General features: G+C 61.6%; 60 protein-coding genes (2 of these 60 running past the window's edge). 54 read left to right on the top strand and 6 right to left on the bottom strand.

Going from position 1 to position 56,922, the window contains the following annotated elements; genetic code table 11:
- From MTR64_RS16590 to MTR64_RS16455, 28 genes are all read left to right on the top strand, one after another.
- A protein-coding gene (locus MTR64_RS16590; RefSeq protein WP_243995576.1) for a ParB/RepB/Spo0J family partition protein crosses the window boundary here: on the top strand, window positions 1-542 show its 3' end. 1,702 nt of this gene lie to the left of the window's left edge; 542 of the gene's 2,244 nt are visible here — the last part of the coding sequence; its start codon lies beyond the left edge, outside the window; the stop codon is at window positions 540-542.
- A gap of 92 nt (window positions 543-634) precedes the next feature.
- Window positions 635-1,564, top strand: coding sequence for an ArdC family protein (locus MTR64_RS16585; protein ID WP_098108374.1), 930 nt, complete (start codon window positions 635-637; stop codon window positions 1,562-1,564).
- 24 nt (window positions 1,565-1,588) lie between these two features.
- The gene (locus tag MTR64_RS16580; protein WP_098108375.1) at window positions 1,589-2,233 is read left to right on the top strand and encodes a DUF6927 domain-containing protein; all 645 of its coding nucleotides are present in this window, start codon (window positions 1,589-1,591) and stop codon (window positions 2,231-2,233) included.
- Complete coding sequence (locus tag MTR64_RS16575) at window positions 2,230-2,454, top strand: hypothetical protein (protein WP_243995574.1); 225 nt, start codon at window positions 2,230-2,232, stop codon at window positions 2,452-2,454. Before MTR64_RS16580 ends, MTR64_RS16575 begins: the two co-directional genes overlap by 4 nt.
- A gap of 251 nt (window positions 2,455-2,705) precedes the next feature.
- Window positions 2,706-3,311: a DUF7007 domain-containing protein gene (locus MTR64_RS16570; protein WP_243995571.1), complete on the top strand. Its 606-nt coding sequence runs from the start codon at window positions 2,706-2,708 to the stop codon at window positions 3,309-3,311.
- Window positions 3,308-4,327 carry a DUF7221 family queuine tRNA-ribosyltransferase-like protein gene (locus tag MTR64_RS16565; RefSeq protein ID WP_243995569.1) on the top strand — a complete coding sequence of 340 codons (1,020 nt, stop codon included), beginning with the start codon at window positions 3,308-3,310 and terminating at the stop codon, window positions 4,325-4,327. Before MTR64_RS16570 ends, MTR64_RS16565 begins: the two co-directional genes overlap by 4 nt.
- A gap of 79 nt (window positions 4,328-4,406) precedes the next feature.
- On the top strand, window positions 4,407-5,081 hold the full coding sequence (locus tag MTR64_RS16560) for a hypothetical protein (protein WP_243995567.1): 675 nt from the start codon (window positions 4,407-4,409) through the stop codon (window positions 5,079-5,081).
- Between the two features lie 29 nt (window positions 5,082-5,110).
- Window positions 5,111-5,326 (top strand): hypothetical protein, encoded by a 216-nt coding sequence (locus MTR64_RS16555; RefSeq protein WP_243995565.1) that lies wholly within the window; start codon window positions 5,111-5,113, stop codon window positions 5,324-5,326.
- Window positions 5,327-5,424: 98 nt separating this feature from the next.
- Window positions 5,425-5,934 (top strand): hypothetical protein, encoded by a 510-nt coding sequence (locus MTR64_RS16550; RefSeq protein WP_243995564.1) that lies wholly within the window; start codon window positions 5,425-5,427, stop codon window positions 5,932-5,934.
- Between the two features lie 69 nt (window positions 5,935-6,003).
- A complete protein-coding gene (locus MTR64_RS16545; protein WP_098108402.1) occupies window positions 6,004-6,249 on the top strand; it encodes a type II toxin-antitoxin system VapB family antitoxin in 246 nt (81 codons plus the stop codon).
- Entirely contained in the window at window positions 6,249-6,644 is a 396-nt protein-coding gene (locus MTR64_RS16540) for a type II toxin-antitoxin system VapC family toxin (RefSeq protein ID WP_243995561.1), read from the top strand. The genes MTR64_RS16545 and MTR64_RS16540 overlap by 1 nt, the downstream gene beginning before the upstream one ends.
- A 58-nt stretch (window positions 6,645-6,702) precedes the next feature.
- On the top strand, window positions 6,703-7,263 hold the full coding sequence (locus MTR64_RS16535) for a hypothetical protein (protein ID WP_419144957.1): 561 nt from the start codon (window positions 6,703-6,705) through the stop codon (window positions 7,261-7,263).
- Entirely contained in the window at window positions 7,260-7,565 is a 306-nt protein-coding gene (locus MTR64_RS16530; RefSeq protein ID WP_243995559.1) for a hypothetical protein, read from the top strand. Before MTR64_RS16535 ends, MTR64_RS16530 begins: the two co-directional genes overlap by 4 nt.
- Before the next feature lie 31 nt (window positions 7,566-7,596).
- Window positions 7,597-9,636: a DNA cytosine methyltransferase gene (locus MTR64_RS16525; RefSeq protein WP_098108383.1), complete on the top strand. Its 2,040-nt coding sequence runs from the start codon at window positions 7,597-7,599 to the stop codon at window positions 9,634-9,636.
- Window positions 9,637-10,014: 378 nt separating this feature from the next.
- Complete coding sequence (locus MTR64_RS16520) at window positions 10,015-10,767, top strand: hypothetical protein (RefSeq protein ID WP_243995557.1); 753 nt, start codon at window positions 10,015-10,017, stop codon at window positions 10,765-10,767.
- Between the two features lie 3 nt (window positions 10,768-10,770).
- Complete coding sequence (locus tag MTR64_RS16515) at window positions 10,771-11,901, top strand: phosphoadenosine phosphosulfate reductase family protein (protein WP_243995555.1); 1,131 nt, start codon at window positions 10,771-10,773, stop codon at window positions 11,899-11,901.
- 23 nt (window positions 11,902-11,924) lie between these two features.
- A complete protein-coding gene (locus tag MTR64_RS16510; RefSeq protein ID WP_243995552.1) occupies window positions 11,925-13,241 on the top strand; it encodes a hypothetical protein in 1,317 nt (438 codons plus the stop codon).
- Between the two features lie 85 nt (window positions 13,242-13,326).
- Window positions 13,327-13,554: a hypothetical protein gene (locus MTR64_RS16505; RefSeq protein WP_141521633.1), complete on the top strand. Its 228-nt coding sequence runs from the start codon at window positions 13,327-13,329 to the stop codon at window positions 13,552-13,554.
- A 10-nt stretch (window positions 13,555-13,564) separates the two neighbouring features.
- Complete coding sequence (locus MTR64_RS16500; RefSeq protein ID WP_098108386.1) at window positions 13,565-14,026, top strand: hypothetical protein; 462 nt, start codon at window positions 13,565-13,567, stop codon at window positions 14,024-14,026.
- A complete protein-coding gene (locus tag MTR64_RS16495; protein ID WP_243995551.1) occupies window positions 14,019-14,375 on the top strand; it encodes a hypothetical protein in 357 nt (118 codons plus the stop codon). Before MTR64_RS16500 ends, MTR64_RS16495 begins: the two co-directional genes overlap by 8 nt.
- A complete protein-coding gene (locus tag MTR64_RS16490; protein ID WP_243995550.1) occupies window positions 14,372-15,361 on the top strand; it encodes a hypothetical protein in 990 nt (329 codons plus the stop codon). Before MTR64_RS16495 ends, MTR64_RS16490 begins: the two co-directional genes overlap by 4 nt.
- Before the next feature lie 18 nt (window positions 15,362-15,379).
- Window positions 15,380-15,751, top strand: a complete 372-nt coding sequence (locus MTR64_RS16485; protein WP_206049462.1) for a DUF3768 domain-containing protein — start codon at window positions 15,380-15,382, stop codon at window positions 15,749-15,751.
- 89 nt (window positions 15,752-15,840) lie between these two features.
- Window positions 15,841-16,107, top strand: a complete 267-nt coding sequence (locus MTR64_RS16480; RefSeq protein ID WP_098108388.1) for a prevent-host-death protein — start codon at window positions 15,841-15,843, stop codon at window positions 16,105-16,107.
- The gene (locus tag MTR64_RS16475) at window positions 16,085-16,501 is read left to right on the top strand and encodes a hypothetical protein (protein ID WP_229710490.1); all 417 of its coding nucleotides are present in this window, start codon (window positions 16,085-16,087) and stop codon (window positions 16,499-16,501) included. Before MTR64_RS16480 ends, MTR64_RS16475 begins: the two co-directional genes overlap by 23 nt.
- A gap of 41 nt (window positions 16,502-16,542) precedes the next feature.
- Complete coding sequence (locus tag MTR64_RS16470; RefSeq protein ID WP_243995549.1) at window positions 16,543-17,082, top strand: hypothetical protein; 540 nt, start codon at window positions 16,543-16,545, stop codon at window positions 17,080-17,082.
- Between the two features lie 14 nt (window positions 17,083-17,096).
- Window positions 17,097-17,387: a hypothetical protein gene (locus tag MTR64_RS16465; RefSeq protein ID WP_188821218.1), complete on the top strand. Its 291-nt coding sequence runs from the start codon at window positions 17,097-17,099 to the stop codon at window positions 17,385-17,387.
- A 137-nt stretch (window positions 17,388-17,524) separates the two neighbouring features.
- On the top strand, window positions 17,525-17,935 hold the full coding sequence (locus MTR64_RS16460; protein ID WP_243995548.1) for a hypothetical protein: 411 nt from the start codon (window positions 17,525-17,527) through the stop codon (window positions 17,933-17,935).
- A gap of 102 nt (window positions 17,936-18,037) precedes the next feature.
- A complete protein-coding gene (locus tag MTR64_RS16455) occupies window positions 18,038-18,232 on the top strand; it encodes a hypothetical protein (RefSeq protein ID WP_243995547.1) in 195 nt (64 codons plus the stop codon).
- A gap of 4 nt (window positions 18,233-18,236) precedes the next feature.
- Here MTR64_RS16455 and MTR64_RS16450 read toward each other — a convergent pair whose 3' ends face one another.
- Window positions 18,237-18,701, bottom strand: a complete 465-nt coding sequence (locus tag MTR64_RS16450) for a hypothetical protein (protein WP_243995546.1) — start codon at window positions 18,699-18,701, stop codon at window positions 18,237-18,239.
- 156 nt (window positions 18,702-18,857) lie between these two features.
- On the opposite strand from MTR64_RS16450, the gene MTR64_RS16445 reads away from it, so the two are divergent.
- The 5 genes from MTR64_RS16445 (at window position 18,858) to MTR64_RS16425 (ending at window position 23,854) form a co-directional block, all read left to right on the top strand.
- Window positions 18,858-19,577, top strand: a complete 720-nt coding sequence (locus tag MTR64_RS16445) for a hypothetical protein (protein ID WP_243995545.1) — start codon at window positions 18,858-18,860, stop codon at window positions 19,575-19,577.
- Between the two features lie 872 nt (window positions 19,578-20,449).
- On the top strand, window positions 20,450-20,893 hold the full coding sequence (locus MTR64_RS16440) for a DUF736 domain-containing protein (protein ID WP_243995543.1): 444 nt from the start codon (window positions 20,450-20,452) through the stop codon (window positions 20,891-20,893).
- 78 nt (window positions 20,894-20,971) lie between these two features.
- On the top strand, window positions 20,972-22,036 hold the full coding sequence (locus MTR64_RS16435) for a DUF2493 domain-containing protein (protein ID WP_243995541.1): 1,065 nt from the start codon (window positions 20,972-20,974) through the stop codon (window positions 22,034-22,036).
- A gap of 459 nt (window positions 22,037-22,495) precedes the next feature.
- Entirely contained in the window at window positions 22,496-23,077 is a 582-nt protein-coding gene (locus MTR64_RS16430; protein WP_243995539.1) for a hypothetical protein, read from the top strand.
- Window positions 23,078-23,542: 465 nt separating this feature from the next.
- Window positions 23,543-23,854: a hypothetical protein gene (locus MTR64_RS16425; protein ID WP_243995537.1), complete on the top strand. Its 312-nt coding sequence runs from the start codon at window positions 23,543-23,545 to the stop codon at window positions 23,852-23,854.
- A 525-nt stretch (window positions 23,855-24,379) separates the two neighbouring features.
- Here the strand turns inward: MTR64_RS16425 and MTR64_RS16420 are convergent.
- Complete coding sequence (locus tag MTR64_RS16420; protein WP_243995535.1) at window positions 24,380-24,760, bottom strand: hypothetical protein; 381 nt, start codon at window positions 24,758-24,760, stop codon at window positions 24,380-24,382.
- A gap of 499 nt (window positions 24,761-25,259) precedes the next feature.
- Here MTR64_RS16420 and MTR64_RS16415 point away from each other — a divergent pair, with 499 nt between their 5' ends.
- The 17 genes from MTR64_RS16415 (at window position 25,260) to MTR64_RS16330 (ending at window position 43,130) form a co-directional block, all read left to right on the top strand.
- Entirely contained in the window at window positions 25,260-25,553 is a 294-nt protein-coding gene (locus tag MTR64_RS16415) for a hypothetical protein (protein ID WP_243995533.1), read from the top strand.
- Window positions 25,546-27,987, top strand: a complete 2,442-nt coding sequence (locus tag MTR64_RS16410) for a type IV secretion system DNA-binding domain-containing protein (protein ID WP_243995531.1) — start codon at window positions 25,546-25,548, stop codon at window positions 27,985-27,987. Before MTR64_RS16415 ends, MTR64_RS16410 begins: the two co-directional genes overlap by 8 nt.
- 3 nt (window positions 27,988-27,990) lie before the next feature.
- Window positions 27,991-30,978 carry a MobF family relaxase gene (gene mobF, locus MTR64_RS16405; RefSeq protein ID WP_243995529.1) on the top strand — a complete coding sequence of 996 codons (2,988 nt, stop codon included), beginning with the start codon at window positions 27,991-27,993 and terminating at the stop codon, window positions 30,976-30,978.
- 8 nt (window positions 30,979-30,986) lie between these two features.
- Complete coding sequence (locus tag MTR64_RS16400) at window positions 30,987-31,343, top strand: hypothetical protein (protein ID WP_243995527.1); 357 nt, start codon at window positions 30,987-30,989, stop codon at window positions 31,341-31,343.
- Window positions 31,344-31,351: 8 nt separating this feature from the next.
- A complete protein-coding gene (locus MTR64_RS16395; RefSeq protein ID WP_243995525.1) occupies window positions 31,352-31,873 on the top strand; it encodes a DUF2726 domain-containing protein in 522 nt (173 codons plus the stop codon).
- Window positions 31,874-31,884: 11 nt separating this feature from the next.
- Complete coding sequence (locus MTR64_RS16390) at window positions 31,885-32,091, top strand: hypothetical protein (protein ID WP_243995523.1); 207 nt, start codon at window positions 31,885-31,887, stop codon at window positions 32,089-32,091.
- A gap of 525 nt (window positions 32,092-32,616) precedes the next feature.
- The gene (locus tag MTR64_RS16385) at window positions 32,617-32,934 is read left to right on the top strand and encodes a hypothetical protein (RefSeq protein ID WP_243995521.1); all 318 of its coding nucleotides are present in this window, start codon (window positions 32,617-32,619) and stop codon (window positions 32,932-32,934) included.
- 75 nt (window positions 32,935-33,009) lie between these two features.
- A complete protein-coding gene (locus tag MTR64_RS16380) occupies window positions 33,010-33,789 on the top strand; it encodes a CsgG/HfaB family protein (RefSeq protein WP_243995519.1) in 780 nt (259 codons plus the stop codon).
- Between the two features lie 73 nt (window positions 33,790-33,862).
- A complete protein-coding gene (locus MTR64_RS16375; protein WP_243995516.1) occupies window positions 33,863-34,708 on the top strand; it encodes an alpha/beta hydrolase family protein in 846 nt (281 codons plus the stop codon).
- Window positions 34,709-34,738: 30 nt separating this feature from the next.
- A complete protein-coding gene (locus MTR64_RS16370; RefSeq protein ID WP_098108962.1) occupies window positions 34,739-35,848 on the top strand; it encodes a hypothetical protein in 1,110 nt (369 codons plus the stop codon).
- A 636-nt stretch (window positions 35,849-36,484) separates the two neighbouring features.
- Window positions 36,485-36,802 carry a WGR domain-containing protein gene (locus MTR64_RS16360; protein ID WP_327194283.1) on the top strand — a complete coding sequence of 106 codons (318 nt, stop codon included), beginning with the start codon at window positions 36,485-36,487 and terminating at the stop codon, window positions 36,800-36,802.
- A gap of 195 nt (window positions 36,803-36,997) precedes the next feature.
- Window positions 36,998-37,420, top strand: coding sequence for a LexA family protein (locus MTR64_RS16355; protein WP_243995512.1), 423 nt, complete (start codon window positions 36,998-37,000; stop codon window positions 37,418-37,420).
- Complete coding sequence (locus tag MTR64_RS16350; RefSeq protein ID WP_098108965.1) at window positions 37,417-38,697, top strand: Y-family DNA polymerase; 1,281 nt, start codon at window positions 37,417-37,419, stop codon at window positions 38,695-38,697. Before MTR64_RS16355 ends, MTR64_RS16350 begins: the two co-directional genes overlap by 4 nt.
- A gap of 9 nt (window positions 38,698-38,706) precedes the next feature.
- Window positions 38,707-39,306, top strand: coding sequence for an SOS response-associated peptidase (locus MTR64_RS16345; protein WP_098108966.1), 600 nt, complete (start codon window positions 38,707-38,709; stop codon window positions 39,304-39,306).
- A 249-nt stretch (window positions 39,307-39,555) separates the two neighbouring features.
- The gene (locus MTR64_RS16340) at window positions 39,556-40,125 is read left to right on the top strand and encodes a hypothetical protein (protein WP_240530315.1); all 570 of its coding nucleotides are present in this window, start codon (window positions 39,556-39,558) and stop codon (window positions 40,123-40,125) included.
- Window positions 40,122-42,629, top strand: coding sequence for an N-6 DNA methylase (locus MTR64_RS16335; protein WP_098108967.1), 2,508 nt, complete (start codon window positions 40,122-40,124; stop codon window positions 42,627-42,629). Before MTR64_RS16340 ends, MTR64_RS16335 begins: the two co-directional genes overlap by 4 nt.
- A gap of 3 nt (window positions 42,630-42,632) precedes the next feature.
- Window positions 42,633-43,130 (top strand): PIN domain-containing protein, encoded by a 498-nt coding sequence (locus MTR64_RS16330; RefSeq protein WP_098108968.1) that lies wholly within the window; start codon window positions 42,633-42,635, stop codon window positions 43,128-43,130.
- A 148-nt stretch (window positions 43,131-43,278) separates the two neighbouring features.
- Here MTR64_RS16330 and MTR64_RS16325 read toward each other — a convergent pair whose 3' ends face one another.
- The 4 genes from MTR64_RS16325 to MTR64_RS16310 all read right to left on the bottom strand — a co-directional run bounded on the left by MTR64_RS16325 (window position 43,279) and on the right by MTR64_RS16310 (window position 52,688).
- The gene (locus MTR64_RS16325; protein ID WP_141521677.1) at window positions 43,279-43,806 is read right to left on the bottom strand and encodes a hypothetical protein; all 528 of its coding nucleotides are present in this window, start codon (window positions 43,804-43,806) and stop codon (window positions 43,279-43,281) included.
- A gap of 22 nt (window positions 43,807-43,828) precedes the next feature.
- On the bottom strand, window positions 43,829-46,513 hold the full coding sequence (locus tag MTR64_RS16320) for an ATP-binding domain-containing protein (protein ID WP_168176468.1): 2,685 nt from the start codon (window positions 46,511-46,513) through the stop codon (window positions 43,829-43,831).
- 125 nt (window positions 46,514-46,638) lie between these two features.
- A complete protein-coding gene (locus tag MTR64_RS16315; protein WP_243995508.1) occupies window positions 46,639-50,025 on the bottom strand; it encodes a UvrD-helicase domain-containing protein in 3,387 nt (1,128 codons plus the stop codon).
- Window positions 50,025-52,688: a PD-(D/E)XK nuclease family protein gene (locus tag MTR64_RS16310; protein WP_243995505.1), complete on the bottom strand. Its 2,664-nt coding sequence runs from the start codon at window positions 52,686-52,688 to the stop codon at window positions 50,025-50,027. The genes MTR64_RS16315 and MTR64_RS16310 overlap by 1 nt, the downstream gene beginning before the upstream one ends.
- A 130-nt stretch (window positions 52,689-52,818) precedes the next feature.
- Between MTR64_RS16310 and MTR64_RS16305 the strand changes: the two genes are divergently transcribed.
- The 4 genes in view from MTR64_RS16305 to brxC are tightly spaced (at most 3 nt apart) and all read left to right on the top strand, a layout consistent with a single transcriptional unit that may run on beyond the window.
- Window positions 52,819-53,703, top strand: a complete 885-nt coding sequence (locus tag MTR64_RS16305; RefSeq protein ID WP_243995582.1) for a WYL domain-containing protein — start codon at window positions 52,819-52,821, stop codon at window positions 53,701-53,703.
- A complete protein-coding gene (locus MTR64_RS16300; protein ID WP_243995503.1) occupies window positions 53,700-54,314 on the top strand; it encodes a DUF1819 family protein in 615 nt (204 codons plus the stop codon). The genes MTR64_RS16305 and MTR64_RS16300 overlap by 4 nt, the downstream gene beginning before the upstream one ends.
- Before the next feature lie 2 nt (window positions 54,315-54,316).
- A complete protein-coding gene (locus MTR64_RS16295) occupies window positions 54,317-54,919 on the top strand; it encodes a DUF1788 domain-containing protein (protein ID WP_243995501.1) in 603 nt (200 codons plus the stop codon).
- A 3-nt stretch (window positions 54,920-54,922) separates the two neighbouring features.
- Window positions 54,923-56,922, top strand: partial view of a BREX system P-loop protein BrxC gene (brxC, locus tag MTR64_RS16290; protein ID WP_243995499.1) — the 5' portion only. 1,540 nt of this gene lie beyond the right edge of the window; only the first 2,000 of its 3,540 coding nucleotides appear in the window; its start codon is at window positions 54,923-54,925; its stop codon lies beyond the right edge, outside the window.

Raw genomic sequence — 56,922 nt, 5'->3', positions numbered from 1 at the left:
GCTACAGCCATCGCCAGAATGCCCTGCAGAACCACCTGGCCGGCCTGCTCGAGGTCGATGTCGCCAAGTGGTGGCGGCCAACCTCCGAGAACTTCTTCGACCGCGTACCGAAGGGCTCGCTACTCTCGCTCCTCGACGAAGTGGGCGGGCCCGCTCTCTCGAGCCGCCATGCGAGCCAGAAGAAGGGCGAAATCTCGACTTCCTGCGAGAAGCTGTTCGCCGGAGACGCGGTGATCGAGGCCGACGTGAAGGAAAGGGCACTGGCCTGGGTTCCCGCTGCGATGCGCTTCGCCGCCGCCGAGGCGTCGACCGATCAGGACGATGGCGATGCGCCCACTGATACCAACGGAGCCGAGGACGATCTGGCCAGCCTGATCGACGCAGCCCTTGCTGGACCCGACGACGGCGATGACGGCGAGGGTGTCTCCATTGATGACAACGACTCGACCGATGGCGACGAGGATCAGCAGGTCGATGACGGTTCGCCTGCTGTCTTTGGCGACGATGATGCGGTCAGCGAGTGGGCCGAAGCGGCGGAATAACGCGCGTCCTTCCAACCTGATTGATGAACCGCCGGTGGGCTGTGCGGCTCACCGGCGACCTTTCTCGCCACACCGGACAAGGGACATACCCCGTGAAGACTCCCCGCAATTCGCGTGACATCGCGCGCGAAGTCACCAATGCCATCGTCTCCCGGCTCGAGGCCGGCACCACGCCCTGGACCCGCTCCTGGTCGCTGACCGGGGAGGGCGGCCGTCCACTGCGCCACGAAGGCACCCCGTACAACGGCATCAACTGCCTCTGGCTCTGGACGATTGCCGACGCGCGTGGATACCGCAGCCGCTACTGGATGACCGCCCGACAAGCCGAAGAACTCGGCGCGCAAGTGCGCCGCAAGGCCGATCCGTCCATGTCGATCTATGCCTCCAGCTTCCGCAAGGCCGGGCAACCCGGATTGATGGGCGAGGCCACCGGCCAGCTGATCCGCTTCCTGCGCCACTACATCGTCTACAACGCAGACGAGATCGAGGGCCTGCCCGACTACTACTACGCTCGCGACGTACCCCCGACACCGAGCCTGCTTTCGCAGCGCCAGGACGCGATCGACACCTTCTTCGCGGCAATTCCTGCGCGGGTACGCCATGGCGGCGACGAAGCCTACTACAGCCCGCTGGGCGACTACATCCAGCTACCCCATCCCGGCAGCTTCAAGTCGGGTGACGCTTACGCCTCTACCAGAGGACATGAAAGCGCCCATTGGAGCGGGAGCAAGGACCGTCTCAACCGGACGTTCGGCAAGCGTTTCGGTGACGATGCCTACTGCGTCGAGGAACTTTGTGCTGAACTGACAACAAGTTACATTTGCGCTGAACTCGGCCTGCCGACCGAATTGCACGATAGCCATGCCAGCTACCTCGCGCATTGGGTCAGGGTACTTCGCGCCGACCACAGCGCCATCTTCACCGCCTCGGCCAAAGCCGAACAAGCCTTCAACTATCTGCGCGCTTTCAGCCTTGCCGAGGCGAATACGCCTGCCGGCGATGCCCTGAAGGCAGCGGCATGACCTCACACATCAGGAGACATCACCATGGGCTGGCTTTTCATGAACAGGCACCACATGGGCGGGCACGCTACCCCCAAGTCCTATCTCGACGCCCAGTTCACCTTCATCAATGCGCCGGACGACACCGGAGTCGCGCGCGGCGCCCGCGTTCTTGCATCGTCCTGCCCCGGCAACCGGGTCTGGTACGCAGCGGTGCAATACTCCGAAAACGGCGTGCCGACCGAGGTCATCGCCATGGTCTGCCTCGTAAAGTGGAACCCGAGGGACAAGGAGGCCATGCACTTCGGGTACAAGGACATGAGCGAAAGCATGGGCCCTTGCGAAGCTGAGGCCCCGGAGAACATCCTTCGCCTGCTCACGCCAACCACTAACGAATATTCTCTCGACTGGCGCCGGCGCTGCCTCGCCCGCCTGCAGAAGCGTTCCCGAAAGATCGTCGATGGCATGCGCGTCAAATTCCCGCAGGCGATCACCTTCACAGATGGCTTCGCCGGTGACGAGTTCACTGTCATCAAACGCGGCGCGACCATAACCTTCCGCCCCGTTGGCAGGCACGGCCACTATCGCATCCGCAATTTCCGTGACCTCGACTGGTCGATCGTCCCGGAAACGAAGGTCCATCGAACGATCTTCGCGCCCCGTCCTTCTTCAACGATGCCACCGCCATGAGAAGGGCATCCAGCCTCTCGCCGCTGCGGGCACGGCTCTGCAGCCGCGAGAATGCCATCCGTGTCGCGCAGCGCATGATGCAGGGCGGAATCGCCGTCATGGTCGCCCCCGGCAACGACATGCAGCCCTGGCGCGTGATCGAGCGCGCCGATCTATCGGCCAGCGAAGTCGCCGTGCGCATTGCCCTCAAGAGACAGGAGGACTTGAGATGTCCCGCCTGAAACCCGCATCACCGCGATCCAAGCATCAGATCGACGACGCCCTGAAACTCATGCGCCGTGCGCGCGGCCTCCTGCGCGAAGCAGGCGCCCCCAAGGCGGCGACCCGCCTCCACGGCGCCATCAACAGCGCCGAGGGCGCCCGGCGACACTGCGAACGCCGCCCCCGTTGTCGAGACCATGTCGGCCTCGCTCGCCGACGCTGAATGAGGGGAGCGGGGGGAGGGGAGAGCGAACGATCGAGGAGAACATACATGCCCGCATTCGCTTCCTCCCCCGCACCCCAAATGACCCGTTGGGGTAAACCCGTCAGGGCCACCCAGCGCCTGCCCGGCATCTGGCGCGTCGTGACCCCATCGCATGGCGGCTTTGTCATCTCCGAAGCGCGCCAGGCCGCCATGCCTGCGGCCTTGCGTCTGGACGAACCCGAATACGAACATGACGTTGACTGGTCACTCGTGATCCTGGCGTTCCAGACCGATTTTGCCGCTGCCGGAGATCCGCTCTTCGACATCGAACTCTCGCTCGCCACCAGTACCGTCAAGAGTTGGCGACCCGAACGCTGGGAAGCCTATGCCAGCGAGGCCCTCGAACGACGCCAGAGCCACGTCAGGCGTGAGCGCGAAGCCTTCGAGGCACGCATCGGCAAGCTTGTCGTGACCACCGCCTATGGCGATTGGGCCGATTGGGTGCCGGAGGGCAAAGTCGGTATCCTTGGCTATACCCTTGTCAGCGTCGATCATCTGGCCCGCCCGACATACGCCGATCCCATGTTCAAGGCCCTGGTCGATGCAGCTCGTTACGAGGCGCGCGGCAGCGTCATCAGCTTCGATGAACTCGACGCCGAGATCCTGCCATGACGATCGAGGTCATCGTCGGCCTGCCGCACCTCAATGAAGGGCCCATCCTGCAGCGCGCGCGCATGATGCAGCAACCCATGCTGATTTCCGCAAACTGCCTGTCGCGATGGCGCACCGCTTCAGGTGGCTGGCGCGAATGGCAAGGCTGGCGCACCGGCCAGCTTGACAATGCCCATGGGCTCAAAAGCCTCGATCTGGACAGCGCCGGATATGTCCTGATGGCCAGATATGGCGGTTACCCTTGGTCGATCGCCGACTACATGAGGCTAGCCGCGTCCTATCCCTTCCGTCGTTTCGCGGCTGCCGACTATTGCTGCGAGGCCGAAATCGCAAACGATCGCGCCGAAGTCCTCGACCGGATCTCGCGAACTGTCGCCACCAACCGCGAATGCCGCTCACGCGCGGCCGACCTCGGGATCATCGACCGGTTCATGCCCGTGCTGCAGGGGCGATACCCGCAGGACTACGAACGGTGCGCGGAAGCCCTCGCCTGGTCGATGCTTCCCGGCGCCGTCGTAGGCGTCGGATCGATGTGCCGCCGCGACATCGATGGGCCAGACGGCCTGCTCGCGGTTGTCGCACACCTCGACAAGATTCTGCCCAATCCCGGACCACGGCTCCACCTCTTCGGTGTCAAAGGTTCTGCCATCCCATACCTGCAACCCTATGCCCACCGCGTCGCTTCGCTTGACTCGCAGGCCTGGGGCACCGCGGCACGCCGTGACGCGCATCGCCGGCGCGTGTCCAAGTCCGACGAGCTCGCAGCAGACCATATGGAGCGCTGGACAGGGGCGCAGCTTGATCGCCTCAGCGAGCCCCATCGTCCTCTTGCGATCGCGCCCAGTCCTGTCCCGAAAACGATCCCTGCCGATCCATGGGAGGCGGCCGTGGAGCAGGCCCGGGACGAGATGCGAGCCCTCATCGAATCCGGCGACCTCGCTCACGATGAAGTGACCGGCGGTTGGATCGAGGAATGGGCAGCCGACATCTACCGCGAACGGAACAACGCCGCCTGAAGGCCATTAGCCCCGGAGAAGAGGGGGGAAGGGAAGGGCGGGCGCGATGATTGCGCCCGGTCCGTCCCGGAGCCCCACGATGACATACGACGTCCCGTTTCGCCACCAACAGGCGCTCGATCCCAGCAGTCTCACGACGATCGCTGCGACGTTCCACGCGCTCGGCAAGGGCATCGAAGATTGCCGCAACGCCGGCGTCGATCCTGAACACGATCCAGCCATCGTTCTTCTCGTCCGCCACTTCGCCCGCATCATGGCATTCCGCGCCGATGATGAGAGCCTGCGCGCGCTTTGCCGCCACCGTGTGGGTGAACTCGAGCGCTTCCCGGCGTTGCTTTCGCTCGCACTACACGGCGTCAACAACGACCGGGCGGCCAAAGAACGCTTTCATGCCGACGGCCGGACCGCCATGCGCGGACTTGCCAAAGCCCTCGGGACTCCTGAAGGCTCCTATCGCGTGACCTCGTTTCACGGCGACCCAGCGATTTCCGGCGCCGTCGTGCTCAGCTCGTGCGACCTCGAGGTGTCTCTGAGCGTCGGTCCGCTCCACGAGGGCAACGAAGTTCAATACTTCGCCAAGCGCGGACCAGCGGCGCGCGATCGCTTGCGCTTCGCCTCCATGCGTGAATTCGTGAAGACGGCGCGTTTCGCCGCCCGAATCCGACGCGAGCTGCAACTTGGCGCCACAAGGCAATCTCATGCGCTGGCGGCCGCTGCCCAGGCGCCAGCCATTCCTGAAACAGTCGCCGCGTAAGGCATTTTACTCTATCAAGGATGTCGCCCATGACCTCATCCAAGACCATCGATGTCGTTGTCCGCATCCGCTGCCCCAAATGGCTCACTCAAGCACAGGCCCGGCGCGAAGTCCGCACCCTGATCAACGACCAGACACACCACGGCCACGTCGAGCCATGCGCAGCGCGACCTTGGGACAGCGAAGTCATCGGTGCCGAAAACTTCCGCGCTGTCGCCGTAAAACCCGCCCCGCAATCCCGATAGTGCGAACGGTCGGCATCGAGCAATTTGCCCGGCGGCGCACCTGCGGCAACGGCAACCCGAATGCCTGATGTTGACCAATTGACAGGAGATCCATGATCATGAGCCGATATGACTTTCCCGGCAAAGACGTTGCCAACAGCGTTACGATCGGATGGGATCGCCCGCTGGCGACGTTCTTCGTCCAGGTGATGCAGCCCCATCCACGAATCGATGGCGAAGAGGCCATTTTCATTTGGCGCGGCACCGCGCCCGGCGAACTCCCCACCGCCGCGGCAGCGATCGCCCTCGCAGCGGACTATGCCGACCTTCCAGACAATCTTGGCGCTATGCTCGAAACCGACCGCCTCAAGTCGCTCGGCACATTCGACGGTCCGGCCCAAATGGCCGCCAAGCCCTTCATCCAGGCAACGCCTCCGCCGATCCGCTCCGAAGCGGAAGCACGCGAGGCCGGATATACGCGCGCAGTCGTGGCGGACTGTTCCCAGCACACTCTTGAGCTGCTGATCGAACCCGGCACCGATCTCGATTCCACCTTCCTTGCCTTCGACCGCAGCGAGAACGAGATGCTCCACGTCCATGGCTGGAACTTCACGATCGAGCCGGAATGACCCCTGTCGGGACACAGTTGGATTAGACCCGGCCGTGTAGTATATCCCAACGCAATGGAGGATATTCCGATGTCTCTTTACGTCAAGGACGAGGAGGTCAACCGCATGGCGCAGCGCCTCGCCGCGATCCAGCGTGTAAGCAAGACCGAAGCGGTGCGCCGAGCGCTCGAACACGAACTGGAACGCGAAGAACAAACGCCGACCCTCGTCGACAAGGGCCTGGCATTCGCGCGCGCACTGCGTGCCAGTGCAGGGCCAAATGCGGGCAGGGCTGCCGACAAGGCTTTCATCGACGACCTTTACGGAGAACTTTAATGTTCGTCGATGCATCGGCGATCACCGCCATCCTCGCGGGGGAAAGCGATGCCGCTGACCTGCTCAGGCGTCTCCAGAATGCACGCATACGCATAACTTCGCCTCTCGCAATATGGGAGTCGGCCCTTGCGGTTCGGCGCATCCTCGATCTGGAGGTCGCCGTGGCGCACAAGGCCGTCGAGGAGTTCCTCCAGCTTGCCGGCATCGAGGTCACCGCTGTTCCAGCGCGAGCCCACAAGCAGGCGATCGATGCTTACGATCGCTACGGCAAGTCGCGTCATCCAGCTGCGCTTAATTTCGGGGATTGCTTCGCTTATGCCTGCGCGCGCATCGCCGGAGTGCCGCTCCTGTTCAAAGGCGATGACTTTCCCCAGACCGACATCGAAGCGGCCTGAGAATACGCCAATACTACCATACAAGATCCGGATGCGCTTGAGGTGAGGGGGCAAGGGCTTGTCGATCCATGAAGGATCGACGGAGGTTCCCTTGTCCTACACCATCGATATCGGAGCAGCACCGGCCAACGCCGAGTGCGCCCAGCTTGGCCAAACCCCTGACTTCGAACGGGTCAACCGCTTCGAAATCGACGCCTACCGGATCGCTATCATCGCTATCCATGGCCTTCCCCCCGAAGGCTGCCGGCTCACCAGCAAGCCCAACCAGCATGATTTCGGCACCTATCGCACGCTCGTCCTGCAGATCGATAATGAGAACGACACCGCTGTTTCCGCCTATGCTGAAGCGGTAGAGGACGGACTCGACAACTGGCACGATGCCGGAATGGCGCCACCGATCGACTATGATGGAGTAGTCGCCCGCATTCCGCGTCCCCAGCTTGACGAAGTCGTCATCGGCGCGCTGCTGACCACAAGGCCGGCCGCGGACGGCCGCTTCGCGATTCCCCACTTCGAGACGCTCCACAACAACCTCGCAGCCGCATTCCCCGAATGCGCCGAGAGCGCTCAAGCGCGACTTAGCCGTCTGGTCGATATTCCGGGGGAAGCTCACTCATGACCAAGGCAAAGCCCCAAATCGAACTGCGCTGGCGCGAGGAGAACTACGGTTCCGTGCATGCCGTGGCCGCGTTTCGCAACTACGCCGGCACCTACAACTGGAGCCAGCGAACCCACCAACGCTTTCGTGGCTGCCTGAAACGCTCCGGATTTGCCTTCCACCAAGCTCGCTGCAGCTACATCTGCCACACCGGTGATTCCGACGAGCGCAAGGCGGCACTCTGCCGCGAACTCAAATCCGCGGGCATCAACATCATCCTCGGTGATGTGACGGACCCGGAGCCGGAAGTTCGTCCGGCATAACTCAACCCCCATTTCAGGAAGGCTGCGAACCATGCATCATGGGGCGATTACCCGCGTGCGCGAAATCCGCCATGCTCACCTGTTCTGTGGCATCGGTGGCGGCGCGAGGGGCTTCAACAAAGCCTCGCCCCGCGTCGGCAACACTCTGGCCCGCTTCGTTTGTGTCGGAGGTATCGATGTAGACGCCGGCGCCATCCGCAATTTTTCGCGGATCACCGGCTGCCAGGGCACCGTCATGGACCTGTTCGATCGCGAACAATACATGATGTGGCACGGCCGCGAACCGGCGAACGACTGGCAGGAGGCGATCCCCGCCGACATCCGTAAGGCTTTTGGCCCGGTAGTCGACGTCGCTTTCCTTTCGGCGCCGTGCAAGGGCTTCTCGGGGCTGCTCTCCGCCGCCCAGTCCAAAACGGACAAGTACCAGGCGCTCAATCGCCTCACCCTGCGCGGCGTCTGGCTAATGCTGGAAGCCTATAAGGACAACCCGATCCCGGTTATCCTCTTCGAGAACGTCCCCAGGATCCTGACGCGCGGCAAATGGCTACTCGACCAGATCACCGCGCTGTTCCGCGCCTACGGCTATTCCGTAAACCTCGACACGCATGATTGCGGCGTCATCGGCAACCTGGCCCAAAGCCGCAAACGCGCACTGCTAATAGCACGACACATCGAAAAAGTACCGCCGTTCATTTACCAGCCCCGCGAACACCGCTTGCGCGGCGTCGGTGAAGTCATCGGCAAACTGCCTCTTCCCGGCGATCCCATAGCCGGCGCCATGCACCGGGTGCCCGCCCTGCAGTGGAAGACATGGCTGCGCCTTGCTCTTGTGCCTGCCGGCAAGGACTGGCGGGCTCTCAACGAGCTATCCGTGGTCGATGGAAACCTGCGGGATTTCGGCGTGGTGCCCGAAATGCCGCTGCGGGAAAATGCGCTGGGCGTGAATGCCTGGGCCGATACCGCGCCGGTCATCACCACCCACCGCGCTCCGGGGCAGGGCCGCTTCTCTGTTGCCGATCCCCGTGTCGATACGCGTTGGAATGCCGACGTCCTGGGCGTGCGCGAATGGCAAAAACACACCGGGACAGTCGCTGGCCGGAGCTCTTCGACCAACGGCGCTTACAGCGTTGCAGATCCCCGGCCGCCCGCGAGCGCCAATCAGACCTACCACCAATACGGCGTCAACGAATGGGACAAGAATGCGGGAACCGTATCCGGCCAATCCCTTCCCGGCGGAGGGGCCCACTCGATCGCGGATCCGCGCATCGCCGGGAAACCGCGCTTCAACAACGTATTTCGCATCGTTCCCTTCGATCAGGCTTCACCGGCCGTCGCCGGACCCGGCGGCCCTGCCGGCGGCGTCGCTGTCGCGGACCCGCGTCCAGAGGGAAAGGGATATACCACCACCAAATACAAGGTGACGCCCTACGATCGCAGCACCCGCGCCGTGATCGGTGCCAGCACCACCGGTGATGGTGCCTTTGCCGTCGCGGATCCCCGGCCCGCCTGCCTTAATCGCCCCGATCGCGAAGGCTACTCTACGCAAGGGCATTACGGTGTGACGGCATGGCACCAAACCTCGCGCGCGATCCCTGCCTATGCGAAGAACAACAACGGTTCCTGGTCCGTCGCTGACCCGCGCGAGGCAGTATTCGACAGCGATCCGATCACGCTGCCCAAGCCCGACGATCGCCTGACCTGCCGGATCATCGCCACCGACGGCACCTGGCACCGCCCGTTCACCACGCTGGATCTCGGCGCCTTGCAGTCCCTGTTCGATCCCGAAGAAATCTTCTTCCAGGAAACAACCGAGCAAGGCGATATCTGGCGCTGCCATACTCCCTTCGACCTGATCGAGGGTAGCGACGTCACCAAGCGTGAATGGATCGGCAATATGGTCCCCGGCGCTGCCGCTACCGGAATGGCCGAAACGATCGGCGAAAGCCTCATCCTTGCCGACATGGGCGAAAGCTTCTTCCTCTCGAGCCGCGAGATCTGGGCCAAACCCGGTGCGCTCGCGCTGTCAGTCAACAACGACCAGGCTGCCTTCGCTCTGGACGCATCGGCATGACTGCCCGTCCAACCCGCGCCGAGGTGCGTAATCCCGTCCTGTCGCTACCCGCTGCCGAGCGCCTTCGCACACTCGACCCCGACAGCCGGTCCGCCCTTCGCGCAGTTCTCATCGACCTGCAGATGGATGCCCGCCAGCGTGCCGAGACATCCTGGCGCCGGCACAAAGCCCCGATGGCCGCCTACTGGAAAGCGGTGTCCGTCTATGCGGGCCATCTGGCACGCGCGCTATCCGGCCCGGCGCATCGTCGGCCCTCCCGAGGCCAGTGTCCTGCCGACCCAAGAGTGGCACTCACCCGGGGAGGATCGGGACCCATTAGAGAGAAGAGGGAAGGGGAGGGTGATCTGCCCGCCAGCAGATAACCCAGGGAGAACCCACATGGCCAATCATTACCTTACCAGTTCGTTCGTCCTCGAAATGTCCACCGAGGACGCTGAGATGGTCCGCCTGGCGCAGCGCGCGAGCGAAGCGCTCAGCGACTTGGCTGACGAGGTCAGCTACGCCGATCTCGGACCCCGCTTTTCCGCCTTGTTTCCACCCAAGGATGGCGACGATTTCGGAAGCTTCCTCGACCTCTTCGACGATCGCAACTTCCCCAGCTTCGACTGTGACATCTCCATCGATACCTCCAACGCCGAAGGGTGCTGTGCAGTAAGCTTCAACGGCAGTAACTTCGGCGTCGAACAGGTCGCCAAGCTCATCTTCACGGCCTGCAAGTCTGCCCTGCCTTGCGCCTTCTCGTGGGCGTTTACTTGCGACCGGCTGCGTCCCGACGAATTCGGCGGGGGCTGCCCTGTCATCACCGAGGCCGGAATCAACATTGATAGCACGCCCGCTATGGTCGGCCGCGCGCTTGCCGCCGCGGCCATTCTTCCCTTCGATCCGGCATGCGTCGCAATCGAGCACAAGCGATTCAGCGTCACGCAAGGCGAAGTCCTCGTATCCTACAACGGCCAGCGGATCGAACAATACGGCGACCGGATCACGTTGATTGGCAAGGACTGGGAAGGATACCCGGATGCCTTCTGGATCGCGGTGGCGTATCGCGAAGCGATCGCACGAAGTCTCGCCAAGCGACTTCCCGTCCCCGAGGAAGCCGCAATCATGGCGCATCTACCCCAGAAGCGCTGACCGATGCGCCCGGCCATCCTGCAACCTGCCGGCACCCTGCCGGCAGGCCTGCCGCCCCTCACGCTTCCATCGGAAATCCTCACGGCGATCCGAAGCGGAGCATGGGTCGTTTTCAACGTGTCGGGCGGCAAGGATTCCTCCGCCGCGATGTTCACCGTCAACATCGTACTCGACCAGCTCGGTCACCCGCGCGAGCGGCGCATCATCATCCACGCCGATCTCGGCCGGGCCGAATGGGAGAGCACACCCGGTATGGTCGAAGAGCTCGCAGCCCTGGCCGGACTTCCTCTGACGGTGGTCCACCGTGGTGCCGGCGATCTGTTCGATCGCTGGGCGCAGCGTTTCGCAAACGGCAAGCGCCGCTACGAGGCCCTTGAGACCTACAATCTCATTGGGCCATGGTCCTCCGCCTCGCTCCGTTTCTGCACGTCGGAGGCCAAGGCCCACGTTATCGGCCCGCATCTTGCCCGCACACTGCGAGGCCAAACGATCATCAACGTGCTCGGCATCCGTCGCGACGAAAGCACTGCCCGGGCACATGCGCCGGACTGGAAACGCGACACGCGCTATGCGGCCAATGGAAACGCCCATGGTACGCGCATGATGCTCTGGCATCCCATCGCGGATTGGACTGCGGGCGCGGTCTTTGCCGCGCACGATTGTCTCGGCATCCCGCTGCACGAGGCCTACACCTGCTACGCCAGCACGCGACTCTCGTGCCGTTTTTGCGTCCTCCAATCGCTCGCCGATTCCCGCGCATCTGCGAGCGCCCCGGCCAACCGCGATGCGTTCGTCCACTTGTGCGGGATCGAAGCGGAATCGACCTTCTCGTTTCAGCCCTCCCGCTGGCTTGCCGACACGGCGCCCGGCCTGCTGCCGGCAGACCTGCGGACGCGCATTGCGGAAGCCAAGATCGATGCCCAGCATCGCCGAGAGGCCGAAGCCGCGATGCCCGGAGGCCTGCGCTACGTCAAAGGCTGGCCGCCGCGCCTTCCGACCATGGCCGAGGCGGACCTGATCGCCAAGGCCCGCGCGCCGATCCTCGCGCGCCACCAGCTGGCCAATCACTTCCCGACGGCCCGCGCGGTGCGCGCCCGCTTTGCCGACCTGCTTGCTCTGCGGCGGGCCGCCTGACCTTACCACGAAAGGAAACGCCCATGGCCGATATCAGGGATCTTCCCGTCATGACCAAAGCCGATGCCGTCTCGATCGGTTTTGCAGGCTTCAACGACGTGCCGCACAAGCCGATTGACATACCGGACGGCGAATTCACGATTACCGCCAAAACCAGCGACGGACGCCGCGTCACCTTTTGCTTCCTGCCCGGGAAGGACTATGGCCCGGCAGAATTCGTCGACATCCAGTATCACGATGCCGGCACGGCGATCCCCAATACCGATGGCGAACATTCGCCGACATTCAACGCCTTCGGCATCGGACGCGGCGGCCGCCATATCCTCGATGCGCGTTCGTTGCCGCTCGAGGATCGCCCTTCGATCCTCGTTCTGATGCTCGATCAGCCCAGCGACCACGATGGCCCCAATCGTCCGAACGCCCACGAGCGCCCCGTTGGCGCGATGTCCCACCAGACGTCATCGGTCCTCGCTGAGTGTCCGACCGTCGCCGGTTCCGCTACTCCCGGCGCCAAGCCCCTATGGGCTGCGCATTTCCCCGATTTCCCGCCTGCGGCCATGCCGCCGATACCCGGAAACTGGATCGACAAGAGCTGGCGCAACGACGCGGCGCCCAGCTTCAAGGTCTGTACCGGGCCGATGGGTGAGCCAGTGGAAATGTGGATCGATTACCTCGACCCGGCGATGCGCGAAATCGACGGCGCGCCGCGCTTCGCGCTTTACCGCCGCGACACCGAAGATGACCTCGTGCCCATCTATTCCGGCGATGACCAGGCCGAAGCTATGGAACACGCCAACCGTGAAACGTTGGCCTGCGCCTTCGCCAAGGCCGTGGCCCAGGCGCTGACCTGTGGAGAGTGGCAAGCCATGCGCCTCGCCAACCGGACGATCATGCCGGGCGCCTGCGCCTCGCACGACTACATCGATGCGAACGTGGTCATGCATGACGTCTGGCTATCGTCCCGTGGCAACACGCTGATCGCCCAGGGCAAGATCAGAGACATCGGCGATGATCTTGATCACGTGAACGCGGCCTGGTCGATCGCCAAGGCTCACTACCTCACCGCCACATCCGAGGGTGAACGCTTCGACGCATGGCGGTGCGGCGGGCGCGACATCCCCCACCTCTTGGCCACCGGCGCCGGCATGGAACCCGGCAGCCAGGCGGTGCACAGACACCGGATCTATGAGCCGGGAAGCATCGACCTCGACGGAAATGGCCGCCTCATCGTCACCGTTGGCAGCGATACGCGCACCTTCAAGACCCGGATCGAGGCCGAAGGGCATCTGTGGCGCGCTTATGCGTCCTTCGAATTCGAACACCACGGCGCGGCAAGCTAAATTTTCCCCTCTCGCACGGCCTTGGAGTGGAGAGGGAAAGGGAAGGGCGGAGGCGGAGTAAGTCCACGCCGGAAGGAGAAGTCCTATGTCCCCCGATACGAAGCAGCCCGCAGCAGCCGCGCCTCACGGCGGCGTGAAGATCATGGTTTGGCCGGACGGCACCTGGTGCTGGCAGGATGAATATTGCCCCGCCGACTATGCTTCCATGTCCGACGATTTCGAGATCATCGACATGGACGACATGCCCCGCGTCGAACGGCTCGCGCGCGACCACGCGCAGCTGTGCGACGACATTCTCAACGAACTTCACTGAGGAGGCCATCATGGTAGATCGCGTTTCCGCCTGGATCACGCTGGGCGGCTCCATCAATCCCGCCGTCTGGGCAAACCTCAAAACCGCGATCGCGGACGAGGGCCTGTCCACCGACTGGGGCGGCGAACCCTTCGACGAAGCGGAGCGTATCGATGGCCAAGCGCTGGAGCTGTGCGCCGAGGAAGTCGCCTACGGCAGATTCACGAAGCTCGAAGAGCTCTGCCACCGGCACGGCGTTCCCTTCGTTCGCTCCTGTAATGGCTATGACAGCCAGTGGGGCGCTGAACGCGTCGTCTTCACAGGCACAGGAGAACCCGTCACCTTTCCCATCGGCAACGATGGCAACCCCTACGTCGACCGCACGAAGATCGCCGAACTTGGCAGTCTGGAGGCCGTGGAAACCTATCTCGACGCTGCCGATTTTGCCGTGCCGCCTCTTGTCGTGACGGCTGAGGAGGCTTCGCATGACTAGCGCAAGGACCTCACGCGAAGCCATCGCCCATTCTCACAGCAAGGCAACTCTCCACGAGGTGGCCCATATGCTCGTGCTGAGCACGGAACATATGAGCCCTGACACAGCCCAAAACTGGATGCCTCTCTGTCCCTGGGCCTGTTTCGAGAAGGCCGACTTCGGGTGGTTCATGTACGCCGCCGTCGATGTCGGCATCATCCGGGCGAATGACCTGCCGGCCGAGATCCACGCGGCCATCGACGTTGCCAAACGCGAGAACTGCGAATGGATCATGTGGGATTGCGATGGCCCGTGCATTGACGAGTTGCCGCAATTCGCATGGGATCATGAAACCCAGGTGCCCGCATGACACGGCTGCAGATGCCATCGCAGACCATGCGCACAACAACCCGGGTGCGGGACTATCTGGCGCTGCCGCGGCCGCCTGTTGTCCTCGCTTACGGCATCGGCGTCGATTCCACCGCGCTCCTGGTCGAGCTTGAAGCGCGCGGCGAGGCGCCTGACCTGGTCCTCGCCGCCGACACGGGAGTCGAGAATCCTCTTACTTACGAATACCTCGACATCATCCGGCCATGGATGGCCGCGCGCGGCATTCCTTTCGAAATCGTGCGCTATCAGCCGCGGCGCTTCAAACATTGGCCGCCATACTATTCGCTGCTCGAAATGTGCCTCACCAATGCCACGCTGCCGAGCAAGAGCTTGGGCGGGTCGAGCTGCTCGCTCAAATACAAAAAGGCGCCGCAGGACGCATTCCTGAAGACGTGGCAGCCCGCGATCGACGCATGGGCGAGGGGCCAGAAGGTCACCCGCCTGATCGGTTTCGACGCCGGCAAGCGCGACACGATCCGCTACACGCACGCGGCCAAAATCGTCGATCCGCTCTACGAGTACCGTTACCCGCTACGCGAATGGGGCATGGACCGGGAGGCCTGCGAAAAGCGCATCGCCGCTGCCGGCCTGCCGGTGCCGCCCAAATCGAGCTGCTGGTTCTGCATCGGAATGACCCCGGATGAAGTCCGGACACTGCCGGTCTGGTGTCTGCGCCTGATTGTCCTGGTCGAAGCGCGTGCGGCGCCGCGCCTGCACACTGTCGAGGGGCTCTGGCGCAATTCCACCCGCGCGCGGCCAGGCCGGATGACGGATTTTATCCGGCATGAACGTCTGCTCCCCGCAGACGACATCGACCAGATCACCCGCGAGGCCCCACTCGACCTCATCCGCTTCCAGGACGTCGCGGCATCGATCCCGGTTGCCGAGCGGCCAACCATGCGCAGCTGGATCGAACGCTTCAACGCGGCAATCCCGCCATCCGAGCGGCCCAAACTGGCCGCCTGACACCACCGGAGACTTCTGATGTTGAACACAACGGCGCCCAAGGACCTATCCCGGCGCGAGATCCTCGCGCGCCTCAATGACCGCTGCAGGCATGGTCTCGACCGCAACGCGCGGACAGTCATGACCCGGACCTGCCTTGGGACATTCGCCGGCGATAGCAAGGTCAATGAACTGGTTGCCCAAGCCCAGATCCTCGCCGCGATCCGCAAGTTCGTCTATCCGGCAGACGATCGAAGCGAACACGACCGCGGCCAGATCGAGTATCAGGGCCACACCGTCTATTTCGCGATCGACGCCTACGACACAAACCTGGAGTATGGCTCGCCCGATCCGGCCGATGCCAGTGTCAGCCGGCGCGTCATGACGATCATGATGCGCGACGACCTTTGAACGTCATGCGGCAATTGCAAATCCGCGTATTCCGTAATATACGGAATGTATATCGCTATGCGGATTTCGCGCCAGCAGGAGATCAGGCCATGAGCTCGTCCATCGAAACCTTCCGCTCGAGCGAAGTCTCGAAGCGCTTCGGCTTCTTCTACGATGAAGCCATGACCCACCCGATCGCCGTCGAACGCAACGGTGCGGCACGCGTCGTCATGCTCTCAGCTGCTGAATTCGAGCGTCTGTCACGCCTCGATCACGTCGCCCTTGCACCCGAAGAGTTGAGCAACGAGGCCATCAACGCCATCCGCAATGCAGATCCGGTCGCCGAGTCCTACGATGCCAACAAATTCCTGGACTGAACCGCGCGCCGGCGAAATCATCAACTACCTCTACCTCTGGCGGCACGAGTACGAACGCGGCCAGGACGACGGCCGGAAAGTACGGCCCTGCATGGTGGTGGCCACTTATCGCAAAGAGGGGCGCCTTCGCGTTATCACCGTCCCGCTGACCACGCGCGACTACTCGCCCGATTTCTCGATCAAGCTACCGCTACGCCTGATCGACCATCTCCGCCTCGATATACGCAGCAGCGTCGTGTGGAACGATGTTAATGAGTTCACATGGGTCGGGCCTGACGTCCGATCCGGTACGGATGGAAACTGTGTGATCGGCGCGATGCCGGAAAAGATCTACCGTCAAGTGGCGGCCAACATCGTCGCGCACCGAGTGAAGATCACGCACCGCACGGAGTAATGCGGGAGACGACGGACGAGCGGCGACTAATGGAGACTCTCATGCGCGATTACAGCAATCGGCTGATCTCGATCAGCTGGCATTTTCTTACGCCAGACGAATGCCAGAAGCGTGCGGAAGCCGACATCGAGCCTGATCAGCGCTTCTGCGACATGCGCGCCGAGCCCGGTGATGGCGAATATTTCGATCCTGCGGTCGATCATTTTCAGCAACTCGCTGGACCGCGCGGAGAACTGCTGGACTGTCTTCAAATCGACCTGCTCCGGCCCACCTACGATTACCTGTCGTTGAAATATAACTCGTTGTTATATCTCCTCATCCGTGCCGAAGACGCCTTGATCCACGCGCTCAAAGCTAGAGGCATCGAAACCGAGTGGTCGATGATTTACACAACGACGCAGAACGACAGTCCGGTCAGTGCCTACCGGCGCTCGATCATCTTCCCAAATCACGGCTTTGACGGCACGAAAATCGCTAACCTGCCTCGATCGGCAGACTTGCCCGTCGAACTGCTTGCCCAGCTCGAAGACGATCTCGAATCCCATTTCCGCGACCGCATGTGGCGCGAGCATTACGCCTGACAGGAGCCAGTTTGATGGACAACCTGCTTGAACAGATCAAAACAAGGCTGACCGCCGCCGGGCTCACCGTCGAAAACGACGGTCATTTCTCAGATGGCTATTGCCGTTGGTATGTCGCTGATCATGTTGATGAGACCTGCGTGTACGTACTCATCTCCAAGGATATGAACGGGCATCCCCAATTTTGGTGCGAATGCCCGAACAGCGTAAGCACTACATATACAACGCCGATATACACCAAAATCGGCGATGCTCGCGACGAAGTTGTCGGCGCCCACGTCACGAGACGACGCGGCATTCGATGAGCCTCCGTCAACCGGACTTGTTCTTCGGAGACAAGCAACCACCTCGCACGGCCCGGCCAGTGCGTTTCTACCGTAGGAGCACAACGTCATCCGCAGCGGCGTTCGCCTGGGAAAGCATGGGTGCGTGGGTTCGCAACATGAACCGCCTCTTTGCCATCGAAAGCCCCAGCTCCGATCACTACAACCGGGTTCGGCGCACCGCGCGCGAGCTAACCGTCGAGCGCATCCGTCAATGCCGGCATCCTGACGATCTCGCTCGCTGCGAGGCCATGCTCGTACATGCCAACTCCGGTTGGCTCTATGGTCTCGATCGAGCTTTCACACGTGCGGAGCGCGGTCAACTCCTCGTCGAAGTGAGAAATCGTCTCGTTCTGCTGGGCCTGGGCCGCAGCGAGCCCAAGCCGAAAGGCCCGCGCCTCGATCCCACGCGGCTACCCGATGAGGCTCTCCTCCGCTTGATCCAGAACCACCCGGATCCTCGCCTCGTGCAGCAGCTTCGCGAAGAACGATTCAGACGTGCGGAAACAGAAACGGGTCCGACACCGTAAAGCGGAGCCGGACCCGTCCTATTCGAAATACTCAAATCAATCCGAACGAACATCTCGGGTCCGTTCACCGCGCAGTGCGCTCTTCACCCAAAGGACAACCCCATGACCATCTCAACATTCTCCGCTCGCCGCAGCCGCCTTGCGTCCTTCGAAAACGCCTATGCGGTTGCCTGCCAGCTTCGCGAAACCACCGGCGCCGACCAGTTCGTCGTGCGCACCGACAACCCTATTCAACCCTTCCGCGTCTCGCGGCATCGGCCCGCCGCTCCGGAAGCCATTCTTGCCCGCGTCGCCTGAAACCTCAATTCCAGACCGGCTGATCGTCCATCATCATGGCGGCCGTCTTGCCCGCGACCAGGTTGCGGGCCGGAACATAGACCACCGGCAGTGCCGCATCGCGAATGGCCCGTGCCATCGCGCCGCGGCGGTAGGCCAAATTCCTGAGCCAGACCATGTCCCCGACCGTCTCGCGCAGATCCCGTTCGCACGTCAGATGCCACAGCGACATCTGCAGCGGGTTCTTGTCTGTCAGGATCGCCTCAAAGGCCAGATAGCCTTCTCCGAAACGGATCCCCTGGCGGGCATCCGCCCAAAGAGCCGCATATGCCTCGCAAAGCTCCTGCACCGCGAAATACGCTGTATCGAGCCCCTCGCCCACAAGCGTTCCCGCCAATATCCGGCGGATAGCCGATAGTTCCGGATCGTTCAGCGCATCTCGCAAGGGCAAATCATAATCATACCCCTCAAGTACATCCTTGACCTTCATACATGATCCTCCTTCAGGTGGCTTCGCTTAGAACATACAGCGAACATATTCGTCAACTATGGTTTTCGTCCGAGCCACGCCGATACACCGTTCAACACCTTAACCACTTGCGGCAGCCACCCGCGTTCTATCCCGTCTGATCCGAAGGAGGCGCCCATGGTGCAGAATACGAGTGCTGCTGTGATGCAGCAGCGCAGCGAACCGCCCGACAGCCTGGACGACTTTCCAACGCCGCCCTGGGCGACACGAGCCCTTTGCGAGTTCGTGGCCCGTCACCTCTCCAGCACGCCACTCAATGAGCTCACGTGCCGCGAACCATGCGTCAACCGTGGCCACATGCTCCGGCCGCTGCAGGAATACTTCGGCCACATCGATGCCTTCGACATCCAGGACTACGGGCTAGGTCTGCCCGTGGTGGACTACCTACTCCCCTTGCCGCTCGAGGTCGTCCACTGGACATTCATGAACGCGCCGTTCCGTCTCGGGGAGAAGTTCATCGGCCGTGCCCTTGAAACCAGCAGCTGCGGGGTCGTTGCCGTGTGCCGGTCAGGGTTCCTCGAGGGCGAAACCCGCTACGAAGAACTGTTTTCCCGGCGGCCGCCGTCATTCGTTCTGCAGTTCTCCGAACGCGTCGTGATGCTCAAAGGGCGGCTTATCCGTTCCGGGGCTCCAGATCCCAGCAAGGAAAAACCCAAGCGCAAGGCGGGAACCGCGTCGGCGTGTTCGGCGCTGATCTGGGCGCATGATAGCTCGGCCCTGAAACAATTCGACTGGATCGGACCCTGTCGGCGCACCCTTGAGAGGGACGGGGACTATCCCGAGACGCCCCAGGGGCTCGCCAAGCTTCACCGGGAGGTTGGGCGGGGAAGGGGTTGAAGGTGGTTTTGAGATCGTGTTTGGACGAGTTGTTGCTCGCGGCCGTGATGCAGTTGGGGGAGTTGGGGGCATCGCGCCCTGCGGGCACGACCGGGCTCTAGTCGCCTTCGGCTCCCGGAGCCCCTGCGGGTCTCCGCCCTTCGGGTAACGATCCCTTGCCCGGGCGCCACGCGCGCGGGGAGGTGGTGGGCTCTCAACGGGCCTTCTGGGCCCTGCGCCGTGCCACGGTCCTGACGTTCCGGCATTGCACTCAACTCGTTCCTGATGCCCACGCAGCGCGGATCAGCCTTCGGCAGGGGACGTCCCCTTGCGGGGCCGGGATCCTTTGCCATGCCGGGGCGCGGCGAGGACGCCGCACCCCGGCACCACCCTCGCGCCAGGTCATTCACCACACACTATGCCACCCCCGCCAGTGTCCCGGCGTCGCACACCGGGTTGCTCAATCAAAAGCTGCCTCCGACCAAGCTGCGCTTGCCGGTCCGCGCTGGCTGGCTTTTGTCCGCTATCGCAGACAGCCAGCGCGGACCGGCAAGCTCCGCTAGGCCGCAGCGCGACGTCTTTTGATCGAGCGATCCCCGGCGTGCCACTTGGGACCCAGGCGAAGGTGGCTCCGTGTGCGGTGAATGACAAACGGGCCCTTTGCGCTCAGTCGGTCAAGGAAGACGGCCCTTGCGGGCCGACGTTTCTTTGAAATGCCGCTACCGCGTCAACTATTGAGGCTCAGGTTCACCATGTACGGTAAATAGCTGTCAAGAAATCATTGCATTTCAGTATTTTGAGGAAATGGGGTAATAATTGGGTGTCGGAAGGGAAGGGGAGAGGCCCCGGACCAAAGACAAGGGGATAGGCCCCGCAATACAGGAGTAATACTCATGAACATCGGTTCTTTCGCGCTTCGCAATGGTCAGCTTCTCGGTTCGATCGCTACCGCAACCATGGATCTGGCCCGTCTTGGCCTTCGCCCCGTCGAGAGCGACAACGAGAAGGCCCCCGCCTTTGAAATCATGATCCTGAACGTTGCCAAGCGTTGGGTGCAGATCGGTGCGCTTTGGGAAGCCACCAGCAATTCCACCGGCGAGCTGTTCTATCAGGGCCGCTTGGATGACCCCAGCCTGCCCGAACCGCTGCAAATCATGCTCTTCGGCAATGACGAGGAAGGTTACCGGGTTGTCTGGAACCGTCCGGCCGCCCGCCGTGAGAACATGGACGGCACCCGCGAAACCCGTCGCCGTCAGCGTGATGACAGTTTCGGTGAAGGCAACGCCACCGAGGACGGTCACGTGATGGAACCCGCCGACGACGTAATCCCGTTCTAATGCCCCCCGACGGGAAGGGAGAGGGTTGCCCCCCTCTCCCGACCCTATTCGCTATCCCCTGCCAAGGATGATGAAATCATGACCGAGAAGACGAACACCCGCAGCTTTAGCAGCTTTGCCGATCTGGCAAAAGCGATTGGCTCCACCCCGGCGGACTTGCGCCGCGAATATCTCGACAAGGCGGTTGCGGACAGCTTCCGCGACGAGACCACAAGCGATGCCTTCCACGAAGCATTCGGCGACGTGGGCGCGCTGTCCATTCTCGATATCGGGGAAGGGCCGCAGGAACTGGAGATGCCCGAACCGGCAGACGCGCAAGCGGAATGTTCCGCTATCGTTACGACTATCTTTGACCTGTTCCGCAACACCCGCCTTGAGCCGAGCGCGCAGGCGATTGCATGGGGTATTGTCAATTCCTTCCACTACGAAGCCGAGAAGCTGGCCCGCGAAGAGGACACGCTTTGCCGCGACCTCAAGGACATGGTGGGCCGCGATGATCGCAGCGAGATTTTCGCCACCGAGATGGACGATTTGCAGCTTCGCGCCCAAACGAAGATGGAGCAGCGCGCCGCCATCGAATGCATGCGCGATTATGCAGCCGAATGTTACCGGGCGCAGACAGGCCGCCCGTGGAGCAGTGCGCGCGGATCGAAGGTTTCGAGCGCGACCACCGCAAGCCAGATCGCATCGAGCGACTTTCTCAAAGCCCGCGCAACCGCCCTTCGCGAGAAGCGCAACCCCACCGGCCCGATTGTCGTATTCTCCGGCGGGCAGGAATGGCACGACTACCAGCAGATTTATGACCGGCTCGACCAGATCAAGACGCGCATTCCGCACATGACACTTTGCACCACCGGCCAGCGCAAGGGATGCGACGCCATCGCGGCGGCATGGGCGGCGCAAGCAGGCGTGCCGCTGGTTACGTTCGCCCCGCAGTCGCAGCGCTACGGCAAGAGCGCGGGCTTCAAGCGCAATGACCAGCTTGTGAACCTGCGGCCTGTCGAAGCCATCGTGTGTCAGGGCACCGGCATTCAGTCGCACTTGCTCGACGAGCTTAAGAAAGCCAGCGTCCCCACCCATGCTTTCCGCTACGATGGCCAGGCACCCGCACCGACCGAAACCAAGCGGACCGCGTGGGCATGAGATAGCAGGGGCGGCCCGGCGCCGCCCCCATTCATTCCTTGGCAGGAACGGGCCAGCACCTGGGGTGACCTCGGGGCTGGCCTTTTGCCGTCTGCGTCGCGCCAGGCGGGGGTAACCCTACGGTTCCCCCCGCGCCAGGCTGCCGCGCGTGCCACCACCAACTTCGCCCCCGCCGGGGCGCGTTGGCGGCAGCACGCGCGGCAGCCTTCCCCCCTCCGGTATGGCGCTGCCGCCAGAATGTTCCAGCGCCGCTTTCGTCCTGCACGTGGACCGGAAATCGAGGCCGGGGGAGCGCGGGCCGGGCATCGAACCCGGCCCGCGCTGCTGCCGCGGTCAGTGCCGCCACGCCGGGCGCTCACGATGCCCCTGGATTTGCCCACCGCGACGCACCGATCCGTCACCGGATCGGACCGGAGGAAAGAGGGAAGGGGACGGACGAGTTCAACGAAGGAGGTCAGCATGACCATCACATTTCGCGTCGAGGATTCGCACGATATCGATATGCCGCCGCCCGTGCCGATCGAGCCCTGGCAGATGGGCGCGCTGCGCGAGGTTCTCGCCGAAAACGGCGAGCGCATCGGCACAGACCTTATCGTTCCAGAGTATGGCAACATCGATGCCCCCGTCTTCGCATGGGAAGCGCGCACCGCGATGCTCGCGGTCGCGGCGATCGCACGCTGTTTCGACTACGAACCAGGCGCGCTCGCCATCATCGAGGAGGCACAGTTCCGCTGCCGCCGTCTGCGGATTTCCCGGCCGGCGTCCAATGGCGACATCCTGCTCAGCCTCTCGACGAACCCCGACAGCGCCCCGGAGCTCAATGTCTCCAATTCCAATGCCTTCGCGATCCTCGATCTCCTTGGGATCGACCGCGAAAGCTGCGGTCTGATCCCGCTGGAGCAGCTGCAAGACCGGCTCCGCGATCCCGCCGTGCCCGGCAGGATCGCCGCCGAGCCGGGGCTTGCGCGCTACCTGCCGACGCTGACGCAAATGGCGGCCGTGACATCCCCCTCACCCAAGCTGCGCCTCGTCTGGGCCTGACCGGAGCCGATCCAAATCCGCTGCGGGCGGCGCCTCCTTCCTGGAGCGTGCCGCCCCATTTTTTTGCTTCAGACCGTCCAGACGGCTGCGCCACAGTTCCGAGCTGGTCGCACGCCGGAGTATTCCCGATACGATGCCCCACGACCGGCTCGCAGGCGGCCTGCCTGCGGCGGCCGACTTCGCATTGCCGGTGCCGCCGGGCTCGCTCGCGTTTCGCGCAGGCCCTTCGGCCTGCACGGGCGCTACGCTTTGCCCGGTGCGCCCCGCCGAGAGGTAAAAAGCCTCTCACAATCTTCCCATTTTGTCGCGGGCTGCGCGGCCGCATCAAGGATGAGCGGTCCCCCCAATTTGCTGCGCAAATCGGTTCCCCCACTCCCCGCTTCGCGGCGCGACTTCGCCGCGTCCTTGACCCGGCCACGGTCCCACGACGCGCAATGACCATCATTCAAAAAATGGAGGTTCACGATGACTAAGACAGCTGCATTCTCACGTTCCTTCGCCGCACAGCTTGCCGCCGCGAGCAAGGAGGCTAACCGGGGCTGCGGAAGCGTCTATGAGCTCTACGAACGCCGGTTCCACGACGCGGTCGAGCAGCTCCTCGACCGCGTGCCTGAGGAGCACCTGACCGAAGCCCTGCGCATTGCAGGCGAGCACGGATACCCCGGCGGCGATACCGAGGAACAAGCCCTCGAAGAGCCCTACTGGAAGCGTGGGCGGGACATCTGCCCCGTCACCGAAATCGGTACAGACTACTGCCCGTGCGGACGCCACGAATGAACAATATCGGGAGGTCCTGGCAGTCGCCGGGGCCTCCCTTCATCTCTATGTTGCACCAAATGCGCATCTCAGGGGCATCGAACCCCTGAGATGCGAACGCGGCTCGATCCATGGTCAGGTCGGACCCGCAGACCGGCACCCAGAGGCGCTCGAAATTCGCTCGTAAGGCAATTACGAACTTGCCCAACAAATCGCAGGCTATCCGGCGTTCCGGGATGATAGCGTTCGTGTGATCAGCGCCGCTCCCTTGGCCGATAGTTTCCATCCAGCTCCCCCGCGTAAGCCCGGACTGTCCTCGACGAGCCCTCTAGCCTCATATTCCCACATCAAGTCGAATGCCCCGGCGTGTGATGCAGCGCGGTTCGTGTAAACGCTGCGTCGATACAGTTCGCGAGCGATCTGAGCCGCAGTCCGTCTGGTCCCAGCTTCCGAACCAAATAGATCCTGGAGATCAACGGCAATGCGATGGTGGCTGGACATATTGCTCCGTCAACCCGACATGCCGGATAGCCACTTCGCAACGCGTCAGGCTCCGGCCATCAATGCATCGCTCTTCGATTCCCCACTCTCTGTTGGAGCATCAGATCGATTAGCCAAGCCTGCCGATGGTGCCTGATTTCGCACCGGCTCGGTCTTGCCGCCCGCGTCCTTCAAAGCCATCTCCAAGACGCCGATGGTCGCAGCGGGCCGTAAGGCAACGGCGTAATCCAGTATCGCGATCGCCTTTTCGATCGACACTCTCCGCACGAGCTTGTCCAGCTTGCGCGTCAGTTCCTCTTGCTCCATTTCTTCAAGCCGCTTGCGGCGTTCTGCCAGGTCCTGTTCCGCTTGCCGGATTGCATCTTTTTCGCGTTCAATTTTCGCTGACATCGATACCACCTCATGTGCTTGTCCGTTGCGGTCCATTCTGCACCAAATCGATCCCGTTAGCGACGAATAATATGTACTCAATTCCACGATAGAATTTGGCCTTGATGATCCAACATTTCGACGCTTTCACACAACCTTCCCCGACACCCGAACACCTGCGCCGTTGTCCAACATTCCGGAGAAACGCATGACGATTGCTCCTACGGCCCACAGGCCGATCCTGTTCACCTGGGCGGCCAGGCCGCACTCCCAAAGCCGGCTCTTGGCCCATCCCAACCAAGGCGGTTTAAGTCCCTAAAATTTTGCACACCGAACACGGCAGAGCCGTTGGAGGTTATCCCTTAATATCAATGGATTACAGAAATTTGGGGCGTAGCTACCAGTAGCTACAAAGCCAATGCAGCAAATATATACAGCATTTCCAATGTGTTACCGTAGCTACAGATAGCTACTGCAAAACCGCTTTTCCCATCATAGCTATCCGTCTATATTGGGTCGGCGATACCCCAGCCATGCACCACCCATCGAGGTGTGCATGGACGACATGAAAACGTGCGGCGTTGGGATCAAATTCCCCGCCAAGATGTTGGTTGAACTAGACGCATACGCTTCTGATCGAAGTGTCTCGCGTGCCGAAATCGTTCGGACGTGCGTCGCAATCGGCTTACCCCTTCTGAAGCTTGGCGTTGCCGTCAACATGCGGCGCTTTTTGGCGATACAAGAGTATTGCCAATTATCCCTCTCGATGATGGTCGAACGGGAATACCCCGGCGATCACGAGCAGCTCCTGGACATGGCCTTCCGCAACGTGGACGAATTCCATGCGTAAGGACATTCGTTTCAGCAAAGCTGCAGCGACTCTGGAGCACGACTCCGCGCGGGGCTCGATCATCCGCAACGCGGGCAATTTCACGCGCGGATCACAGCTCTTCCACCATCAGGTGATGATGACCTGGGCGGGCATTCGCTTGCCGCTTACCATATGGTTTTTCACGTCGCTCGTGCTGCTCTGCACGCTAGCAGGCTTCACCTTTGAAGAACATGAAACGCAGCTCGTTCTGCAGCGCGGTCTTTCAACACTTTGGTCATGGGTTGGCCTCGATCCAATGAAGCAAGTGAACCTCACTCTTCCAGACGGATCGATCTTCCACACGGTAATGGCGAGGATACCTTATCATCCTGCGGTCGAGGCTGCATGGGACGCGGCGAAGCGTGTCGCACTCGCCAGTATTGTCGGTTCGGCATTCATCTGCGTACCTCTCACGATCTGGTTTGTGGACTACTCTCGCAAACGCGGAAGCGACATCCTCAAGGAGCGTCACGAGCGCGGAGCGTTTCTAATCGACCGGGATCAACTTGACGCAGAAATCCGCCAACACAATACGCTGGAGCACAACAAGGAATGTGCCGGTCGCGATCCCAAAGTCGATCCCAAAACGCCATTGCAAATGGCTCTGAAGGAACGGGTGAAGGCAGGCTTCCATGCACCTTACGTCATGGCCACTGTTCCTATGCCCTGGCGGCTTGAGCAAAGCCACGCGATGTTCATCGGCACGACTGGCGCAGGTAAAACAACGGAGCTCAAGAAGATCGTCTCGCAAGCGCGTGCACGCGGCCATCGATGCGTCATATTCGATCTCACTGGAAGCTTCGTCGAAAGCTTTTACGACAAGCGCACCGACGTCATTCTCAACCCCATGGACCAGCGCTGTCAGCCCTGGTCGATTTTCAACGACTGCGAGAACTATTCGGAGTTCATGAGCGCGGCTTCCGCCCTCATTCCGACGGGCCATAACGCAGAGGACGATTTCTGGCAGAAGGCGGCTCGAACGCTCTTCGTTGAAATGTGCATGAAGATGCTCTCGATGAACGTTCGGAGCAACGGCGGACTTGCCTTCTATCTGATGCAGGCGGAGCTCAAGGCGGTCAGCCGCCAACTCGAAAATACCGTCGCAGCATCACTTGTCGCAACGCAAGCGGCGAAGATGGCGGAATCGATCCGGGCAACGTTCACCGCGAACGCCAACGTCATGCGCTTTCTGCCCGAGCCAGTGCCGGGCACCGAGGGTTTTTCTATCAACAAATGGATGACGGAGGACGTTCAGGAAGGCTCGATCCTCTTCATCACTTCTTCGCATCCCGACCTCGTTCTCAACAGGCCCTTGCTGACGTTGTGGATGGATTTGGCGGTCAACGCGCTTTTCCGGATGAATCGCACACGGGATTTGCGCACATGGTTCCTGCTCGACGAGGTTCATGCGCTTCACCGGCTGCCAGCAATCGAGCACGGCTTGCAGACCGCACGGGCTGTCGGCGGGGCATTCATTCTTGGCATGCACAGCTTTGACAAACTCGCCGAGACCTATGGTGAAAATGGTGCGGTCAATCTCGCCTCGCTGGCCCGAACGAAATTGATCCTTGCGACGGCCGATATCGAGACTGCCAAGCGATGTGCAGATTACATCGGCAACCGTGAAGTCCGGCAAATGGATGAGGCCTATTCCTACGGCTACAACAACACGCGTGATGCCTCCACGATCACCCCGCGAAAGCAAACAGAGCCGCTGGTGATGCCGGATGACATCACAAACCTTCCCTCGCTGCATGGCTTTGTGAAATTTCCCGACGGATTTCCGGCTGCACGCATCAAGCTGACGTGGAAAAATTACCCGGCGCGTGCCGAAGGTTTCCTGCGCGTGACCAGCATGCGAGCGGCTGAATTTACACCACCAGAGGATGACGGCGCGGAGATGGGGGAGGGTGGCCGCGAAGGCGATGCGCCAGAGAATGAGCCCATTCAGGTGCTGGAGATTCGAGAGGGAGAGAAGAGCGAAGCCGAACAGGCAGCAGATGCGCTGAGGGAGGCCATGGAGGGAAAGCCGGAGCCTCTAGCGGTGAAGGATGCCAGGGAGGCGCCGGTGCCTTCTAGGGGCGCTCCAGACGCAACATCTCCAGCAACGGACCAGCGGGGACGGGCAGTTTCCGACGGCATGACTTACTCGCAAGCCGCCAGGACGCAGGCGCCCCGTGATCGAACCGATGACGCGAGAGCCTCGAAGGGGGTGTCGCAGACAAGGCAGCAGGGCAAGGGGCTGCCGGGACCAAATGCACGCGACGCACGCGTGCGGAGCGACGAGCAGGAAAGTCAGATCCAACGCGAAGAGCGTGGCGGCTTCGGCACCGAGGACAATCACCACCGTCATGGCCATCATCACGCTCATGTGCACGACGCGCCCGACGTCGACCAAGAACTGGGCCGATAGGTCATGCACACAATCGCATCCGTGTCGTCGGCCGGGGGAGCGGCCAACTATTTCGCCAAGGACGACTACTACCTTGGCGACGGGCCGAGCGAATTTTCCGAGTGGGGCGGCAAAGGCGCCGAGGCGCTCGGACTGCAAGGGGAAGTTACAAAGTCGGCCTTTGAAAATCTGCTCAATGGCAAGCTGCCAGACGGGACGATCGTCAATACGAACGAAAGCAGACGATCGGGCGTCGATCTCACCTTTTCCTTGTCGAAGTCGGCCAGCGTGCTCGCGCTGGTAACGGGCGACAAGCGCATCCTTGAGGCGCATCAGCAAGCCGTAAAACAAACCATGGCGTGGGTTGAGAGCAAGTTTGCCGAGGCGCGCGACTACAGCCGCAATCGCAATGGCGAGGCGGTTCGGACGGGCAATCTTGTCTATGCCATGTTCCAGCATGACACGAGCCGTAAGCTCGATCCGCAAAGTCACATCCACGTGGTTGTAGCGGCCGTCACTCAATCGGCTGAAGGCAAATGGAAGGCGCTCTGGAACGGCGAGCTGTGGAAGAACAACAGCGTCATCGGCTCGGCTTATCACGCCTTCGCGCGCGCGGCTCTCGAGAAGATCGGCTACGAAACCGAGATCACCGGAAAGCACGGCCAGTTCGAGATCAAGGGTGTTCCGAAAGAGGTCATCCAGGAGTTCAGCCAGCGCCGCCAAGATATTCTGGACAAGGCGGCTGAACTAGGCCGCGGCGCAAATGAAACCGAAGCGCTGCGGGAAATCACCAAGCGGACTCGTGACCCAAAGCTCAATTCAGACGACAAGGATGTGCTTCGCGCGACCTGGCAGCAGCGCGCCTCCGATCGCGGCTTTGATGGGGATCGCCTCGTCTCTCAGGCGCAATCACGAAGCGAAGATCGACCCGAAGGGAAAATAAGGTCGGCCGTCCGCTTGCAAAATCTGCTCGGCACGGTGCGTGAGGTCGTAGGGCCATATGTGCGTGTCTCCGACCCGCTCACAACGAATGGGCTTGGGCGCCTTTCGCTGACCCCCAGCGAACTGCGCGCTGAGATGGCCGTTGCCTCGGCAATCAGAATTCACGGCCAACGCGAAGCGGCGTTCGCCATCGATGCGATCGGCAAGACCGCGCTGGATCTCGGCCTGAAGGGGGTGACGATCGACAAGATCGATGTGCGCGTCGCCCAGCTATTGGAAAGCCGACACCTCATTCCGGGCGTCAGCGACCGGCTCGACAAGGTCGTATCTCACGTAACAACGCCGGAACATCTGCAGCAGGAACGCAATCTGCTTGCCGAAATAGATCGAGGACGCGGTGCGGTCAAACCGATCGTTCCGGCGAGCGAGGCGGCGCCGCGATTGCAACAGGCCGCCGGCGAGCGGCCTCTCAATGGCGAGCAAATGGGCGCGGCAACGCTCGCCCTGTCCACGCGTGACAGGATCGTTGTCATCCAGGGCGTCGCCGGCGCCGGCAAGACGACCATGATTGAAACGATAGCAGGCGTTGCACGCGAGGAGGGCAAAAGCGTGCTGGGCTTATCCGTCGCCAACAAGATGGTCGGCATGCTGCGCGACGAAGCAGGAATCGAGGCGCAGACAGTCTCCTCGTTCGTCAACGCCCATTTGCGAGGGGCCCTCGCTGGCCGAGGCCCTCAATTTGACAGTTCGCGCGAGGCGCTGTCGGGCAAAGTGCTGATGCTCGACGAAGCCTCGTTGGTCGCAAACGATGCTATGAACAATCTTGCAGTCATTGCCAACAAGCTCGGTGTGGAGCGGCTATTGCTGATCGGGGACCGCGCGCAACTTCAGGCCATCGACGCGGGCAAGGCGTTCAGCCTGGTGCAGAGCCACGATCCGGCGATGGCCCGCCTCGACACAAGCCTTCGCCAGCAAACCGAGCACATGAAGCAAGTTGCGACGCTCACGCGTGAAGGAAACTTCCGTGAGGCGTTTCAGGTCCTGGGCGACAGGATCAAGCAGGCGGGCAAGGAAGAGTCCCACGTCGCCATGGCTGCGAGCAAATGGTTGGCGCTGCCGGCAGAGGAACGTGCTGGGACTGCATTATACGCGTCTGGCCGTGCGTCCCGCGCCGAACTCAACAAACTCGTTCAACAGGGCCTGAAAGACGAAGGAACCATCAAGGGCGAAGGAAAGGCAGTGAACACGCTGCTCGATGTCAACGCGACCCGGGAGGAGCTGCGCTACAACCATACCTATCGAGCCGGACAGGTGCTCGACGTCGTTCGTAACTCACAGCCCGGCGGGCTCGATCGCGGGCGCTACCAGGTTATCGCGCCGCGCGCGGACGGGAAGGTCATCCTGCGCGACGCCGATGGCCGCCAGATGATCTTCGATCCCTCGAAAATCGCGCCCACCGATAAGCGCGATGCCATCAAGCTGTCGGAGAGGGACAGGATTACCCTTCATGAGGGCGATCGCATACGCTGGACCGCCACCGACAAGGACCGCGGCCTCCACAATTCAGACCAGGCCAAAGTGCTATCCGTCGATGAACACGCGATCCGGGTCCAGAACGCCAAAGGGGACGTCATCGATCTCAAGCCTGGCGACAAGATGCTCGAACGGCTTGGGCTCTCCTACGCGATCAACATGCATCAGGCTCAGGGCATGACCACCGACAAGGGTATCGGCGTCATGCATTCGAGCGAGCTGCACCTCTCCAATCAGCGCCTGACCCACGTTATGGCGACGCGCGTTCGTTACGACATCGAGATCGTGACCAACGACAAGGACCGCCTGCTCAAAGCGATCGAGCGTAATCCGGGCGATAAGACCAGCGCTCTGGAGACGATCGGCGAGAAAAGCATCGACGCAAAGGGCGGCACACGCGCGGCGCCCGAGGGCAACGCCAAATTGCCCGATACGCTTCGGCTCGATCCCGGCAAGCTGCCGGGTATGTCCACCGGCAGCATGCGCAGTGTCCCCCAGCTCGAGTTGCCTGAACGCAACATCGAGCGAAGCCGCTAGGTGTTACGATGCCCGCTCGTCTTCTCCCCACGATCGAACAGATGCTTCACCAGTTCATGAGCGCGACCGGACTCGAGAGCCTGGCCCGCCACATTCAGGGACAGTCGCCGCCGCCGTGCGCCGAATCTCCACCACATGCCGCGCTATGCGCACCGTTCGGGTCAGCGGTCATGCTCGAGCATTTCATGGCCGAACTCGTCGCGCTCGGCCTTTGTCTGCTCGCAATGGCAACCGCCGGCAGTCTGGCTGTCGCGTTCATCGACTTACTGACCAAAGCGTTGCCACCGATTGGCAGCAACCGCGTCGATGCGCTCACACCAAATGATGGTTCCTCGCGTCCGGACAGCGAAGGACTCGAAGCATGAGCCCTGGAATGCTGATTTTCGCGGCCGTCAACGTCATCATCATGGTCGCGCTGGCCTGGTTGAAGGCTGCTCCAAGCAATCCTGGTGCGCTGCAGGTCACTGCCCGCCCGCTCATGACGCCTATCGAACGTCAGACAATCCTATTCATCGAAACCGCGATGCCCGGCACCCGCGTACATGCGCAAGTCTCCATGGGCGCCTTGCTCCAACCGCGCCGCGGCCTCGATAGAAGCAGCTACTTCTCCACGCTCAATCGCTTCAACAGCAAACGCGTCGATTTCATCGTGGAGGACCGCGCAACCGGACGGGTTCTGCTGATCGTCGAGCTCGACGACAAAACCCACGATGCGCGCGCCGATGCCGCTCGGGATCACATGACGGCCCGTGCCGGCTACGTGACGGTTCGGCTTCCCGCCGGATGTCGGCCAACCGCTCAGAATGTGCGCGAGCGTATCGCGCATGCCCTGCAAACCCACCCTGAAATCAGCCGGCTGCCAGCAGGGGGCAGCAGGCAAACCCGCATAAACTGAGGAGATGAGACATGCCATTCGACTATGAGGACGTCGGCGAATTCGGCAGCCAAGGCGCTGCCGAGGACTGGGCGAAGCGCAACGGGATCGATCCCCGCGATCTGCACTTCCGAAAGAAAGGCGACGGTGTGGACGTGGGCGTCCGAAAGGGATCGCCGAACGCCGATCGCGACTACGACGATCGGCACGGCGGCCGGCGAGACGGCTTCTGGCGCTGACGAGCGCGCCATCATCAAGAAATTCGACGAGGTAAGACCATGAAACGCTCATTATTGCTACTGGCCATTCCCTTTGCCCTGGCCGCCGTACCGACCGCTGCCGCAGCAGCACAAAACGAAGCACAGGCCGGGCTCTGCGAGCCCGGACACGGTGAACATACGTCCTCACGCCACGCGCATGAAAGCACGCCCGCAGGCAAGTTGGCCAGCTCGCGAGGCAGGTTGGTCAGATCGAAACTTCAATCCTTTGCCCGGGGACAGCGGACGCCATGCGAGCACGGCGACAAGTGCCTCGACAAACATGGTGCGTGCAAGGATTGTCCCAAGCAGGACCACGCGCCATGTACCGACTGCGACGAAGACTGTGGCGGCCGCGGCTGACCAGTCATCATCATGCGCGAGATACACAAGCCTTCGACGCCAGCCTGTCCCTACTGCCGGGCACCTTTGGCAATCGGCTCAAGACGGGTGAGGGCAGGGGCCTGCCCCACCTGCAAGCGCCCGCTCTTGGGTTTAGCATCGCCGGTGAGCGGCCGCTATCGCGTCGTTAGCGTCATACACCTCGCGCGCATCGCGACACTTCCCATCGCCGGCGGAGTGATCGTCGCTTTCGCCATGGGATTGCTTCATCCGATCGAGTTCGCGCGCGCCGTCGCCGGCGTGCTGCTGGCTTATGGCGCAATTGACATCTGGGACGGCACTGCTGGTCTCGAAAGCCGCATCGCGCGGGTGGGTGCTCACCTGCAGCGTTTGGCGGCAGCCCGCCGGTCGTCCGTTTTCAAGATCCTCTTTGGCGGCTCATCGCTCCTTTTGGGGGCGATTGGCCTGCTCTTCACGAGATGACCCGTGGCCCAAATCCGCGCCTTTCGTCCACCCTCCTTCGCACCTCCCGCGAAATTACGAACTGGACCCGTAACCATGAAACAGTTGCCATACGCCCTTGCGGCGCTTTCGATTCTCACCTCCCCAGCCCATGCACAAAAATTGGGCAAGGGCGGCACCGGCGTCGATGAAAATTCGCAAGTACCGCTCTGTTCCAAGCCCCTGGGCACTGTCGCGCTCGTCGAGGACAAGGCGCCGAGTGCCGACGACCAGCTTCCGCCCGGCATGAAAGCGCTCATTCAACTAGCCGAACGGCAAAATGGCGGTTCGACCGCCAAAGTCGATCCTCTGCCGCTGATCAAACTGCTCGCCGCTCGCTCGAACTGCTTCCTCGTCGTCGAGCGGGGAACCGCGTTCGACGCCCTTCAGCGTGAACGTGCGCTTGCCGCCGGCGGCGCGGTCGAAAATGGAGATAGTCTTGCCGCACCAACGCTGAAGGCGGCCGACTATCTGCTTTCAGCTCAAGTACTCTATTCAGACGCCAACAGCAGGGGCTCCGGTGGCGGGATCGGCGGTGCGTTTGGATCCGCGATCGGCCTCAAGACCAAGACCCTCGAAAGCCAGGTCATGCTGTCGCTGGTGGAAGTCAAGACCGGCATTCAGCGCGCCGTCGCTACCGGCGCGGCGCGTAAAAAGGACGTCAGCATAGTAGGCGGCGGGTTGCTTCTAGACCTCGGCGTCGGAGCTCTCGGCGGAACCTACACCTCGACCGACATCGGCAAGGTGACGTCGCTTGCCGTTCTCGATGCCTACCGAAAGATCGCGCTGGACGCGCAAACGAGGCTCTCCGGCGGGCCGCACGATGGATTGCAATAAGCGCCACCCTCTAGACCGTTCCCGAACCCACGCGTCCTTTCTCCTGAGGCGTCTCTACCATTGGAGGCTACCAATGCTGTCACCCCGTTCCGCCGGTCATCTCACGATCCCTGCGCTCCTCGGCTGCGCACTTGGGGGTTGCTCGGCAACCGTCGATCAATCGACGCTTTTACCTGCGCTCGATGAACCGGCCGCCGTTTCCGCTGTTATGCCTTCCGGTTACACGCGCGAGGAGCGTGTCCTGTCCCTTCCGCGATTGGGGGATGTCCATGTCGCCAGACTGACAGGGCCGGGAAACAACGCGGTGATGCTCTACTGTGGCGGCAACAGTTCGTTCATCGCCACGACCAGCAAGCGCCTCGGCGAACTAGCTGAGCTCACCAGCGCTGATATCATTGCATTTGATTATCCCGGCCGAGGCGGCACGACGATTCCAAACACGACCCAGGCGCTCATCGCCTTTGGCCCCGCTTACGTCGACGCTTTGCGCTCGATCGGATGGATCAAATCGGGACCGCTCTTTGCCTACGGCTTTAGTCTCGGCGGTGCCTCCGCCGCCAACGTAGCAAGGCGCGGGGGCTTTTCCGGCATCATCTTCGAAGCTACCGCAGCCGATATCGCGGCCGTAGCTGACAATATGCTGCCGCCACTGTTCAAGCCGTTTGTTCGGATCAAGGTCGCCGAAAGCCTGAAGCACTTCGATTTCCGTGGCTATGCGCGCGCTGCGCACGCTCCCATCCTCGTGCTCGCCGGCCGCGCCGACAGAACAGTGACTCTGAAACAGGCTTCGGAATTTGCGCGCGAGTTGCGCGAAGACGGCAGCACAGTGACTTTCGTCGAAGTCCCGGGCGGTCACGGTTCGGCGCTTTCCTCGGACAACGCCCGGCACGCGATCGCGAAATTTGTAGGCACCCATTGACGCGCACGAAGCGGGACAAGGAAACGGCAAATGCTTCCGCCACAACGAGATTTGAACCTCCTGCCGCCCAAGTTCGCCGTGAAAGAATTTCTCCGCGAACGCCAGACACGCCAGGATCCCGCACGGTCGCTGCCGCCGGACCAAGCCGTCACGGCGATCGCCGAGAGGTATTACAAGAAGCGCAAGGCGGGGAGCATGAGCGTCGCTGCTGCCGCGCGCGCCATGGCCGCCTATCTGGAAAGCCTGAATGCCTTTTCGATGTGGCGCGATGAAATCGCGGCCAATTCTGCTCTTGGGAGGCCTGAAGGACACCGCTTCAACGCCTTTTCCATGGAAAACGTGAGCATTCGCGACATAGGAACGTCTCATGTTGTCAAGACGGTCCCGTGTCTGGCCGTTAGCCTCGTCACGGCGGAGGTCACTGCCAAGCGCGTCCGATTTGAATCGAGGCCCGCATATTCCGCGCTGTCTCTCCACGCAATCGAGCGCATCTATGAGCGCTTGCATCTCACTTACGATCGTTTCGAAGAAAGCCTCCAAGGCCTCGTTTTCCAATTTGTGTGCGGAACAAGCGTAAATGCCGCGTTCCGTCTGTACAGCAGCGATTCCCACGACCCCGATCACCCCTGCTTTACCGCAATTCCCGTCAAGGAAGGGCTGCTCATCAGCGCGATGCGCTGGATTCTCGTGGATCCCGGATCCGTAGCCGTCAGCGTCACTGGAACCGCCCCGCGAACATCGTTCCGCGTGCCCAATCTCGATGCCGCTTTCGCAGTAAAACTGCCGAAGAATTCCAAATTCGCTTGGGGCCTGAACTCTATGCTTTTGCGTTACCACGTGCCCATCACATTTATTGCCCGATCGGAATACGGACAGAAGCACAAGATGTTCGATGCGGCCTGGCTAATGCTCGCGTCGAGGCTCGATTTGAGGGACAGAAGGGCGCTGCTTGAGCAAACCATCCTGCCCAACGCGCGCACATCCAAGACCTGGTTTGATCAAAACTGGTCACAAGAGACCATCGAGAATGCCCACCTCGCAAGGGCTATCCTCAGGGAAGATCTGATCAACAGAGACGATCCGATGCCTTTGGGTGTTTTCGATTTCCCATTCAAGCTGCAAGGAACGACGGCGACGTAAGCGCGCGGCAAGTCTATTGATGTCGCGATCATGGGATGATCCCGGTTCGACGTTGCTATACTCGGTCGCTTTAAGTCAGCGAATCGTACCGGGACCGATTTCGTCTTGCGCCGATCTTTAATTGGAATGCAATACCTCACCGAGGGAAAACTGCTGCCCTGTCACGACCCTCGCGGATGCCACGGCAAAACCGTCCCGGTCGCGAGCATAGCGCTGCCCAGGTCCCTGCCGGCCGGTAAAGTGCAGGACGCCACGGTGCGCTGGTATGACGGGCCATAACTCAGGCACTGCATCGCAGGAAACCGAACCACAATATGTCCCGTTTTCCACCGGCCACGCGCGCCGCCCAGAATATTCACCAGAGCATCCCGGGCCGCTTCTGCGCTGGCCCGTGGACATGGCTGACCCGCGCGGCATGAACCATCCATTTCGCGCGCCGCAATGCCTTCGATGCGAATCTTTTCGCCACTGCGACAGATTACCGGGCCATCGCCGTCATACACGGCGATCGGCGTGCACATGAAAACAATCCCTGCAGCTAAACTCATAATGACAAACGGCCTGCGAAATAATCGAGTGCGTGAATCAGACGCTTGGCGGTGATTCGAATTCCTCGTTGGAATACGGCGTTGAAACATGCTCGGAAGAGCTATGGAAGCCCTAGAACTAGACCACTTCAACTTGCCGGTTGCAATAGAGCTCAGCGCGATCGACGCTTCCCGGAATGTTCACAGGGCCTACTCCATCAAGGCGGGCCACGATCTGTTCGGCGACATACTCATCGAAGTGCGCTGGGGGCGCATCGGAACCGCTGGCCATCACCGGCGATACCGTTTCGCGGACGCTGGGCCTGCGGAATGTTTCGTTCGGCGCTTGCTCACTCGGCGATCGAGCGCCTTCAAACGGATCGGCGTTGCCTACCGGCAGAGTGCCCAGGGTCCAATTAATCGCTGAACGCGCGGTCCCGGATTGCCTTCGCGACCTCGCAGAGCAAATCCGCGACATCGGCGTCTGCCCCCTCTGCGAACGCCTCGACAATCTGCGCGCAACTGTCGACGGTTCCAGCGCATGCACCATCCTCCACAGACTCTATGTTCACAAGATGTTCTCCTTTGGGCTATGACGCTCGGCCGAAAGGAATCATACCTCATGTCTGTCGCACTCGTCGATCTCGATTGGATATGCCTGCCTCGATGGCAACACGTCGCGCTCGATCCTATCCCTGCAGGCTTTCCAAGCCCGGCCGAAGGAGAAGAAGACGATCCCATCGACCTCTCCGCCTGGCTGATCGAAAAGCCTGCCGCGTCCTACCTCATGCGGGTCCAGGGCTGGTCGATGGCGGGCGCGGGGATCAATGACGGCGACATCGTCGTCGTTAGCCGGGCCGTCCAAGCGCGGCCCGGGCATATCGTGGTGGCCGTCGTCCATGGTGATCGCACGCTCAAACGCCTCAAGCGAATGGATGGGCGGCTTTGGCTGGTTCCGGAAGGGGAGGGCTACCCTCACACGATCGTCGATGAATTTGTCGAGGTCTGGGGCGTCGTCGTCGGTCTGGCGCGCAAATATCAATGAGCGGTCCCATCGCCCTATGCGACTGCAATTGCTTTTATGTGAGCGCCGAGCGAATCATGGACCTTTCGCTGCGCGACCGGCCGACCATCGTGGCAAGCAACAACGACGGTTGCACGGTAGCGAGGTCGCCGGAAGCCAAAGCGCTCGGGATCAAGATGGGCGATCCGCTGCACCTGATCGCTGACAAGATCAGGGAGCACGGCATTTTGGTGCGCTCTTCCAACTACACTCTCTACGGCGACGTCCAACGCCGCGTGCTCGCCGCAACGCAGCCGTTCGCCAGGGACATCGAAGTATACTCCGTGGACGAAAATTTCTTGGATTTATCAGGTTTCGAGCACCTCGATCTGACCGACCACTGCCAGAAACTGCGCGCCCGGATCCTCCAATGGACGACGATACCGACATGTGTCGGCATTGGCCCTACCAAGACCCTGGCCAAACTCGCGAACGCCGCCGCCAAAAAGAATCCCCTCTTCGATGGTGTCGCGGACCTGCGCGACGAAAGCATTCGTCGCTACGTCATGGAGCGTTTTGACATCGCGGATGTGTGGGGGATTGGGGCATCGACGGCCCGTAAATTGGGCGAACTTGGTGTACGTACCGCCGGTGAATTGCGGGATATGCCGATGCGGCAGGCGAGGGGGCTCGGAACAGTCGTCCTAGAGCGCCTTGTCGCGGAATTGAATGGCGTTCAGGCCGATGCAGTGGAAGTGATAGCGCCGCCGCGCAGAGGTATGGCCGTGACCCGATCGTTTGGCCGGCCCATAACCGATCGCGAAGATTTGATGGGGGCGATCGCGCAGTTCGCCATGCGTGCCGGCGAAAAGTTGCGCAGCCACAGGCTCGTCGCAGGCAGGGTCACGGTCTTTTTTCACACGAACAGATTCAAGCCGGAACGTCCACAGTTCGCGGCAAACCGCAGTTCCGGTCTCCACCCAATGACAGCGGACAGCCTTGAGCTCATTAACGCCGCGCGCGCCCTCGTCGAACATTGCTACCGGGATGGGTACGCCTATACAAAAGCGGGCATCATGCTTGAGCAGCTCGTGGCTGAGGACGACCGGCCGCCTACGCTGTTCGAAGACGCGGGTGACCGGGCGCGGCGCCGACGGCTGATGGAAGCCGTCGACAGCATCAACGGCCGTTTTGGCCGGATGACGATCGTACCCGGTACGCAAGGTTTCAAACGCCCCTGGAAGGTTCGTGCAGACCTCAAGTCTCCAGCATGGACGACGCGCATCAAGGATCTGCCAATCGTCTCTGCGGCAGGCTAAGGAAGTTGCATGTGCAATCGGTATCGAATGTCCGCCTCGGAGAAGGAACTGGCCGAACGTTATGGGGCGGCACTACCTATGGCGGACGTCACGCTGCCAGGGGGCGAGCTCTTTCCGAAGAGACCGGCATGGGTCGTCCGCCGGCGCGGCCGGGCGCTGCAGCTCGATATTATGCGCTGGGGCTTTCCGCTTGACGTGACCGGCCCGCGGGGCGGCACTACGAAAGCGGTGACGAACGTGCGCAATTATGCGTCGAGTTTCTGGCGATCGGCGCTCAGCGATCCTGCGCACCGCTGCCTGGTTCCAGTGACCGCTTTCAGCGAATACGGGCCGGGGCCGGCAGGGGGCAAGCCGCTGTACTGGTTTGACGTGCCGTCCCGGCCGATCTTCAGTTTTGCCGGGATCTGGCGACCGGCTGATAATGGGCCTGTGTTCGCGTGTCTGACCACGGAGCCAAACAGCCTGATCGCGCCTATCCATCCTAAGGCGATGCCGGTAGTCCTGCTCGAGGAGAATGAACAACGTTGGCTCTCGGCTTCCATCGAGGTGGCTCTCAGTTTGGCTGTGCCATTTCCAGGACAACTCATGGAGGCAACTATGCAACCGTAGCGATCCGCCATCCGCTACACTGGATCTGCTACAATCCGCCGTTGTCGCCGACATCGTCATGGCGTTCGAACAGAGGTTCGACACGCACGGCTATCCCGCGGCATCTCGCGCAAGGGGCGATCGACTCATACCATCTGAGTTACCCGTGCCGGTGCGCCTGTTCGTCGTTCAATCGCTGCATGGGCGCATCTGAGCATCGCCAGCTCCCCCGGCTGCCGCAGGGTCCGCTCTTTACCAAATAGATCGGGCATGATACCCGATCTCGATTCGGGCATCATGCCCGATCTGGAGGAATGGGTGCGTCTCGTCGGATCGCGCGATGTTTTGAATCTGACCGGTCTATCGGGTGACCAGCTGCGTGAGTGGACCGTGCGGCGCGGGCTCATCAGCCCTGACGTTCCGGCTTCGCGCCAAGGCCAGCAGGCCCAATTTGGCTGGCAGACGGTGCTGTTACTGCGTCTTGCGGTGGTTCTGCGCATGCGTTTTCACGTCGAACTTCAGGTGCACCGGGATTTGTTTGCGCAGGCGCGCGATCTCCTTGGTGGTCGGTCCTTCCCGGCGCTGTGGGGGCACCGCCTCGCCATATTTGGGCTTGAGCGCTGTTCGCTGCTTGGGCCTCACGAGGCTCCGGCTGCGGACGAGGATGTGATCCTGCTCGCATTGAACGCGCACCTTGAAGCGCTGTCCCACGGTTTTGGCGTCGCCGAACCGATTGCGCAATTGCCACTCTTTCCCGCGGTTGGGCTGCGCCGCAGTGAGCCGCAAGTTGCGGTAGAAGGCGGCGCGCTCGTGCGCGCGGCCGAAGGGGGGATGGCGTGAGTGCGCTTGCCCAGATCGAAGCTGGTCTACGTGCGATCGGCTATCGGCCGGAATCGCTGATCCACGACTATAGCTTTGCCGATGTCTTGTCTGACGCCGGCGGCGACCAGAGCGTGGCGCTCGCAGCGTTCACGCAGGTTCCGGAGTCCTATCGTTCCGCCGCCTTCGGCGTCATTACCGGCCCGCACGATGCGAACCTGGTCGAGCGGCGGCGGGCGCTTGGCGCCCCGATCCTGTTCTCGATCGGCCAGGACGATGTCGGCGTGTGGCGAGTCGGCGCTGAAGGTGCGCCCCGCCTCACCGAGCGCGTGCCGCTTGACCAACTCGAGGCCTTGTTCCGGCGTCATGCGGACAATTGGAACCCCCACGCGTTGCACCGAGCCAAGTCGCTCGGCCAGACTCAGACCGCCTATCAGCTCGAATTCGTCGATCTCGGGCTGATGCCGGCGATCGAGCACGAAATCGAAGCGAAGCTCGATCGGCTGCTTGGTGAGGTGATTGGAAAGCTCCTAGCTGGAGTGGATGATCGCCAGGGCGAGGAAGCAGCATTTCGCACGACGTTCAGGTTGCTCGCAGCCAAGATTCTGATTGATCGCCGCCATCCCGACGCGGCGACCTGGTCCGTGGCATCGGTGGACCAGGTGCTTGCCGGTATCGAGAGCTACTATCACCTCGATCAGATGCCGCGACCTGCGGTCGACGTGCTTCCGCACGCAGCCGTCGCGTCTGCCTGGACAGCGCTTCGCGGCGCAATCAATTTCCGGAACATCTCGTCGGACAGTCTGGCCTTCGTGTACGAGAACACGTTGGTGACTGCCGATACCCGCAAGCGCTTCGGCACGCACAGCACGCCGCGCCAAGTTGCGGAATATGTCGTTGGACAGGTCGATCTCAGCCGCTTCGAGCCGGAAGATATCACGATCTACGAGCCTTTCGCGGGCGCGGGCATGTTCCTCGTCGCAGCGCTTCGCCATCTGCGCGATCTCCTGCCGGACACGCTGACGCAAGAGGAGCGCCACGCCTTTCTCGTCGAGCGGATCAGCGGTGCAGAACTCGACAGTTTCGCCTGTGAGGTCGCAACGCTCTCGCTGATCCTAGCCGACTATCCAAACGCGAATGGCTGGAAGATCGAGCCGCGCGACCTGTTCGTCGATGATGCGCTTGCCCAATCCGTCAAGGATAAGCGGATCGTCCTGTGCAATCCGCCATGGGAAGAGTTCGACGCCGGTGAGCGGCTTGCCTATCCCGCAGCGGCGGCCGCAGCGTCCTTTTCAAAACCCATGGCGGTGTTGCACGCGGTCCTCGCCGCCAAGCCTGCCGCGATCGGATTTGTACTGCCGCAGGGGTTCCTGCGGCAGAAGCAATATGCCGAATTGCGCCAGAAGATCGCCGGGCTCTATCGCCGCGTCGAGCTGACTTCGTTGCCTGATCGAGTGTTCCAGCGCGCGGGGCTCGAAGCGGCAGTCCTTGTTGCAAGCGACCTTCGTGGAGTCGACGAAGCTAACACGACAGCGCTTGTCTCGACTGTTGTCGAGGACCGGGATCGGATGGCGTTTCTTGAGACCGGCAAGGTGACTGCCGAGCGCCGGCTCACCAGAGCAGTGACCAAGGGCGACCTGTGGATCGGCCAACTCGACGAGGTCTGGGATTATCTGCGCCGATACCCGAAGCTGGGATCGGTCGCAGATGTGTATCGCGGCATCAAATGGTGGCAACAGGATGAGGGGGTGTCGTCCGAGCCACGTGACGGCTTCGTGCCAGGTGTTGCACGGCCGGCCGACTCCCTGTGTCAGTTCGTGCTGCGCAACACTGTCTATCTCAACATGGATCCGGCAGCCGCTATGTTCCCAGGTCCGCCGTCGCGGCCTTGGGACAGACCCAAAGTCCTGACCAATGTCGCCCGGCTCTCGCGCGGTCCGTGGCGAATGGCTGCTGCATTCGACGAGACCGGTCTTGTCGCCTCGCAAGGTTTCTTCGGTATCTGGTCCACGGACGTGAAGGTGCCGACCGAAGCATTTGAAGCTATCCTCAATGGACCGCTGACGAACGCGTTCCTCACCGAGCACGCATCCAACCAGCACTTCACTAACGAGCTGCTGAAACGCCTGCCTATTCCGAATGTGGACCGACTGGGCTCCATTCTCGAAGCACAGCGTCGTTATCGATCGGCCCACCAGTCGATCCGCAATGCCGCGCTCAAGCCTGCCAACGCCGACGCCTGGCTGAACGGTCTGCTCGTTGCTGCGGATGCGGCCGTACTCAAGGCTTACGATCTGCCGCCGCGTCTCGAACGCCGCTTGCTGGAGTTCTTCCGAGGACATGAGCACGCTCGCCGGGTTGATCATGCCTTCACCGCGTGGATTCCTGAAGACTTCACCGCCTACGTTCCGCTGCACGAATACATTGGGCCTTTGCTGCGCGAAAATGTCGGCGCGTGGGCCCTTGATGTTTTCACGCCGGCGCCCGAGCGCGAAGTCGAGCGGCTCAGGCTCTACGTCCAATAGCGGATGGACACCTATCTGCTTGATACGAACCTCGTGTCGGTCCTCTACGACGCGCGACGATCGAACCACGAAGCGGTGCGATTAGCGATCGCCGCCTTGCCGGCGGATGCTGCCCAATTGGTGTCGGTGGTTACGGTCGGCGAACTTCGGTTCGGGCTGGCGCTTGCGCGAGCCGCGGGCCAGGAGCTGACCCATATCGAGGACTGTTTGGCCCGGACCGAGAACCATCCCCTGGCCGAAGTGACCCGGCACACCGCCGATGCCTTCGCGACCGTCAAATCCAGCATCGCCCTGGCCCGGATCGATGTGCGCCGTCGGGTCGCGCGCTGGGTCGAGGCTTGGACCGACCGCGTTACTGGACAGCTTTTGCAGGTCGATGAGAACGATCTTTGGATCGCAGCACAAGCGCTCGAGCGCAACTATGTGGTCATCACGTGCGATAGAGATTTTATACAGGTGATAGCGCCAGCAGTGCCAGGTCTGCGCGTCCAACTGGTCTGATCCTAGGGCCTTTTTCGCGCTTCCCGTTTCCATTGGAAGGGGAAGCGCCGAGGGTGAACCACTGTTCGGCATCGGCGCATTTGGGCGGGTTTGCGGGAACGGGCGATGTCCTACGCTGAGCCCAATTGGGTATAATTAAAAATTTTGGTCAAGCTCGCGAGATTAGGATCCTGGCAGGGAGGCTCTCATGGGCCAAGGCGACGGCATCGAAGCCGTCCCCCACTTGCTCAAGCACCGCCTCAAAGTTCGAAATCGTCGGGTCGGCGACAGAACCATAGGTCAGAGGTCGTGAATTTTCTTTACTGAGGGCCGCTTTCACAGGTCGAGCCCGCTTCCGATTCCTGCCGGACAGGTCATCAAGCAGCTTCGCAAAGTGCCACAGAGCCGCCTCTGCCGTTTCGCGCCTTTCTCGTGGTACGTCTTCGCAGATTCCGAGCCAGAACTCATGGTTGAGTTCTTCCTGATGCTCGGCAAGGTGTGCTGCAAGCCAGTCAGGATTCACAAATACAAGTGCCCGATAGTCCTGCCGAACTCCTGAGGGCGACATCCGTCGAGTTTTTTGAGGTGCCAAAATCAAAGGACCTTCATCTAGTCCTGCTTCGAGCGCCTGGTTGATGAAGGAGAAATCGTCACCTGTATGCATTGATTCCACCCAGCGGATGGTAAAACTATCCATTTATGAAGGCCCTCACTGGCAATTATCGTTGCTGCCAATTATCTGTAAAATGGTGCTCTAATCTACGTATCGACGAAGGGGTGTTATCGATTGAACACAGTCCAAGATATGTGGCGGCACGCGTTGCACCGACATAAAGGTATCTTTCGAATAAATCTGGTTCATCGTACGATAGTCTGTCAATGCCTACGAAAAATACAGCCTCAAACTCCAGGCCCTTAATATGACGAACATCAAAGACCCTGATCTCGTCATCCCTGCCGATGATCTTGCCATCGACACAGGCGACGGCATGTAGATTCTGCTCCTCGATAACCTCATTCAGCGCATCTGTGAGTGGCCGAACGGCTGCCTCGTCGTGAACAAGTATCGCGATAGACGGCAATGTGCGTGGGGAGACGGAACGTTCGATCTCCGATAGCCGCTTTGCCAACCAGTGGGCGATGTCGCCGTAATCATGCAGGCCTGCAACAATTACTGGCGGAACTGCATCATTATTGACGTCGTCGGGCAAGCCGGCGTCCGCGGTCGATCCAGAAGCGGGATCAGCCAGTGCCTTGGCCAAGTCATGTAACTGTCGGCTTTGCCTGTACGCGATCGAAACCCGTTCGATCGACAGGCCGGGTTCGACCCATTTCAGACTGTCCTCGGTTCGGCTGCCCCATTCCGTGATGCGTTGATTGAAATCGCCGCAGGCGAAGAACGATCCGATCGGCTCGACTGCCAAGGCGCGCATGCAAGCAAGCTGCACAGGCGAAAAGTCGGGGGCCTCGTCCACGAGAATTTGATTGCGCTGGATATCGTGCAGAGCACGCAGTGGCTCATAGGCAGCCTGCTCAATGTTCCGACGCACGCGGTTATCCGCGAGCAAGGCATTGCCAGCGCGCAGCATCGCCAAAATCACGAGATCAGCTTCCAGCGGGTGCAGATCGCGGCCCGGGTTCGTATCGGGATACCAGCGCTCTCCGCGCTCACCTCTCCTGAACTGCCTGTATCGGGCGGGGATCTTGCTCAGATAGTGCCGAACAGGCGCGCTGAAGCGATTGAGGGACAACTGCCATCCCAACCGTTCGGCCAGTCCGCTGGCCTCGGCTTCGGTCAGGCCTCGATCTGCGATCCAGTCGATAACAAGAGCGCTTCGGGAGCTCGTCGAACGGCGACGTGTCTTGGCGCGCGCCTGAAGCCGCAGGGCAGCATAGTAAGCGCGTTGGGCAGCGGCCGGTTTGTTCGTCGACCGGTCTTCTTCTTCGTCCTCTTCGTCATCGAGATCATCGTCGCCGTGATCTGCCTGATTGTCCAAGGTGTCGAGATACGCGATCAGCTGCTCGAAAAAATTCAGGCCTTGAGCGCGTGCGCCAGCCTGCGCGCGCGCAAGCGCTGCTTTGAGCACGCTGTCGACATCAGCTCGAACACGTCCGAGAATGCGGCGAACGTCTTCACTTAGCGAGACGAGGGCATAGATACCGCTTGCCGGAGTGGATGTCCGTGCGCTTTGAATGGCTGTGCTGAGGCGCCCGCCCAGTTTTGCGATTTCCGCGTCCGTGGCGGCCGTCAGGATGGCAGAAGCGCTTTCGAGGCCTGACCAGAAATCGCCGTCCTGCTTGGCTTGAAATTGCTCAAACCAATCGATCGGCGATTCTACGGCATCTGCCGTTATGGTGGCCGCAGCATCCTTCAGAACGAACGGCCCGCCGCCGTTAGCGGTGCGCAAGATCGAAAGGTGGTTCCGCGCGAGTTCCTTGCGATGCCCGATCCACGTTTTGATCCGCAGATCCGACGCTGGCACATTATTTCTGCTGAATGCCTCTTTCAGATACTGCCCGAGTAGATCAGTCGGCGTGAACATGATCCAGCTCTGGCCGTGGGGCAGCGATGAGGGGGAAGCATCGACCAGGCTTTGCTCGTCCTCGCTCAGGCCATGTGGATCGAGCTTTTGCCCCAGACGGCGAATGAGCGTCGTGGTTTTGCCCGTCCCTGGTGGGCCGAGGATCAAGAGCTGCGAATCCAGCGACAAACGGAAGATGGCGTCTTGATACTCGTCCAGCACCGCTTGATCGCGCAGCTGCATCTTGTCGATGATGCCCCGCTTGCGCCCGATAGTGACATTGTCATCAACCTCGGCGGCCTTCAGCATGCGCTCGATCTCATCCAGCGCATCTGCAGGGGCATCACGCTCGGAAAGCAGACGCAGCAATGAGGCGATGGTGAGGGTCTTCTGCCCATCCGCCTCAAATATGGTGTCCCGCGAATCCCAGCCATCGGGGAGTGCCTCAGCGTGAAATAGAGTTCTCTCCACGACTTCAAGCGAGCCGCCCGGCACATCAATGTATCCCCCCGGGCGCAGCGAAGCCAGTCGCCCGACCGGCGCGTTGTAACTGGCGAACCGAACCCCGGCATCAAGTAGCCCGGAAGGTGCGAACCGCGAGATGTAGAAGATGGTGTGCTTGTCCGCCTCGTCCGCGGCGATCACCCTGGCAATAGCGGGTTCGCGTGACAGGATTTCGTGGCCATTGAGCATTTCTCGGCCGATCTCGTTGAGCTTCGCGACGGCTTTTCCAGTCGTGAGCGTATTCAACGGAGCGAGGCTCTCTGCCGATGGCCCCTTGAAGCGGGCGAGCTCAGCCCTGGCACCGGCCGCTACGCGATCAAAGATGCTCAATGCTTCTCGTGCAATATCACCGTTATGTTCGTCGCGATTCAGGCTCAAAGCTGTTCCCCCCATGAGCCCACATACTTGCAAGTAGGCAGCTCAAAATCTACCATAACTATCTCAGGATGAGCTATTAATTGCCTCGGCTGATTACGCCGCTGCCCATTTCAAGACAGTGGGCCTCAGGCATTGGCTTGAACTTCGATCGTCTGCCCAGAAGTCGCCAGCACGATTAGCCCGCGCTCGGTGCCGGTCATGTCGAGATAGGCGCGAACCTGCGCACGATAGTGCTCGATCGTCGCCGCAGTCGGCTGCACATCGCTCTTCCAGTCGATCACGACAGCAGGCTTGCCGTCGCTGTCGAAACTGGTCGCATCGGCAATGCCGACCGTCGCCTGCTCAATCCCTTCGACATCAACCGCCGCATAGACGGTCAGTTCGGGCACCAGACTGGGCCGCAGCTCGGCGATTTCCGGCAGGTTGAGGGCCCGCCCCACGCAGCCAGCGAGTTCGCCGGGGCTCAGGCCTTGCGCAGGATCGTCCATCACCGGCTGGCCGATTTCCAGGATCAGTGCCCGAGCCCGATCGGCCAACGCCGCCTCACCGGGATCGGTCTCGCCGGTCAGCACTTCTTCAAGCAGCTTATGGAGGATGAGCCCGCGTTCACGCCCACCCTGAACACTCAGCGCCGGCCCTTCGTTACCGGGCTGGCCGTCATTACCCGCTGCCCAGATCTCCACCGCTTCAGGCGTCAGTACCGGGCCGGCGTGGCTTTCATCGCGGCTCGGTGCGAGCCAAACGAGGCGCTGGCGCTTATCGATGATTGCTGCGGCTTCGGCGGCAAAGCTATCACGGGTCTGGATATTGACCGCTTGTGCCGCTGCCGCACCCATCCCTTCGGGCAGATGCGAAAGATCGAGCGCCTGCAGTTCGGCCAGCGATAGATCGACCAGCGAAATCCAGGCGGACTTGGACTGCGCCGCATCAAGACGCGGCAGCACCAGTAATTCGCGGGCACGGGTCGCCGCGACATACCAGAGACGGATGCGTTCGCGGTCGAGTTCCGCTTTTTCGGCGTCGAGCACCGCTTCATAGCCTGCCGGCTTCACGCCGAAGACCGGGCAATAGAAGGTATCACTGTCGCGGTCGGTGACGGCGCTATCTGGCGCCTTGATCCCAGTCATCGTGTTGATGGGGATGACGATCGGCCATTCGAGCCCTTTGGCGGCGTGCATGGTGTAGAGCGCAACTGCTTCTTCCTGCGCGTCCGGCCGCCCTTCGACGGCGCGTGTCTCGTCGGTCCAGGCCGCCGTCATCGACTCGGCAAAGGCGCGCAGTCCCCGCACCGCAAATGCCGAGGTCAAGCTCAGATAGAGATCAACATTGGCAAGCGCGCGCTCGGCCTGACCGCGGTGACGCGCCAACAGAATTGGCCGTACCCGTAACGCATCTATCGCCTGAGACAGGAGCTCATGCGGCGTAGTGCTGTTGCATTGACGCTGGAGCGTCTGGAGTTTCTCGATCGTCGCACGAGCCAGCGGATGCGCGATGTCGGCCGGATCGACGCCGAGGTCAAAACGCGGAAGCTTGTCGGGTGCATCCTCAGCGCGCGGCAGCGCCCAGATGATGTCGAGGAGTTGCTCTTCGGTCAGGCCGACGAGCGGCCCACGCAGCAGCGCGCCTAGCGCGAGGGTATCGCGGCGATCGGCCAAGACGCGGGTGAGCGCGATCAGATCCTGAACTTCCTGACGGCGGAACAGGCCTTTGCCGGCCTGCGTCGCGACCGGGATACCATAGCGCTCCAGGGCTTCCTCATAGCGCCACAGGTCGCTGCCGGTGGGCGCGAGCAAAGCGATGTCGCCTGGGCGACACAAGCGTCCCGCGCCAGTGCGCCGATCGAGGATCATTTCGCTGCCGATGAGCCGGGCGCACATTTGCGCGACGGCTTCGGCCTCGCCATCGCGCTGTTGCTCGGCCGACGCTTTGCCGTCCTCGCCTGCGACCACGACATCAAGTGCGGCAATACATAGCGCTTCCCCGCGATCGGCATGGAAGGGGTCGAGCGCCGTGAAGCCGGGTTGGCCGTCGCTAGAGAGCGGTCCCTCGAACCGTTCGTTCACGAAGGTCAGAATCGGCGCGCAGGACCGGAAGTTGGTCGAGATCGACAGGACGCTGTCCTCGTCCTGGGCGATAAAGGCATCGCGGGCACGGACATAGGCCGACACATCGGCGCCTCGAAAACGGTAGATCGCCTGCTTGGGATCGCCCACCAGGAAAAGGGCACCGGGGCGGATGACGAAGCTGACCCAATCACTCGCATCTCCAGCCTCCGCAGGCTCACCGCACAGGCGCCAGAAGATTTCGGTCTGGAGCGGATCGGTGTCCTGGAACTCATCGACCAGCACTTTGGAGAAGCGGCCGGCGAGCGCGCGGCGGACCTCGTCATGATCGCGCAGGAGATCGCGCGCCGCGAAGATCAGGTCGTCGAAATCGAGCAGCGCGGCGGACCGCTTATAGTCGCGGAAATGATCGAGCACGGGGCGCACTTCGCCGATCAGGTCGGCTAGAACGCGGCTCGCGACATTCTGGGTGAGCGTCTGCCATGCCGCACCGCATGCCGAATAGGCCGCTTCCGCTGCGAGATTGAGCCGCTCGCCATCTGCTTTGGCGAGACCTTCGCGTTTGGCCGCCTCAACCCATTTGCCCTTCTTCTTGAAGGCCAGGAACGTGCCCGCCTTGGTGCAGAGGTCGGGATGCGGCGGGAAGGTCAGCAGCCGCACGAGCCCGGCAGGCGTATCGATGGCGGGTCCGCCCTCAAGGCCATCCGCCATCTCCGCGAAGCGCTCGGCGAAGACCACCGTCTCTTCCTCGATGGCCGGCGCGGTGCGGATGAACTCCGCGAAAGCCGCTGCCGCCGCTCGAAACGCGGCGAGATGCGGAGCAAGCGGGTCTGCGGCGGGGGCGGCAACGGTACGCCGCTTGCGCAGATTATCGACGATCCGGTGGATGAGGCTAACTGTCTCACTTGGGCTGTAGAGTACCATCTCCGCGATAAGGCCGCCCTCTGCACCGGAGAGCCGTTCGCGCAGCCACGTATCGACGATCTCGATGAAGGCGAGGTCGGCCTGGTTGCGATCCATGACACTCGCGCCGGGATCGATATCGGCCTCGACTGGATAGGGTTTGATCAAGCGCTGGCAAAAGCCGTGAATGGTCGAGCAGGTGATCTCATCGATATGTGCCGCAGCCTCTGCGAGATGCGCCTTGTGCTGTTCGGAGAGCCCATCGGGAAAAGCGATCTTGAGTTCGGTCGGGATCGTTCCGGCAACAAGTTCGCTGACGAAATCGCGGACGCGCACAAGAAGCTCGCTCGCGGCCAGTTCGGTGAACGTCACCGCCGCGATCGATTTGGGCAGAGCGCCTTGCGCCAGCATGGCCGCGATCCGGCCTGCCATGACGGCGGTCTTGCCCGATCCGGCGCCCGCTTCCACGAGGAGCGACTGGTCATGGCTGCTGATCGCAGTACGGCGCGCAGCGTCGTCGCGCAGGATATTCAGAGCGGCGGTCATCACTGGGCCTCCCAGACCAGAGCAGCGTCACCGAGGAGATCGGTGGCGGCGGGTGTTTTGCGTTTGCAGTAGGTCGCGCCGGCATTGGCGGGCAGCGCGAAGGCGAGTTCGTCATATGTCCCGCCGGTGTCCGGCCCGATCAGCGCATGGCCAGCGCTTAGGCTTGCGCTCGCGGACTGGAGATAGCCGGTAAGCTCGCCAAGCGTCGCTTCGGGGTCGGCGAGCTGAAGGTCGGTCTCGGTACGCGGATACAGCAGCGAGGCGCTGATCGATACGTCCGCTCCCAGCAGGGCCTTCACTGCGAACGCATAGAGGCAGCGCTGCAACTCGCGGCCACCATCGATGCTGATATCGTCCTTGGGCGCTCGGCCGGTCTTATAGTCCCGGACGAGCGCGCGCGTGCCATCACCCGAAAGATCGAGCCGGTCGATATAGCCTTTAATGGCAAAGCCGGTTTCAGGGATCGCGACTGGGGTCGCCGCATCCCATGGGCTGCTGGCGCCGGTCTTGGGCGTGGCGCCGCCAAAGGCCACCTCCCCGTAGGAACGAGCATCGTCGAGGTGCTCGCCCCGATAGGTGAGCGCGCGTTCTGCAAGAGCGCGGGCATCATCGAGCGTGCGCCGCCAGATGACCGGTGGCGGGACTGCCCGCTCGCTTTCCCAGACACCAGCGACGCTTCCTGCGGCGACTTCGATCGCAGCGGAGATCTTGGCATCGTCTGCGATGGCGAGGCCACCATTGGCTTCGAGATCCTGAAGGGCAAGGTCGAGGGTCATGTGGACGAGATCGCCCATCGCCAATGCATCAAGCACCAGCGGGTCGGTGCCGCTTTCAGGCAGCTTCAGGCGCATGCCATAGCGCCAGACGAAGCCCAGTGGACTACGCAGGAGCAGCTTCAACGAGCTGGCCGATTGGACCTGCGCGAGGATATCGAGCAGCAGCGGATGGTCCGCGCGAACCAACCCGTCGTGCGGCGTAATGTCCTTGCGGTGCCAATTGCGCCAGGTGGTGAGCGCGCTGGCGGCTTGAATGTCGCCGGCAAACTCATCCGGCCGCGCCATCAGGCGGTCGGTCTCGCTGAAAGCATGAGAGGGCACGGCGTTACGACCGATGTAGATTTCGTCCGTAACCGGGCCGAGCAACGCGCTCCGGCCGAGCAGGCGCCCTTCGCCGTCTCGCCGCGCCCGCGACATTGTGACCTCGACCTCCGTCGTCGCCAGGATGGTCTCGAAATCGCGCCGATCCGCAGCGCCAATCGGCAGCGGATCAAGTTCGGCGGTAGGGATGATATGGTCGGAGATAAGGCGATCTTCGGAAATCCCGCGCGGCCAGCGCGAGGAATTGAGGCCGATGAGGCGCACATGGCGGCGCGGCGATGCCGCAAGCGCGCTGGCGGGCATCCATGCCGGCGACACGCAGACCTCAAGGCCGTCATCCTGCTTCAGATTCTCGAGCGTCGTATCGAGCGACACCGATGGGCCAGCAAGAAGTGCTTTGCGCCAGATCGCGAGCGTACGGCCGGTCAGGAAGGCAGCACCAACCTCATCGGCTGCCGCATGCCCCTTCGCGAGTAGATCGACGATCGCGCGCAAGGTCGCCGTGTGATCCTGCGCATCGGGCCAGTCCGCAGCCGTAAGACGAGAGAGCAACCGATCCCAGGCGCTGAGAGAGGCAAGCGGCGCGTCGGCCGGCAGAACGCGCAGCCACCCTTGCGGCAATGACTGGAACGGGCCGGCCTCTGATCCGCAGAGCGCCGCAAGACGGCGCATGCGAGTTTGTGAGAACCCGCGGATCAGAATATCGGCAAGCGCTGCAGCAGCCTGCCCCTCGCGGGTGGTGGTGACTTTGATGCCATGGACGAAATGAAGGTCGAGGTTGGCGTCCGCACGCAAGGCGAGGAAGTGATCGTCATAGTCGGCAGTCGAAGCGGCGGCGATGGCGATGTCGGAGGGATCGACGCCGTCTGTCACCATGAGCGCGCGCGCCCAGCGGATCGCCTCAACGGCTTCGTGATAGCCGGTGGCGGCGCTGACCATGTGCTGTTCCGGTGTCCGCGCATCCGAGCGGCGCACCTCGATATCGGTCTCGGCGAGCCACTCCGGGACGGGACGCGGTCCGGCGACCCATGCGACAGGCACATGCGCCGCAAGCGCCGCGAGAAGCGGACGCCAGCTTGGCGAAAGTTCGGTGATGCCGACGATTTCGACGGAGCCGAGAACCGCCGGAGCGTGAGCCAAGCGCTTGAGCGCAGCGGATGCCAGATCGGCGGGCCGCATCATTCCAGGCGGCAGCCGATCCTGAACGGCCGCTTCGAGGCGGGCAATCGACTCGAGGCGTGGATGTTCATGCGCGCGCGCGGCCAAATCGATCCCCGAGCGCCAGACCTTGTGGAGCGTATCAGCAGCGGCATCGATCATGCCCGGCAAGAGCTTGATGCCATCCAGCTCGCCCAAAGGCGTCTCGGGCACGACTGCCTGAATCGCGCTGCGCAGGCTTTCGTCGTCGATAGGCCGCGTGAAACCGCCCGCCAGTCGGACCGCGAGCTGCTCGAACGAGAAAATCTGCAACCCGTGAAGCCGCTGCCGGGCAGCATTGAGGCGCAACTCGCGCATCGCCAAACGGCCATGCGCGACGATCGTGCGCCGATTAGGATTGGTGCTCACTGCCAACTTCCTCCTGCTGTCTCGCCGGTTCCGCTTGACGCGACTCCATTGCATGGATAAAAACTATACGGGCATTACAGATATGTCCATATAGTTTTTATCCCCTTGTGACGTGAAGGAACCGAACCAGATGACCAGCGAGGGGCCAGTGCTGAAATGGGGCGTCGAGCGCCGCCTCGAGTTCATCGAGTTTCGGTTGTTCTGGGAGGGCGGTGTCAACCGCTCGGACATCATCGACACGTTCGATGTATCAGTGCCGCAGGCGTCGAAAGATTTGACGCTCTATCAGGAGCGCGCACCGCACAATGCGCTCTATGACAAGAGCGCCCGCCGCTATGTGGCCGGCCCGGAATTCGAGCCGATTTTCCTGAAGCCCGATCCCTATGGCTATCTGTCGCGCCTGCGCTCGGTCGCCGAGGGGCTGATCGAACTGGGCGAATGCTGGATCACCCAGGTGCCCGATACAGATATCGCGCTGACACCGCGCCGCGACATCGACGCCGAGGTGCTACGTACGATACTGGGCGCGGTGCGAGACGTGCGATCAGTCGATATCAACTACCAGTCGATGAGCAAGGATCGGCCCGATCCGATCTGGCGCCGCATGACACCGCACGCCTTCGGCTATGACGGGTTTCGCTGGCATGTGCGCGGCTACTGCCACATCGCCAACAAGTTCAAGGACTTCCTCCTGCCGCGCATCCTTGATGTGGGCGAGCTCGGCGAGGCTGGCGCGCCGGCCGATCAGGACGCGCTTTGGCAGGAGCGCTTCGGCATCGAGATCGGTCCGCATCCCGAACTCACCGAAAGCCAGAAGGCGGTGGTCGCAAAGGACTATGGGATGGCTGGCGGCTCGGCCGTGCTGACCGTCCGCTATGCGATGCTGTTTTACGTACTGAAGCGCCTCGGCCTTCTGGGCGATGCCGCCCAGCTGCCTGCCCGCAGCCAGCATATCGTGGTGGTCAACCGGGATGAGACACGTGCGGCCCTCGAAAAGGCGGAGTTCGCGCTGTGAATTCTGGCGCTCACGTACAACATCAAAAGTACCGGATGTCATTCAGCGTGGGCGGGCTGATGCTCAATGAGAGCCTGGCGATCGCCCATGCCTACCGACCCGGTGAGACCTGGGCTTGCGCTCGCGAGCGTTTGCTGGCGCAAGGTGCGTCTTCCTTTCCCAAATTGGCTTCGCAAACCCGCGCGCTGCGTGAGGTGTACGACCGGATAGGCCACCTCTCCGATGCCGAACGCCATTACCTGTCGGCAGAGGCGGATCGCACCGAGCAGCAGGCGGTGATGTGGCTGGCGATCTGTCGGACCTACCGCTTTGTTCACGAATTCGCGGTCGAGGTGATCAATGAGCGTTACCAATCCTGGCGACTCGATCTCGGCCATGAGGTATTTGACCGTTTTCTCGCGGACAAAGCGGAATATGATCCGAGCCTCGCGGCGCTGTCACCATCGACCGCCGCGAAATTGCGACAGGTCCTGTTCCGGATTTTACGGGAAGCCGGTGTAAGGAGCGTCGAGGGCAGAATTCAGCCGATCTGGTTGTCAGGGCGCATGACGCGGTTGATCGAGGAGAGTAATCTGGCGGATTTGCGGATCTTTCCCGGAAATGGGGGGTGACTGTGAGTACGAGACCTGATCGGCGCGCCCGTGCCGAGCACCTGTTCAAGGTGATTTCCAGTGAACGCTTCTTGCACAAGCAAGGTTTGGGCAACGAGGTGCCCTTCTTCATCTGCGCTTTCGATGCCGAAGATGGGCTGAACCTGCGTGAGGATCGCGAAGATCTGATCGCCCGGCTGGGGCATGCCGGTGTGCGCGTCCTCGATATCGACCTCTACGACCTTTCACTCAGGATCCTCGAAGACCGGGGGATCTTTGCGCAAATCCTCGAGATCGAGGCCGAGACGGACAAGGCCGAACTCAAGGAGCTGTTGCAAGGCGTTCTCGACCCGCAGGAACATCTCATTCCGGCGATTGCGCGGCGCATTGAAGAAATCTCGCACGACGTGATCTTCCTGTCCGGCATAGGCGAGGTTTACCCCTATCTGCGGTCGCACAACGTGCTCAACAACCTGCAAAGCACGGCGAAGGACCGCCCGACGGTCATGTTCTTTCCGGGGAAATATACCCATGCATTGGCGACCGGGGCCTCGCTCGAATTGTTCGGCTTGCTGCATGACGACAAATACTACCGTGCCTTCAATATCATGAATTACGAGGTCTGACCGATGGCTACTCTTTTGCGTGATATCTTTGCCAAACCGGTCGACCGCTCGATCGATGGCGTGATCAAGGCTGATGACAAGGCCAGCCTCCTGACCGAGCTCGATGAATATGTCATCACCAACGAGATCGGCGCCCGACTGGAGCAATTCCTCGACGCCTACAACAATTACGATACCGCGAATGGGGTGTGGATTTCCGGTTTCTTCGGGTCAGGTAAATCCCACCTTCTCAAGATGCTCGCTCTTCTGCTCGAAAACGACGAAGTCGAGGGACAGCGCGCCATCGAAATCTTCGAGCGCAAGCTTGCGGGCAACCCGATGCTGGCGGGCGCCTTGCGCAAGGCGGTATCGATCCCATCCCGGTCGGTATTGTTCAATATCGACCAGAAAGCGGATGTGATCTCGAAGACCGATGTCGATGCTCTTCTGGCTGTCTTCCAAAAGGTCTTTGATGAGATGTGCGGCTATTATGGCAAGCTCCCGCATATCGCGCAGTTCGAGCGTGATCTGGATAGCCGCGGCAAACTCGAGGCCTTCAAGGCAGCCTTCATGCAGTCTTCCGGCAACGCGTGGGAGCGAGGGCGTGAGCAGGCGCTGATGGAAGGCAAGCATATTGGCGCGGCCTTCGCGGAGGTCACGGGCGACGAGGTCAAGGATATTCTCGGCCAGTATCGCAAGGACACCAAGGTCTCGATCGAGGATTTCGCCAACATGGTGAAATCGTGGATCGATGCCCAGGGGCCGAAGTTCCGGCTAAACTTTTTCGTCGATGAGGTAGGGCAGTATATCGCAGACAACGTCAAACTGATGACGAACCTGCAGACCATTGCCGAAAGCCTGAACACGAAGTGCAAGGGGCAGGCCTGGATTGTGGTCACTGCCCAGCAGGACATGGGTTCGGTCATCGGCGATCTGACGGCGCAGCAGGAGAATGATTTCTCGAAGATTCAGGCGCGCTTCGCCAACCGGATGCCCCTGAATTCCCAGGACGTGGCCGAAGTCATCCAGCGCCGCCTGCTGGCCAAGACCGAGGCTGGCCAGATTACCCTTGGCAATCATTATGATGCTGAGGAAAACAACATGCGCACGCTGTTCGACTTCGGCGATAACTCCTTCAAGTTCAGGAATTTCTCCGGAAAGGACCAGTTCGTCGCGAGTTACCCGTTTCCGAACTACCAATATGATCTGTTCCAGCGCGCGATCATGGGGCTCTCGCAGCATAACGCGTTCGAGGGCAAGCATAGCTCGGTTGGCGAGCGCTCGATGCTGGGCGTCTTTCAAGAGGTGGCCAAGCGGCTGGCCGATACGCCAGTCGGGGGTCTCGCAACCTTCGACCTGATGTTCGAGGGGATCCGGACCGCGCTGAAATCATCGGTCCAGCAATCGATCCAGCTGGCTGAAAAAAACTTGGGCGATGATTTCGCGGTGCGGGTTCTGAAGGTCCTTTTCCTTGTAAAGTACGTCAAGGAATTCAAACCGACTGCGCGTAATATCGCGATCCTCCTGCTGTCCCGGTTCGAGGCGGATCAGACCGAGCAGCGCCGCAATATCGAAGAGGCCTTGTCGCTTCTCGAGCGCCAGACGCTAATTCAGCGCAACGGCGAGGTCTACGAATTCCTCACCAATGAGGAAAAGGACGTCGAGGCCGAGATCAAGGCGATTGCGGTCGATCCCGCCGAAATCGAGAGCCAGCTCGACGAACTGGCCTTCGGTGCGATCCTGCGTCACGGCAAGATCAAGCATGCCGGTACCGGTATCGACTATGCTTTCACCCGCAAGCTCGACGGGCACAGCCTGAACCGGCAGCAAGAGCTTTCGGTGAATATCATCTCGCCCTTCTGCGACGACTCAGACGAACCGGATGTGGTGCGTTCGAACAGCATGGCCAGCGATGAGATGGTCGTCCTGTTAGGGCGGGATGTGCGCTTCACGCGCGATCTGGTCCTTTGGCTCCAGACCGTAAAATTTGCCCGGCAGGTCACGAGCGGCGAGGCTCAGCCCGG

The organism is Novosphingobium album (ex Hu et al. 2023) (assembly GCF_022832385.1).
Taxonomy (GTDB): domain Bacteria; phylum Pseudomonadota; class Alphaproteobacteria; order Sphingomonadales; family Sphingomonadaceae; genus Novosphingobium; species Novosphingobium album.
The sequence above is the reverse complement of the archived record's forward strand: the minus strand, read 5'-3'. Positions and strand labels throughout refer to the sequence as shown.

Bases quoted from the DNA above. Each gene is read 5' to 3' on its own strand.
- MTR64_RS16395 (WP_243995525.1), top strand. From the start codon at position 31,352: ATGCTGATTTTCGCGGCCGTCAACGTCATCATCATGGTCGCGCTGGCC.
- MTR64_RS16485 (WP_206049462.1), top strand. From the start codon at position 15,380: ATGTTGAACACAACGGCGCCCAAGGACCTATCCCGGCGCGAGATCCTC.
- MTR64_RS16465 (WP_188821218.1), top strand. From the start codon at position 17,097: ATGGACAACCTGCTTGAACAGATCAAAACAAGGCTGACCGCCGCCGGG.
- MTR64_RS16445 (WP_243995545.1), top strand. From the start codon at position 18,858: ATGGTGCAGAATACGAGTGCTGCTGTGATGCAGCAGCGCAGCGAACCG.
- MTR64_RS16360 (WP_327194283.1), top strand. From the start codon at position 36,485: ATGCTCGGAAGAGCTATGGAAGCCCTAGAACTAGACCACTTCAACTTG.
- MTR64_RS16580 (WP_098108375.1), top strand. From the start codon at position 1,589: ATGGGCTGGCTTTTCATGAACAGGCACCACATGGGCGGGCACGCTACC.
- MTR64_RS16560 (WP_243995567.1), top strand. From the start codon at position 4,407: ATGACATACGACGTCCCGTTTCGCCACCAACAGGCGCTCGATCCCAGC.
- MTR64_RS16565 (WP_243995569.1), top strand. From the start codon at position 3,308: ATGACGATCGAGGTCATCGTCGGCCTGCCGCACCTCAATGAAGGGCCC.
- MTR64_RS16550 (WP_243995564.1), top strand. From the start codon at position 5,425: ATGAGCCGATATGACTTTCCCGGCAAAGACGTTGCCAACAGCGTTACG.
- MTR64_RS16470 (WP_243995549.1), top strand. From the start codon at position 16,543: ATGCGCGATTACAGCAATCGGCTGATCTCGATCAGCTGGCATTTTCTT.
- MTR64_RS16340 (WP_240530315.1), top strand. From the start codon at position 39,556: ATGATACCCGATCTCGATTCGGGCATCATGCCCGATCTGGAGGAATGG.
- MTR64_RS16425 (WP_243995537.1), top strand. From the start codon at position 23,543: ATGACTAAGACAGCTGCATTCTCACGTTCCTTCGCCGCACAGCTTGCC.
- MTR64_RS16435 (WP_243995541.1), top strand. From the start codon at position 20,972: ATGACCGAGAAGACGAACACCCGCAGCTTTAGCAGCTTTGCCGATCTG.
- MTR64_RS16525 (WP_098108383.1), top strand. From the start codon at position 7,597: ATGCATCATGGGGCGATTACCCGCGTGCGCGAAATCCGCCATGCTCAC.
- MTR64_RS16555 (WP_243995565.1), top strand. From the start codon at position 5,111: ATGACCTCATCCAAGACCATCGATGTCGTTGTCCGCATCCGCTGCCCC.
- MTR64_RS16515 (WP_243995555.1), top strand. From the start codon at position 10,771: ATGCGCCCGGCCATCCTGCAACCTGCCGGCACCCTGCCGGCAGGCCTG.
- MTR64_RS16380 (WP_243995519.1), top strand. From the start codon at position 33,010: ATGAAACAGTTGCCATACGCCCTTGCGGCGCTTTCGATTCTCACCTCC.
- MTR64_RS16570 (WP_243995571.1), top strand. From the start codon at position 2,706: ATGCCCGCATTCGCTTCCTCCCCCGCACCCCAAATGACCCGTTGGGGT.
- MTR64_RS16455 (WP_243995547.1), top strand. From the start codon at position 18,038: ATGACCATCTCAACATTCTCCGCTCGCCGCAGCCGCCTTGCGTCCTTC.
- MTR64_RS16575 (WP_243995574.1), top strand. From the start codon at position 2,230: ATGAGAAGGGCATCCAGCCTCTCGCCGCTGCGGGCACGGCTCTGCAGC.
- MTR64_RS16390 (WP_243995523.1), top strand. From the start codon at position 31,885: ATGCCATTCGACTATGAGGACGTCGGCGAATTCGGCAGCCAAGGCGCT.
- MTR64_RS16355 (WP_243995512.1), top strand. From the start codon at position 36,998: ATGTCTGTCGCACTCGTCGATCTCGATTGGATATGCCTGCCTCGATGG.
- MTR64_RS16345 (WP_098108966.1), top strand. From the start codon at position 38,707: ATGTGCAATCGGTATCGAATGTCCGCCTCGGAGAAGGAACTGGCCGAA.
- MTR64_RS16400 (WP_243995527.1), top strand. From the start codon at position 30,987: ATGCCCGCTCGTCTTCTCCCCACGATCGAACAGATGCTTCACCAGTTC.
- MTR64_RS16330 (WP_098108968.1), top strand. From the start codon at position 42,633: ATGGACACCTATCTGCTTGATACGAACCTCGTGTCGGTCCTCTACGAC.
- MTR64_RS16420 (WP_243995535.1), bottom strand. From the start codon at position 24,760: ATGGACCGCAACGGACAAGCACATGAGGTGGTATCGATGTCAGCGAAA.
- MTR64_RS16460 (WP_243995548.1), top strand. From the start codon at position 17,525: ATGAACCGCCTCTTTGCCATCGAAAGCCCCAGCTCCGATCACTACAAC.
- MTR64_RS16375 (WP_243995516.1), top strand. From the start codon at position 33,863: ATGCTGTCACCCCGTTCCGCCGGTCATCTCACGATCCCTGCGCTCCTC.
- MTR64_RS16495 (WP_243995551.1), top strand. From the start codon at position 14,019: ATGACTAGCGCAAGGACCTCACGCGAAGCCATCGCCCATTCTCACAGC.
- MTR64_RS16440 (WP_243995543.1), top strand. From the start codon at position 20,450: ATGAACATCGGTTCTTTCGCGCTTCGCAATGGTCAGCTTCTCGGTTCG.
- MTR64_RS16475 (WP_229710490.1), top strand. From the start codon at position 16,085: ATGCCAACAAATTCCTGGACTGAACCGCGCGCCGGCGAAATCATCAAC.
- MTR64_RS16520 (WP_243995557.1), top strand. From the start codon at position 10,015: ATGGCCAATCATTACCTTACCAGTTCGTTCGTCCTCGAAATGTCCACC.
- MTR64_RS16350 (WP_098108965.1), top strand. From the start codon at position 37,417: ATGAGCGGTCCCATCGCCCTATGCGACTGCAATTGCTTTTATGTGAGC.
- MTR64_RS16305 (WP_243995582.1), top strand. From the start codon at position 52,819: ATGACCAGCGAGGGGCCAGTGCTGAAATGGGGCGTCGAGCGCCGCCTC.
- MTR64_RS16450 (WP_243995546.1), bottom strand. From the start codon at position 18,701: ATGAAGGTCAAGGATGTACTTGAGGGGTATGATTATGATTTGCCCTTG.
- mobF (WP_243995529.1), top strand. From the start codon at position 27,991: ATGCACACAATCGCATCCGTGTCGTCGGCCGGGGGAGCGGCCAACTAT.
- MTR64_RS16530 (WP_243995559.1), top strand. From the start codon at position 7,260: ATGACCAAGGCAAAGCCCCAAATCGAACTGCGCTGGCGCGAGGAGAAC.
- MTR64_RS16500 (WP_098108386.1), top strand. From the start codon at position 13,565: ATGGTAGATCGCGTTTCCGCCTGGATCACGCTGGGCGGCTCCATCAAT.
- MTR64_RS16505 (WP_141521633.1), top strand. From the start codon at position 13,327: ATGTCCCCCGATACGAAGCAGCCCGCAGCAGCCGCGCCTCACGGCGGC.
- MTR64_RS16370 (WP_098108962.1), top strand. From the start codon at position 34,739: ATGCTTCCGCCACAACGAGATTTGAACCTCCTGCCGCCCAAGTTCGCC.
- MTR64_RS16410 (WP_243995531.1), top strand. From the start codon at position 25,546: ATGCGTAAGGACATTCGTTTCAGCAAAGCTGCAGCGACTCTGGAGCAC.
- MTR64_RS16415 (WP_243995533.1), top strand. From the start codon at position 25,260: ATGGACGACATGAAAACGTGCGGCGTTGGGATCAAATTCCCCGCCAAG.
- MTR64_RS16540 (WP_243995561.1), top strand. From the start codon at position 6,249: ATGTTCGTCGATGCATCGGCGATCACCGCCATCCTCGCGGGGGAAAGC.
- MTR64_RS16545 (WP_098108402.1), top strand. From the start codon at position 6,004: ATGTCTCTTTACGTCAAGGACGAGGAGGTCAACCGCATGGCGCAGCGC.
- MTR64_RS16490 (WP_243995550.1), top strand. From the start codon at position 14,372: ATGACACGGCTGCAGATGCCATCGCAGACCATGCGCACAACAACCCGG.
- MTR64_RS16510 (WP_243995552.1), top strand. From the start codon at position 11,925: ATGGCCGATATCAGGGATCTTCCCGTCATGACCAAAGCCGATGCCGTC.
- MTR64_RS16315 (WP_243995508.1), bottom strand. From the start codon at position 50,025: ATGACCGCCGCTCTGAATATCCTGCGCGACGACGCTGCGCGCCGTACT.
- MTR64_RS16430 (WP_243995539.1), top strand. From the start codon at position 22,496: ATGACCATCACATTTCGCGTCGAGGATTCGCACGATATCGATATGCCG.
- MTR64_RS16325 (WP_141521677.1), bottom strand. From the start codon at position 43,806: ATGGATAGTTTTACCATCCGCTGGGTGGAATCAATGCATACAGGTGAC.
- MTR64_RS16480 (WP_098108388.1), top strand. From the start codon at position 15,841: ATGAGCTCGTCCATCGAAACCTTCCGCTCGAGCGAAGTCTCGAAGCGC.